This is a genomic window from Actinomadura sp. 1N219 (assembly GCF_044326405.1).
Lineage (GTDB): Bacteria > Actinomycetota > Actinomycetes > Streptosporangiales > Streptosporangiaceae > Spirillospora.
Genome location: NZ_JBIRAY010000001.1, coordinates 1254057 through 1311727 on the forward strand (window position 1 = coordinate 1254057; position 57671 = coordinate 1311727).

A 57671-nucleotide genomic window follows, 5' to 3' on the forward strand; every position below is an offset into this window, starting at 1 on the left:
CTGGAGGGTGTCCAGCAGCTGGTCGACGCGCAGGAACTCCGGGTGCAGGATGCTGATGAACGCGACCAGGCCCAGGGTCGCGACCAGAACGCTCGTGGCCTCCCCGCGCCCGGCCCGGACGGCGAGCGACGGAAGCCTCGCCTGGGTCAGCGATGCGGCATGTCCCCAGCTCCGAGGCGCCGGATCAACCTTTTCGCCGGTATCGGACTGCCGATGGGCGGTCACTGGCGGCTCCCTTCTTCCTCCCCGATGGACGGTCCGGAAAGTCCACCGCCTTCTTCGCCGGTGCTCTTGGCTCTGGCGGAACAGTCCTTGTCTTTGGCGGCATGGCCTGCGATTTCCGGAATCCTACACAAATCACCCCGAAGTACGCTCCCTTCACGTCAGTACCGTTCGTTTCCGCCGCATTCGACCCGTGGAGGCCATCCGTGAGCGGTGAAAGTGGGCGCCGGGCCGAGGTGATCGTGGTAGGCGCGGGGTCGGCGGGGTCGGTCGTCGCGCGGCGGCTGGCCGACGCCGGACGGGACGTCCTGGTCGTCGAGGCGGGCCCGCACCGGGACGAGCCCGCGGTGGACGATCCGTCCCGCATGCACGAACTCTGGGACTCGCCTCTCGACTGGGCCTTCCGCACCGTTCCGCAGGAGCGGGCGCAAGGGCGGAGGCTGCATCTGCCGCGCGGTCGCGTCGTCGGCGGCTCGCATGCGCTGAACGCCATGATCTGGGTGCGCGGCAATCCCGCCGATTACGACCATTGGGCCTCCCTCGGGAATAGGGGCTGGTCCTGGCGGGACGTCCAGCCCGTCTTCGCGCGGATCGACGGGCTCGGCGCCGAGGCGCCCGGAACCCTCGACGTCCTCACCGGATACGAGCCGGACCCGGTGCATCGTTCGATCGTGGCGGCGGCGCGGGAGGCCGGGCTGCCGTTCAATCCGGACTACAACGGCGTCCGGCAGGACGGCGTGTCCTTCATGCAGTTCACCATTCGCGACAAGCGCCGCCTCACGACCGCGCGCGCGTATTTGACGCCCGTTTTGGGGTACGGAGTTACAATTGTCCCGAATGCAAGCGTCCGGCGGCTGCTCCTGGAAGGGCGGCGGTGCGTCGGCGTCGAATGGGAACGCGGCGGGGTCGCGGAACGCGCCTACGCCGACGAAGTGGTGGTGTGCGCCGGTGCCATCGGGTCGCCCGTCCTGCTCATGCGCTCCGGGATCGGGGACGCGGACGCGCTCGCCGGCACGGACGCGCTTGGCGGCACGGTCGCGCACGTGCCCGGCGTCGGCCGCAACCTCCAGGACCACTGGCTCGTGCCGGTGATCGCCTCCATCGAACGGACGCCCGCGTTCTCACCCGGCCTCCCCTTCACGCAGAGCCACCTGTTCTGGCGGAGCCGCCCGGACCTACCGGTGCCCGACCTCCAGCCGCTCCATTTCGGCGTCCCGCTCTACGAACCGTGGATGGACGGGCCGCCGGACGGCGTCTCCCTCATGGCGGGGCTGGTGCGTCCGGCGTCCCGCGGCGAGATCCGCCTCGCCGCCGACCCGTGGGACGCGCCGCTGATCGACCCGCGCGTGCTGTCGGACGACGCCGACCTGGAGGCGCTCGCCGCCGCCGTCCGGCTGTGCCGGGAGATCGTGGACGCCCCCGAGCTGCGCGCCAACTGGGGAGCGCGGGAGCTGTATCCCGGGCCCCTCGCGGAGAGCACCGACGGCCTGCACTCCTATATCCGCAGGTCGGTCGTGACGTATCACCACCAGGCGGGCACCTGCGCGATGGGCGTGGACGATCACGCGGTCGTCGACCCGGAACTGCGCGTCCACGGCGTCGAGGGTCTGCGGGTCGCGGACGCGTCGGTCATGCCGGCGGTCCCGACCGGCAACACCAACGCGCCCGCGATCATGATCGCGGAAAAGGCCGCCGACCTACTCAGTGGCGTGCCCGTCACGGCATCCGCAGGATCGGCTTGACGACCTCCCCGGCGTAGGAGCGATCCAGGGCGGTCTGGACGTCGGCGAAGTCGAAGTACTCCACCAGCCGGTCGAACGGGAACCGGCCCTGCGCGTACAGGCTCATGACGGCGGTGATCAGCTCCTCGCTGCGCCCGCCGCCGCCCAGCACCCCGACGATCCGCTTGCCCCACAGGGTGGACAGATGGTCGAGCGCGAACTCCGCGTCCGCCGGTGCGCCGCCGATCAGGAGGCAGGTGCCCAGCATGCCGACCGAATCGGCGGCCTGCCGGACGACGTCGATCACCCCGGTGCATTCCAGCGCGTAGTCGGCGGGCCCGCCGCACAGGTCGTGGACGGCGGCGACGACGTCGTCCTTCGCGGCGTCGACGGTGTCGGTCGCGCCGAGTTCCCGCGCGAGGTCCAGCCGGGACGCGTGCCGGTCGACGGCGATGATCCGGGTGGCGGGCGAGTTCCGCGCGGCCATGATCGCGGCCAGCCCCACCGTCCCCACCCCGAAGACGACCAGCTGCGCGCCGGGCCGCGGCCGGACGGTGTTGAACACCGCGCCCGCGCCGGTGGACACCCCGCAGGCCAGCGGCCCCATCAGCTCAAGGGGCAGCTCCCGGGGCACGGGCACCAGCGCGGCGGCGGTGGTCAGCGAATGCGTCGCGAACGACGACTGGCCGAAGAAATGGCTGGAGACAGGGTCGCCGTTGGGACGGCGCAGGGCCGTCCCGCCGCCGTCGAGACGGCCCCCGCCGCACAGCGCCTCCGTCAGCCGCAGGCAATATCTGGGCTCACCGGCCCGGCAGTTACGGCACGTCCCGCACGACGGCCAGCCGATCACGACCGGGTCGCCCTCCGCGTAGCCGGTCACGCCGGGACCGACCGCCTCGACGGTGCCCGCGCCCTCGTGGCCGAGCACGCCGGGCAGCGGGAACGGCAGGTCGCCGTGGCGCGCCAGCCCGTCGGTATGGCAGATGCCGGTGGCGGCGAGCCGGACCAGGACCTCGCCGGGGCCGGGGTCGTCCAGCTCCAGCTGCGTGAGGGTGAACGGTCCGTCCCGCTCTTCGACCAGCGCCGCGGTGATCTGCAAGGCGACTCCTTCGGTCTGCCCGTGGGCCTATAGGGTCTGGGGGCGTGAGCCAACCGTACGTCCCCCCGCAACCGCCGCCGCCGGGCCGTCCCGCCGGACGGCCGTCCGGCGCCAAGGACCTGTTCAACGGCGTCGGATATCTGTTCCGCGGCATCGCGTGGATGGCGCGGCATCCGGCGCAGTGGCTGTTCGGGCTGATCCCGGCGCTGATCGTGCTGGCCGTGTACGTGACGGCGCTCGTCTTCCTGGCGTTCCAGATCGACGACCTCGCCGGATGGGTGACGGGATTCGCCGACGACTGGTCGGACACGCCGCGGACGTGGGCGCGGATCGTCGCCGGGACGGCGATCTACGGCGCGTCGCTGTTCCTCGCCGTGCTCACCTTCACCGCCGTGACGCTGCTGGTCGGGGACCCGTTCTACGAGGCCATCGCCGTCCGCGTCGAGGAGTCGCAGGGCGGCGCGCCGCCGGAGCCGGACGTCCCGCTGCTCGTCCAGATCGGGCGGGCGATCAAGGACGCGGTGCTGCTCGGCGCCATCGCGCTGACGTTCGCCGTCGTGTTCTTCGTGTGCGGGTTCCTGCCCGTGCTGGGGCAGACGGTCGTGCCCGTGGTCGCGGCGCTGGTGTCCGGCTACTTCCTGGCGGGCGAGCTGACGTCGGTCGCGCTGGAGCGGCGCGGGATCCGGCGCACCGAGCGGTTCGCGCGGCTGAAGGCGAACCGCCCGCTGGTGATCGGGTTCGGCGTCGCGACGTTCCTGGTCTTCATCGTCCCGCTGGGCGCCGTGCTGGCGATGCCGGGCGCGGTCGCGGGCGCGACGCTGCTGGCGAGGGAGCGCCTCGCGGACGGGCCGCCGCCCAAGGAGGCGCTGGTCACACCGGGTGACGGCGGATCGGCCTGGAACGGCTGAGGCGTTGGGAAGATGTGTCCTGAGCGTGATTCCCGGCCGGGACCGCGCCGCTGATCTTCGCGTAACGTGTCCCGCATGTCCGATCAGGGGGAGCGCGGCGTGCGCTGGACCGACATGAGCGAGAGCGAGCCCGGCCCGGCAGGCCGCACCGAGTTCTCGGCCGGTCCTTCCCAGGCGCACGACGTCTGGGGCAAGGTCGAGGAGCAGCCCGAGGAGGCGTGGGCCGAGGACGGCGAGGACGTCAAGGTCGCGCCCGTCCGGGAGGACGACCCGCCGCACTGGGAAGGGTCGATCTTCGACGAGGGCGAGGACGAGGACGACGGCCCGGGCGACGAGCGGTACACGCCGGCCGTCCCCGCGGGCCTGGGCGAGCCGGCCAAGCCCGGCAAGCCGAGCAGCGGCAACTGGCAGATGCCCGACTGGATGGCGGACGAGGCCGCGGCCGACGCCAAGCTCGGCGCGTCGGGGCGGCCGCGGCGCGACGTCCTCGACGACGACGGCGGGCGGTCCCGGATCGTGCTGTTCGGCGGGGTGGGCCTGCTGGTGGTCGCGGTGGTCGTGGCCGGAGCCGTCTACCTCATGAAGGGCGGCGACGACGAGCCCGCGGAGTCGGACTCGGGCGCCAACGCGGGCCGGACGGCGACCGCGGAGCAGTCGGAGGCGGCGCAGGTCGAGCTGCCGCCGGACAAGCCGCTCAGGGCGTTCCCCGGCAGCCCGAGCAGGATGCTGGGACGGGTCGCGGACGTCCACTCGGGCCTGTCGTACCCTCGGCTGGCCGCGCCGTGGAAGGTTCCCACGAAGCAGAACAAGCTGGGCACGCCAGGATGGTCCGGGCAGCAGATCCTGGTGACGGAGAAGAACGGCGGGCAGCTCTGGTACGGCCAGTTCCTCACCGGCACGCTGCTGCCGAGCCTCCAGAGCGCCTACCAGGGCCCGGACAGCATCAAGAACGTGGCCGGTCTCGTCGCGCAGGGGTTCGAGGCGCAGTACTACGGCTTCCCGCACAGGTCGGCGCCGCTGGCGTCGCAGGCGCTGAACGTGGACGGACGCCAGGGCTGGATGATCGCCTCCTACCTCACCTACAAGCGGGACGGGGTGCGGGCCACCGGCGAGATCTACGCCACGGCCGTGATCGACACCGGACGGAAGGCGCCCGCCGTGGTGTTCGCGTCCATGCCGAACACGCACAAGAAGATGTACCCGGACGTCAACGCGTTCTTCAGAGGGTTGAAGTTCGCGTCCTGACAGTCGAATGACGTTCTAATAGGCTTTGCCCCACTTTGAGGAGAGGTGGGGCGCATGGCGATCGGGCTGACCGAGGAACACCAGGCGCTGGCGGCGTCCGTGCGCGGGTTCGCCGAGCGGAACATCACGTCGCAGCTCGTCCGGGACGCCGACACCGGCTTCTGGCCCGCGCTCGCCGCGCAGGGACTGCCCGGCCTGCACCTGCCCGAAGACGCGGGCGGGCAGGGCTTCGGTCTCCTGGAACAGGCCGTCGCGCTGGAGGAACTCGGCCGAGCGCTGACGCCTGGGCCGTACACGCCGACCGTCCTGGCATCCGCGATCCTGCACGCTTCCGGCGCGCTCGGGAAACTGCTTCCGGGCCTGGCGGACGGTTCGCGCAAGGCGGCTGTCGGTTTGTCCGGCAGCCTCGACGTGAATGGCTCCACTGTCTCCGGGACGGTGCAGCCCGTGCTGGGTGCACCGCTGGCAGACCTGTTCCTGCTTCCGGCCGGTGACGGCTGGGTCGTCCTAGAGCGGGACGACGTCACCGTTGGGCCGCTGGAGTCTCTCGACATCACTCGTCCGGTGGGGTCGGTCATGGTCGAGGGCGTGACCGTCCAGGAAGAATGCCTCCTCGGCGGAGTGGACGCCCATGCCATCGCCGTCGTCCTGCTAGGCGCCGAAGCGTGCGGTGTAGCGGGACGCGCGCTGGACGACGCCGTTGCGTACGCGAAGCTTCGCGAGCAATTCGGCCGTCCGATCGGGCAATTCCAAGGCGTCAAGCACAAATGCGCCCGGATGCTCATCGCCGTGGAACGCGCTAGGGCGGCCGTCTGGGATGCTGCACGCTCCCTGGACGAGCCAGCAGAACAACGCGCCTACGCCGTCGGAGTCGCCGCGACCCTAGCCGCGGACGCCGCCGTCCTATGCGCGGAAGGCAACATCCAGGTCCACGGTGGAATCGGCTACACCTACGAACACGACGCCCACCTTCTCTACCGTCGAGCCCTCACGCTGCGCGCCCTGCTAGGCCGTGCTGGCAAGCACAGAGCGGATGTTGCCGCACTCGCCGTCGCGGGCGTCCGGCGTCCCATGAGCGTCGAACTCGCCGAGGACGCCGAGCCGCTGCGCGCGGAGATCCGTGCCCGCGTCGCCGAGCTGGCCGCGCTGGAGCCCCTCGAACAGCGGGCGGCGATGGCGGACGGCGGCTGGGTCACCCCGCACCTGCCGAAACCGTGGGGACGGGACGCCGGGCCCCTCGAACAGATCGTCATCCAGCAGGAGCTGAAGGCGGCCGGAGTCCGCCCGGTGCCGCTGATGATCGCGGCGTGGGTCGTCCCGTCGCTGGTCCAGTACGGCACCCCTGAGCAGCAGGAACGGTTCCTGCCTCCGACGCTGCGCGGCGAGTTCGTCTGGTGCCAGCTGTTCTCCGAGCCGGGCGCGGGCTCCGACCTCGCCGGGCTCAGGACGCGCGCCGAACGTGCCGAAGGCGGCTGGACGATCACCGGCCAGAAGATCTGGACGTCCCTAGCCCGCGACGCGCACTGGGGCATCTGCATCGCCCGCACCGACCCTGGCCGCCCGAAGCACGACGGCATCACCTATTTCCTCGTCGACATGAAATCGCCGGGCATCGAGATCCGCCCGCTCCGCGAATGCACCGGCGACGCCGTCTTCAACGAGGTGTTCCTGGACGGCGTGTTCGTCCCCGACGACCTCGTCGTCGGGCCCGTCGACGCGGGCTGGCGCGTCGCCCGCAACACCCTCGCCAACGAGCGCGTCGGCTTGACCAGCACGTTCCAGCTCGGCGGCGATCTGCCGAAGCTCCTCGACCTCGCCGCCGAGCTGGGCCTGGACGGCGATCCGGTGGTCCGCGACGGGCTCGGGCGCCTCGCCTGCGACGAGCACGCCTTCGCGCTCCTCGGCCTCCGCGCCACCCTCAAGCAGCTCTCGGGGACGGACCCGGGCGTGACGGCGAACGTCCGGAAACTGGTGGCGATGGAGCACGGCCAGCAGGTCACCGAGTTCGGGTTCACGCTGCTCGGCGAGGACGGCGCGCTGACCGGCGCCTGGACGGACCCGCTGCGCGCCCGCTGGACGAGGTACCTCCTCGCGTCCCGCGCCATGACGATCGGCGGCGGCACCACCGAGGTCAACCTGAACGTGATCGGCGAACGCATCCTCGGGCTGCCTCGTGATCCCGAACCTGCGCGGTTGCCCGGGGGGTGTGGGGGGTCGCCCCCCACAAGGAACAGGTGAGGTAGCGTCCAGGCGCACATGGCGGCGGAGCGGGCGCGGCACCTGTTGGCCGCAGTGACCGGGCTGGGGCTCGGGCTGGCGGCGCTGGGGCCGGGGCTCGCGCCCGGGTTCGTGCTGTCCTACGACATGGTGTTCGTGCCGGACCCCGCGTTCACCCGCATGACGTTCGGGCTGACGGGGACCGTGCCGCGGCACGTCCCGAGCGACGCGTTCGCGACCGCGCTGGGCACCGTCCTCCCGGCGGATCTGGCGCAGAAGCTCATCCTGCTGGCGATCTTCGTGATGGCGTGCACGGCGGCGGCCTCGCTGGTGCCGTCCGAGCGGCTCCTGCCGCGCCTGGCCGCCGGGGTCTGCTACGCGTGGAACCCGTTCGTCGCCGAGCGGCTGCTGCTCGGCCAGTGGGCGCTCCTCCTCGGCTACGCGGCCCTGCCCTGGGTGGTCGCCGCCGCGTCCCGGCTGGACGAGCCGCACGGCGGGCGGCGCCTCGTCCGGGCCCTGATACCGGCCGCCATCGGCGGTTTCGCCGCCCTGGCCGTCTCCGCCCTCACCGCCCTGACCGTCGCCCTGATCAGTGACAGCGGACGCGCCCGCGCCGCCGCCAAGGTGATCGGAGCCGTTGCGGGCCTGAGCCTTCCGTGGCTGGTGCCGGGCCTGCTGCGGCCCGCCGGGCTGCCAGAGGACGGGACGGCCGTCGACCTGTTCGCCGCTCGCGCGGACACGCCGTTCGGCGCCCTCGGGAGCCTGCTCACGCTCGGCGGCGTGTGGAACGGCGAGACCGTGCCGAGCGGGTACGGCGCGCCCGCGACCGCGACGATCTGGCTGGTCGTCGTGGTCGGCGCGCTCGCCGCCTACTGGAAATGGTGCCGCGAGCCCCGGTGGCGGGGAGGCGCGGCGGTGGCGGCGGTCGCGGGGTTCGCGGTGGCGGGGCTGGGCGTGGTGGCCGCGCCGGTTCTGGAGGCGGCCGTCGGGCTGTGGCCCGGATTCGCGGTCTTCCGGGACGGCCAGCAGTTCGCGGCGCCGCTCGCCGTCGTGATCGCGGTCGGCCTCGGCGTGGCCGCGGACCGGGCGGCGGAGGCGCGGTGGCCGCTGGCGGCGGCCGGAGCGATGGCCGCGCCGCTGATCCTGTTGCCGACGTTGGCGTGGGGCGCCGCGGGCGACCTGCGGGCGGTCCGCTATCCGGACGACTGGGCGCGGGCGCGCCAGATCATCCACGGCGACCCGGTCGACGGGGACGTGCTGGTGCTGCCGTGGGCGTCCTACCGGAGCTACCCGTGGAATCACGGCCGCCGCGTCCTCGATCCGCTGCCCCGGTACCTGCACCGGCGGGTCGTCGTGAACGACGCCGTCACCGTGGACGGGACGACCGTCCCGCCCGAAGACCCGAGAGCCGTCAGGCTGGGCCCGCACGCCAGGACAGGCACTCCACCGGCGGCCACGCTGCGTGACGAAGGAATACGGTACGTCGTAGTGGACGCGGAGATCGCCGCGAACCGTCCCGCGAACCGTCCTTCGGGCGCGGCCGTCGAGGTGCTGCGCGGCCGTGACCTGGCCGTCTACCGGATCGACGGGAGCGGCGAGCCCGCCGGGGACGGGATTCCGGCCGTGCCCGTGGTGGCCGCCTGGGTTGTCATGAGTGCTGTCGTTATCTGGTCAATCGTTCCCTCTGGTATTACTCTGAGCTTTCCGTTACCCGGGAGTATCAACCCCCGCGGTTCAAGACGAAGGACCCCCTGATGCGCATCGCCATCGCAGCGCTGGTCGGCGTCCTGCTGGCCGCCGGAGCATCGTTCGGCACGGTCCAGCTCGTGAACGCCTCCCAGGACGATCCCGTCATCAAGCCGCTGTACAACTACGGCGCCCGCTGACGTGTAGGCCCTGATGGGGACCTGGCCCGACGGCCCCGCCGTCCTGGAGATCGTCGTTCCCGCCTACAACGAGGCGGGCCGGCTCCCGGCGGGGCTCGGCCTGCTCTGCGGGAAGCTCGCCGGGCTCCCGGCGCGCTCGGAGGTCGTCGTCGTCGACAACGCCAGCACCGACGGCACGGACGGCATCGTCCGGTCCTGGGCCGGCGGGACCGTTCCAGTCCGGCTGGTGCGCTGCGAGCGGCGGGGCAAGGGAGCCGCGGTCCGGGCCGGGCTGCTGGCGACGCGCGCCCCGTACGTGGGTTTCATGGACGCCGATATGGCAACAGACCTCGCGGCATTGGACGAAGCCATCGTCCTGCTGCGCGAGGGCCGCCCGGTCGTGGTCGGGTCAAGGCGCCACGGTCGGTCGGTCGTCCAGGGGTACTCGCTGCCGGTCCGGCGGCTCGGCGCGATCACGTTCAACCGGATCGTCCGCGACCTGGCCGGCGGCATCGCCGACACGCAATGCGGGTTCAAGTTCTTCGGCGGGCCGCTGGCGCGGGCCGCCGCGGCCGACCTGCGCACTGCGGGGTTCTCGTTCGACGTCGAACTTCTCGCCCATTGCGTGCGGCGGGGAGCGTCCGTGACGGACATTCCGGTGGTGTGGCGCGACCGTCCCGGTTCGACGTTCTCGGTGCGGCGGCATTCGCTGCAATGCCTCCTGGATCTGGCCCGTATCCGCGCCCGCGTCAGACGCACGCCGGTCATTTCTGCTTTGCCTCCGGTGCCGATCGTCGACGTGATTTCCCCGCCCGCGCCCTCGACCGTCAAACCGGGATGAGCGCGAGCCCTGCGGCCGCCGGTGGAAATCCCATGAACCTTCGGCTGGCCGTCGTCAACTGGCGGGACCCTTGGCATCCCGCCGCGGGCGGGGCCGAACGCTACGCCTGGGAAATCGCGCGCAGATTCGCCGGTGAAGGGGCACGCGTCGAATACGTGACGTGCAGGGCGCGCGGGCAGAAACGCAGAGAACGGGTCGAGGACGTCGATTTCGTGCGCCTCGGCGGACGGTTCACCGTGTATCCGCTCGTCCTGCTGTGGATGCTGGCCCGCCGCTTTCGGCGGAAAGGTTCGTTCGACGCGGTCATCGACTGCCAGAACGGCATCCCGTTCTTCACACCGTGGGTTCTGCGTCGCCGTGTGCCGGTGTTCTGCGTCGTCCACCATGTGCACGACGCTCAATTCGACTTGTACTTCCCGTCGTGGCTGGCCCGGATCGGACGGTTCCTGGAAGGCCCGGTGAGTCGGTGGACGTATCGGCGTCATGCGTTCGTTGTCGTCTCGCCGTCCACGCTGTGCGCTGTAAGGGAAAGGCTGTCCTGGACTGGGCCCACCCATGTCGTGCCCAACGGCGCAATGGTCGCCGAACCCATCGGCATGGTCTCGGAGCCCGCCGGTGACCCGGATCTGGTCTGCGTGACACGGCTCGTCCCGCATAAGCGCCTGGACCTGCTGCTGGACGTCGCGCAACGGCTCGCGCAGAACCGTCCTGGGGTCAAGCTTCACATCATTGGTGAAGGGCCAGAGGCTCCCGCGCTGAAAACCGGGATCGACGCGCGCGGCCTTGACGGTGTCGTCATCGCGCACGGATTTGTGGACGAGAAGGCCAAAGCGGCCCTGGTCGCCCGCGCCGATCTGCATCTGAGCGCGTCCCAGGGCGAGGGCTGGGGGCTCAGCGTGATCGAGGCCGCCGCGCTCGGCGTCCCGACCGTCGCCTGCGACGTGGACGGCCTGCGCGACGCCGTCCGCGACGAGATCACCGGATGGCTCGCCCACCCGGACGACCACTACGCGGACGTGGTCGAACGCGCGCTGAAAGAAATGGACGCCCCCGCCCGCCGCGCCGAGGTCGCCGCCGCCTGCCGTGCCTGGGCGGGGGAATTCGACTGGGCGCGCTCGGCCGCCCGCATGCGGGACCTCGTCACCGCCGCCGTCCGGGACCGCCGCGGGCCCGGGTGAAGGAGAGCATGGCGGACGGACCGGACGCGGACGCCGGCGAGCGGCTGCATGAGCAACTGCCGGAACGGCATGAGCAACTGCGGGAACGGCTGCGGGAACGGCTGCGCGTCGTCGCGTGCTGTCTGACGCTGACCGCGCTCGCGTTCGGCGCGAGTCCCGGCGCGATCCTCGCCGACACCAAGATCGACATGGCGGTGAACCCGCTCGGGTTCCTCGGCCGGGCGCTGCACCTGTGGGACCCCGAGCAGTTCGGCCAGCTCCAGAACCAGGCGGTCGGCTACCTGTTCCCGATGGGGCCGTTCTTCGCGCTCGGCGACCTGATCGGGATGCCCGCCTGGATCACACAGCGGTTCTGGCTGTCGCTGCTGATGTGCCTGGCGTTCACCGGCATGTGGCGGCTGGCCGGACGGCTCGGCGTCGGCAGCCCCTGGACGCGGCTGTTCGCGGCGATGGCGTACGCGCTCGCCCCCAACGGGCTGGCGACGCTCGGGCAGATCTCGTCGGAGTACCTGCCGGTCGCGATGCTGCCGTGGATCGTCCTGCCGCTGGTCAGCGAGGCGGCGGGGGAGTGCGGACGGGTCCGGGCGGCGGCGCGCTCGGGGCTGGCGATCGCCTGCTGCGGCGGCATCAACGCGACCGCGACCGTCGCCGTCCTGGTCGTCCCGGTCCTGTACGTCGTGACGCGTCCGCGCGGGCGGGCGGGGGCGCGGTCGTTCCGAGTGCGGACGCTCGCGTGGTGGTCGGCGGCCGCGGGTGCGGCGGCGGCCTGGTGGCTGGTTCCGCTCCTGCTCACCGGGACGTACGGGTTCTCGTGGCTGACCTACACCGAGAAGGCGGAGACGACGACCGGGCCGACCGGCCTGATCAACGTGCTGCGCGGCGCGGAGCGCTGGGTCAACTACCTGATCGTGGACGGCCAGGTGTGGTGGCCGGTCGGGCACGGCCTCTCCGTCAGCCCGGTGCCGATCGTCTGCACGGGCGTTGTCGCCGCGCTCGGCCTCGCGGGCCTGCTCCGACGGCCGCTCCCGGAGCGGACGTTCCTGCTGGTCACGCTGCTGGCCGGGCTGGTGATCCTGTCCATGGGACACATCAGCGACATCCCGGGCCCGTTCGCCGGGCAGGTCCGCGACCTGCTGAACGGGCCGCTCGCGCCGATGCGGAACCTGCACAAGTTCGACGCGGTCGTCCGGCTGCCGCTCGCGCTCGGCCTGGCCCATCTGCTCGCCACGGCCCGGCGTCCTGCGCTCGGCGGCTCGCTGAAAGCGCTGGTCAGCCTGCCCGTGGCCGCCGCCGTCGCGATCGGCGGCGTCGGCGTCACGGCCGCCTCGCACGGGCTCACCGGGCCGGGCGAGTTCAGGGAGGTGCCCGGCCACTGGCGGGACGCGGCGTCGTGGCTCAACGCGCGGGCCGGACGGCAGGCGGTCCTCGCCGTCCCGGGCGCGCCGTTCGGCGAGTACCTGTGGGGCCGTCCGATGGACGACATCGTCCAGCCGCTGCTGACGGCGCGGTGGGGCGTCCGGCAGCTCGTCCCGGCCGGGTCGCCCGGCTACACGCGGGCGCTGGACGCGATCGACCAGCAGGTCAGGTCGGGTCAGGGGTCGCCGGGGCTGAGCGCGTTCCTCGGCCGGATGGGCGTCCGGTACGTGCTGGTCCGCAACGATCTGCGGCGGGAGACGCTGCGGGGCGCCTGGCCTGCCCGCCTCCACCAGGCGCTGGACGAGTCCCCCGGCCTGCACCAGGTCGCCTCGTTCGGCGGGCCGGTGGGCGGCGACGCGGACGACGCCGTGTCGTCCGTCGACCAGCGGTATCCGGCGCTGGAGGTGTACGAGGTCGAGGACGCGGCCGACGTCGCGACCCTCGCCGACGCGACCGCCCCCGTCCGCGTGTACGGCGGACCGGAGTCACTGCTGGCCATGGCCGACGACGACGCCCTCCCGGCCCGCCCCGTCCTCCTGGACGACGACGCCCCCGACCTCAAGGGCGCCCCCGTCGTGACCGACTCGCCCCGGCTGCTCCGCCGCAACTTCGGCGAACTGCACCAGACGTCGCCGACGCTGACGGCCGCGCACCGCGGCCGGGCCGCCGACGTCCTGGACGACGGCTGGAACCGATACGCCACTCACGTCGCCTACGGCGGAGGCGTTCGCGACGTGACGGCGTCCACCTCGGCGGCCGGTGACGACGTGATCCCGCTGCTGCGCGAGCCGGGTGCGACGCCGTTCGCCGCGTTCGACGGCAACCCGTTCACCGCCTGGGAGACGGGCGGCTGGCAGGGGCCGGTCGGGCAGTGGCTGCGCGTCGACTTCGACAGTCCCCGGGACGTGCGTGGACTCACCGCCGCGTTCGTGAGGGACGTGTCGAACGGGCCGCCCGTCTCGCGTGTCGCGGTCGAGACCGAGAGGGGGAGAGTCGAACAGAGCGTCCAGCGGGCAGGCGGCGCCCAGCCGCTCCGCGCCCCGCCCGGCCCGACCCGCTGGCTGCGGCTGCGCATCACCGGCCTCGCGTACCAGCCCGTCCTTCCGGCCTTCGCGAAGGCGGCGGTGGCGGAGATGTCCATCACTGGCGTGAAACCGGCGCGCACCTACGCGCTCCCCGCGCCCGCCGGCATCAACGGCCCGGCCACCTACGTGATGAGCAGGACCCCCGGCGCGATGGCCGAATGCATGAAGGGGAGCCGGCGCTGGATGTGCTGGCCGTCGCTCGGCTCCATGGACGAGGAGGGCCCGGGGTTCGACCGCACGTTCACGTCCGCGTCGTCCGCCAAGGCGCCCGTGACGGGGACGGCGACCCTGACCAGCCGCCCGTTGATCGAGCGGTTCACCACCGTCAAGGGCCAGCCGTCCGTCACCGCGAGTTCGACCCTCTCCGGCCATCCGGCGGACCAGGCGAGGTCGGGTTTCGACGGTGATCCGGCGACGTCCTGGATCGCGGGGCAGGACGATCTGTCGCCGAAGTTCAGCGTCCGATGGAAGGGGCGCAAGCGCCTGGCGGCGATCACGGTGGAGCGTCCGCCCGGCGCGGCGGGCCCGGTCCGGATCCGGGTCACGGGCGGCGGAGGCGAGACGCGCGAGGGCCTGTCGGACGACAAGGGCAGGCTGTCGTTCGCCCCCATGACCACCGACAGGCTGACGCTCACGTTCTTCCGGGGAAGCCGTCCCCAACCGATCCAGGTGTCCGACCTCACCATCCCCGGGGTGCAGCCGATGCCGGACGTGCGGACGCTCCCGCTGCGCCTGGCCTGCGGCTTCGGGCCGAAGATCCGGATCGGGACGGCCGACGTCCCGACAAAGGCCGGGGGCACGTTCGGCGACCTGCTGGCGGGCCGTCCGCTCCGCTTCACCGCCTGCACGCAGGCGACGCTGGCGCCCGGCCCGAACCGTCTCACGGCCGCGCCCTTCGACCCGTACCGCATCGACACGGTGACGGTCGGGACCAAGCCGGTCGCGCAAGACGCCGCCACCGCACCGCAGCCGGTGAAGGTGACCAGCTGGGGTGCGAGTTCCCGCAGCCTGAAGGTGGACGCCGCGACGACCTCGTTCCTCGCCGTGAACGAGAACTTCAACACCGGCTGGCGCGCCACCGCAGGCGGCGACGAGCTGCGGCCCGTCCGCCTGGACGGATGGAAGCAGGGCTGGATCGTCCCGGCCGGGACCAGCGGCGTCGTCAAGCTGACCTACGAACCCGACAAGGCGCAGCGCGTCGCCGTCGTCGCAGGTCTCGGCCTGCTTCTCGTCCTGCTCCTCTTCGCCGTCCGCCCCCGGAAACCGAGGAAACGAGAAGAGCCGCGGGAGCCCGCGACTGGGAAGGGCTGGCCCGCATGGGCGGCCATCGGCCTGGCCGCCGCGCTCGGCGGCTGGATCGCCGGTGCGCCCGGCCTCGCCGTCACCGCCGCGGTCGCAGCGGGCTACTGCTGGGCACGCACTCGCCCCGCTGCCTCGACCGCCGCCCGCGCCATAACCTCACCCTGGACGGCCGCCGCGGCGATGCTCGCCGGGACGGCCTGCCTCGCCGCCGGAGCGTGGCTGGACGCGATCGGCAACCCGTCCTCCCCGTCCGGCCTTCTAGGCGACGTCGTGCCGCAGCTTTTCGGACTCGCCGTCGCCGCACGCATCGCGGCCGAGCTGTGGCGGCCCGAACCGTCCAGCGGCGACTCCGGCGGCGACTCCAGCGGACGCATCGCGCTCAGCTGGACCGCGCCGGAGCCGGGGCCGGGGCTGGACGGGAACGGCCGCGGCGACGCCGAGCCACCGCCTGAAACGGACGTTCCACCAGGTAGTAGCTCAGAGTCGCCGCTGCGATGGTCGCCGCCGCCATCAGCGGCAGATCCGTCACGACGTTCCCCCGGAAGTCCCGGTCCAGAGCGTCGTACCAGCTGACGATGATCAGCGACTGCCACAGGAACAGGCCGTAGGAGATCCGGCCGAGGAACCGCATCACCCGGTTCCCGAGCGCCGCGCCGAACACCGGGTGGTCCGGCGGGGCCAGCGCCACCGGGGCGACCAGCGCCGTCGCGCACAGCCCGTGCACGATCATGTGGAGCGCGGACGTCCAGAACGTGTCCGAGTGCTGGAGGCCGATCGGCCCCGTTGCGGGCGTGGCCGACACCACGTACAGCATCGCCGCCGCGACCCAGCACGCCGCCCACGAGTCCGACACCGCCCGGCACATCGCCGCGACGGGACGGCGCTCGTCCAGCCGCGCCCACACCGTCACCACCGCGAGGGCCATCCCGACCGCGAACCAGACGAAGAACCGCGGCAGCCACACCCCCATCTGCGCGTGCCATTCCGGGACGAACATGGCCACCGTGTAGACGAGTGACAATGCCGCATACGCCCCGATGCCGGCCAGCAACCGCTTGGCTCGCACTCCGACGTCATCGCTGCCCGCCCGCCGCGCCCACCAGGCCAGGACCGCCGCGGTGAACGGCAGCGTGACGTACCACGCGACCTCGACCACCAGGCTCCACAACTGCCCGAGATGCGGCGGACCCAGGTTGCCGTTCCACCACGGGTCGGGCAGGTAGGTCTGCGTGAGCGTGAGCAGTGAGCCCCAGGTGAGCGGGTCGTCGATGTGGTCCCGTCCGGCCGTGAGCATGAAGACCACGACCACGACCCACAGCGCGGGCATGATGCGGAAGAAGCGCTTCCACAGATATTGGGCGATGCGCGGGGTGGGGCGTCGTCCGTCCAGCACAGCCGCCGCCCACGGCCGGTAGAGCAGCAGCCCCGACAGGACGAAGAAGATGGGCACGCCGACCTGGCCGCCATTGAACAGCCACCGCGCGCCCGCCGGGTTGGTGATGGAACCGGCGGAACTCGCCACATGGAACACCAGGACGCCCAGCGCGGCGACCGCCCGCACCCCGTCCAACGTGTCCTGACGCCCGGAGATCTGCGGCGCCGCGGACATGGCCACCTCGCAGTCGGCTCGCGGTTCGGGACGGGTGCCGCGGAGCTTACCGGCCAGTATCCGAAACGGTAAGGTGCCGGGCACGGTCCTGCCGGACGGCAGGCCCGGTCGGTCGGCAGGGCTCGGTCGGACGGCAGGGCTCGGTCGGACGGTCGCGGGTCCCCGGAGGTGTTCATGCGGCGGCAGGTCGGCCTGATCCTGATCGGCCTGGGCGCCTTCTTCCTCACACTCGCGCCGCTGGTCCGCTTCTACGTGGCCGACCGGGTCGTCGTGGCGCCGCTGAACCGCTACGAGGTGACGCAGCTTGAGTCGAAGAACTCCACGTACTTCGACGAGGCCCAGCTCAAGCTCAAGACGGGCGTCACGCTCCTGGCCAAGAACACCGTGCGCGGGGACGTCCGGGCGAACACGAACGACGACGACATCGCCGTCTGGGACTCCACCACCAACGTCTACGACACCGCCGACCCGGACAAGCCCATCCAGATCCAGGGCTTCCGCATCGCCTTCGACCGCCGCACGTCCAGGCTGGTCAACTGCTGCGGCGCCCACGTCGACGGCAACGGCGGTGTCCGGATGTCGGGGTACGGGCTGCTGTTCCCCATCGCGAACGTCCAGAAGCGCGACTACGACTTCTACGACATGACGACGAAGCAGACTGCGCCGATGCGGTTCAACGCCGTCGAAGAGGTTCAGGGCCTCACCACATACCGCTTCACGCAGGCCGTCCCCCTGACGAAGACCTCCGCCCTCGACGTCAAGATGCCCGCGCGGATGCTGGGCCTCCCGGCGAAGGCCGGAGACCAGAAGGTCGACCGGTACGCCGAGGCCTACAACACCGTCTGGGTGGACCCGCGCACCGGCATTCCCGTCAAGCACCGCAAGAACGTCCGCAACACGCTCCGCACCCCGGACGGCAAGGGCGCGATGATCATCGCGCAGGCCGACCTGATCACCGTCGGCAAGGACCAGCGGAGCCTGGTCGACATGGCCGACGGCAAGGCCCTGCAGATCAACAGCGTCCGCGTGTACGTCCCGGGCGCGGCGATCCTCATCGGCCTGGCCCTGCTGGCCATCGGCGCCTACGTGACCTTCACGCGCCCCGAACCCCCGCCGCCCGCGACCCCGCGCCGCCCCGACGGCAAGTTCGGCGACACGCCCCCGTCCGCCGAACCGACCCCGGAATCTCACTGATACCTGTTCTAGGCAGACCCACAATGCAGCACAACCATGCCTTCCTCAACTAGAACCTGTTGCAGTTTTTCGGAACCGGGCCTAGGGTCGGGGATGTGCGGACACGAGTCACCGAACTATTCGGCATCGAGTACCCGATCTTCGCGTTCAGTCATTGCCGCGACGTCGTCGCGGCGGTGAGCCGCGCCGGCGGCATGGGCGTCCTCGGCGCCCTGCACTTCACCCCCGAGGAGCTCGAACTCGAGCTCAAGTGGATCGACGAGCACGTCGGCGGCAAGCCCTACGGCGTGGACGTGGTCATGCCCGCCAAGTACGAGGGCGCCGACATGGGCGACGCCGAGGAACTGCTCGGCAAGCTCCAGGGCATGATCCCCGCCGAACACAAGACGTTCCTGGAAGACCTCCTCGCCGAGCACGGCGTCGAGCCGCCCACCGAGCAGGCGGGCAAGGCCCTCCTGGGCTGGACGGACGTCACCGCTCGCCCCCAGGTCGAGGTCGCCCTCAAGCACCCGATCGCACTGCTCGCCAACGCGCTCGGCCCGCCCCCGGCGGACGTCGTCGAGCAGGCGCACCGGCACGGCGTCAAGGTCGCGGGCCTCGCGTCCAACGCGCGGCACGCCCGCAAGCAGGTGGACGTCGGCGTCGACATCATCGTCGCGCAGGGCACCGAGGCGGGCGGCCACACCGGCGATGTCGCCACGATGGTCCTCATCCCCGAGGTCGTGGACGCGGTCGGCGACGACACGATCGTCCTGGCCGCGGGCGGCATCGGCCGCGGCCGCCAGATGGCCGCGGGCATGGCCCTCGGCGCCGACGGCGTCTGGACGGGCTCCATCTGGCTGACCGTGGACGAGGCCGACACCCCCGAACGCGCCCTCCCCAAACTGCTGGACGCCACGTCCCGCGACACCGTCCGCTCCCGCGCCTGGACGGGCAAGCCGGCCCGCTTCCTCAAAACGGCCTGGACGGAGGCGTGGGAGAGCGAGAACTCCCCGGGCTACCTCCCGATGCCCATGCAGTTCATGCTGATCGCGGACGCCCTGCCCCGCATAGCCCGCTCCGGCGACGGCGAACTCGTCACCTTCCCGGTCGGCCAGATCGTCGGCTCCATGAACCAGATCAAACCGGCCGCCCAGGTCATCTACGACCTGATCGAGGAATACGTAGAGGCCATAGACCGCCTCAACACCATCACCGACTCCTGATCCCGCTAGAGGGCCAAGGCTTGCCCTTCGCCTTCATCCAGCGTCATCGACGATCTCGGCCACGAACTCCTCGTGAGATATGGCGCCGGGTCGACCGGCCGCCTCCCACTCGAGGAAGCTCGCGTACATCGCTTCGGCCTCGGCCTCCTCTAGGGCCTCTGGCGTGACTGCCCGTTCCAATGCCGGTCAGTCCGTGACGCGGCTGATGTGACCGATGGCGATCACGTCGTTGCCAAGCCGGTACATCACCCGGTACGGACCGACGCGGAGCCTGTAGTCCCCTTCCTTGCCCCACGGGTACGCCTCGGGTGGTGTCGGATCATGGGCCAGTTTCCGCACTGCTGCTCCGATGTCGCGCATCCCCAGCTGATCGTGCATGTACCGATGCAAGGTCTGTATTGCTTCCGGCTCCCACTCAACCTTCACTCGGCGTCACCGATGAGGATCTCGGCCATGACCTCTTCGTGGGACCTTGCTCCGGGGCGTCCGGCCGCCTCCCATGCGTCCATCTTTGCGGAGACTGCAGCGGCCTCGGCCTCATCCAGGGCTTCCGGCGTGGCGGTCTGTTCCAACGCCTTGAGCCTTCTGATTTCGTCCAGAGGCACGATTGCTGCGGCCTGGCCGCCCAAGTGGATGACCTGGTACTCGTCCGTCACAGTGGTGTCCGGCGTGGTTCCGGTCGGCTCGGCGCTCATGGTCGCCAGCGTACTCACGGTTCGTTCTCCATCCAGGGGGAGTCGCGGCGGGGTTCTGAGACCCGCCTCGTGGTCGAACATACCAGCGATCGACGCACTCCGTGTCTGGATGATTACTCGCTGGCGTGGACCGCGAGGTCGGCGGCGGCCTGGTCGGGGGTTAGGGCGCGGCCCGTGTCGAATGCGCCGGTGAACGCTCCGTCGCCGAGCATGGCGCGGGCCGCCGCGAGGATGCGGCCGCCGTCCCCGTCCTGGGCCTCGCCGTTTCGGACGGCCGCCGCCGCGCCGAGCAGTCGCGCGGCCCGGTCACCCTGCCCGGCCAGCACCTGCGCGCCGGCGAGCCCCTCCAGCGCGGCGGCGGTCGCGGCGGCGTCGCCGGTGCGTCGCGCGGCGGTCAGGCCGTCCAGGTGCTGCGCGGTGGCGGACTCGGCGAGGCCCTCGCCGAGCCAGAGCCGGGCGTGCCCGGCCCGGCCGCGTTCGATCCAGTACCAGGCCAGCGCCGCCGTCAGGCGCAGTGCGAGTTTCGTGTCGCGGCGTTGTCCCGCGCTTTCCAGGGACCGGCGCAGGTTGGCGGTCTCGGCGTCCAGGCGGGCCAGCCAGTGCAGGCGGGCGGGGCCGGTGCGGTACGCCTCGGCGCATTCGGCCAGCAGGAGGTAGTACTCGTCGCGGCGCCGCTCGGTGCCGTCGTGTTCGCCTGCCTCGTGCAGGCGCTCTTGGGCGTAGGCCGCCACTGATTCCAGGAGGCGGTAGCGGACGCCGCCGGGGCCGTCCGCCGCCATGACCAGCGAGCCGTCCACCAGCCGGACGATCACGTCCATGACGTCGGCGGCGTCCACGCCGCCACCCGAGCAGGTCTGCTCGGCGGCCTCCAGCGTGCAGCCGCCCGGGTGCGCGGACAGACGGCGCAGGACGGCCCGTTCGGCGTGGTCGAGCGGCTCCCAGCTCCAGTCGATGGCGGCCCGCAGCGTCCGCTGCCGCCACGGCGCGTCGCGGCGTTGTGACCGCAGGAGACGGAATCGGTCGTCCAGGCGCGCGGCGAGGGTCCCGGCGCCCAGCGCGCGGACGCGGGCCGCCGCGAGTTCCAGCGCGAGCGGCATGCCGTCCAGGCGGCGGCAGATGGCGGCCACGGCCGCCGCGTTGGCGCGCCCGAGCGCGAATCCGGGTGCGGCGGCGGCCGCGCGGGTCGTGAACAGCCGCACCGACGCGGTCTCGGCCAGGGTGGTCGGGTCGTCCTCGTCCGGGCCGGGCACGTCGAGCGGCGGGACGGCGTACAGCCGTTCGCCGGGGACGCCGAGCGGCTCCCGTCCGGTGGCGAGGATCCGCGGCCCAGGACCCGACCGCAGCAGCGACCCGGCGAGCTCGGCCACCGGCTCGATCACGTGCTCGCAGTTGTCCAGGACGAGCAGCGCCCGGCGGCCGCCGAGCGCGCCGAGCCGTCCGGCCCCGGCGAGCCGTCCGGCCGCGGTGCCGGGGACGTCCTCGCGCAGCCCCACGACCTCGGCCACGACCTCCGCGACCTTGTCCGCCGAGACGGTCCCGCGCGGCAGCTCGGCCAGCTCGACCAGGTGGACGCCGTCCGGGAAGGCGGCGCGGAGCTGCCGTGCCGCCTCTATCGCGAGGGTGGTCTTGCCCACGCCGCCCGGCCCGGTGAGCGTCACGAGCCGGTCCTGCTCCACGTGCGAGACGACCTCGTCCACCGCCGCGGAGCGGCCGATCAGGTCGGTTAGCGGCACCGGCAGGTTCGTGCGCGGGAGCGGTGCGGCGGCGGGCGCGCGGAGCCGGGGGTCCTGCCGGAGGATCGCCTGGTGCAGGTCGGTGAGTTCGGGTCCGGGGTCCAGGCCCATTTCGTCGCGCAGGCGGTCGCGGAGGCGGCTGTGGCGGTCGAGCGCCTCGTGCTGGCGTCCCGACCGGTAGAGGGCCAGCATCAGCGCGGCCTGGACGCGTTCGCGCAGCGGATGCCGGTCGGCGAGGTCGCTCAACTCGGCGACCAGGGCGTGATGCTCGCCTAGGGCTAGCCGCGCGTCTGCCAGCTCCTCCAGTGCGGTCAGGCGCTGCTCGTCCAGGTGTGCGGCGGCGCCGCGGGCGAAGTCCTCGTCGGCGAAGTCGGCGAAGGGCGTGCCGCGCCAGAGGGCGAGCGCGTCGGTGAGCAGTGCCGCCTTGGCGGCGGGATCGGCGGTGCCGTGCGCGCGGGCGAGGCCAGTTTGGAAACGCCGCGCGTCGACGTCCTCGGACGCGAGCACGTATCCCGGCGGCTGTGAGCGGACCAGCGCACGGCCGCCGTCCTCCGCGTCCAGGGCCCGGCGTAGTTGCGAGACCTTGGCGCGCAGCGCGGCGGCGGGACGGCCCGGCGGCTCGTCGCTCCACAGGTCCTGGATCAGGCGGCCGGACGACACCGGGCGCCCGCCCGCGGCGAGCAGCGCCGACAGCAGCAGGCGCACCTTCAGCTCCGGGACCGGAACCGGGCGTCCGTCGTCTGTCAGGACCTCCAGCGGGCCCAGCACCCCGAAGCGCATGGGCCCCACCGTAGCCGGACCATAACCCGGTCCGAACCCCTCCATAACGCCCTGGCCGCACGGTGGACGCGTCGGGTTTCGTTCATCGAAGAGAGGCGACCGAACCATGTCGACCATCGAGTCCGCCGCCGCGGCGCGGGCCGGGACGCGGGAATGGGCCGGGCTGGGCGTGCTCGCCCTGGCCACCCTGCTGCTCGCCCTGGACAACACCGTCCTGTTCCTCGCCCTCCCGCACCTGAGCGAGGACCTCCGCCCCGGGCCTGCCGAACTGCTCTGGATCATGGACGTCTACGGCTTCATGATCGCGGGCTTCCTCGTCACGATGGGCGCGCTCGGCGACCGGATCGGGCGCCGCAGGCTGCTGATGTACGGGGCGGCGGCGTTCGGCGCGGCCTCCGTGCTCGCCGCCTACGCCGACGGCCCCGCGACGCTGATCGTCGCGCGAATGCTGCTGGGCGTCACCGGCGCCGCGCTCATGCCGTCCGCGCTCGCCCTGATCACCACGATGTTCCAGGACGCCGGGCAGCGCGCGGCGGCCATCGGCGTGTTCACCGCCTGCTTCATGGGCGGCGGCGCGCTCGGCCCGGTCGTCGGGGGCGCGCTGCTCGAACGCTACTGGTGGGGCTCGGTGTTCCTCATCGGCGTCCCCGTCATGGTCGTCCTGCTGGTCACCGCGCCGCTGCTGCTCCCCGAGACCCGCGCCGCCGGGGCGGGACGGCTCGACCTGCCCAGCGTGCCGCTGTTCCTGGCCGCCGCCCTGCCCGCCGTCTACGCCCTCAAAGAACTCGCGAAGGACCCCGCGCGCCCGTGGGCGTACGGCGCGGCGGCGGTCGCGGTCGTGTTCGGGATCCTGTTCGTCCGGCGCCAGCGCGCCCTGGACGACCCGCTCCTGGACCTGCGCCTGCTCCGCAGCCGGACGTTCAGCGCCGCACTGGTGATCCTGCTGGCGGGAATGGTCATCCAGGGCGGGCTCTACCTGTTCATCAGCCAGTACCTGCAGATGATCGAGGGTCTGTCGCCGCTGCGCGCGGGCCTGTGGCTCGCCGTTCCCGCGCTGGCGCTGGTCGCGGGCTCGCTGCTGTCCCCGATCGCCGCCCGCAGGCTGCGGCCCGGCACGATCATCGCGGCGGGTCTGGTGCCGGCGGCGGGAGGGTTCCTGACGGCCGCCTGGGCGGGCGACACCGTCGTCCTGATGATCGGGGTCACGGTGGGCTTCCTCGGGATGGCCCCCATCGGCGCCCTCGGCATCTCCCTCATCACCGGGTCCGCGCCGCCGGATCGCGCCGGGGCCGCGTCCGCGATGGCCGAGACGTCCGGCGAGTTCGGCATCGCCTTCGGGGTGGCGGCCCTGGGCAGCGTCGGAACCGCCGTGTTCCGCGCGGCGATCTCGGCGCCGGAGGACGCCCCGCCGTCCGCGCGGGAGTCGATCGGCGACGCCGCCTCCGCCGCCGAGCAGCTCCCGCCCGCGTCCGCCGCCGCCCTCCTGGACAGCGCCCGCGACGCGTTCCTCACCGGCCTCGGCGTCGTGGGAACCGTCAGCGCGGTCCTGCTCGTCGGTCTCGCCGTGCTGTCCGCGTGGCTGCTGCGCGGGGTGCCGCCCATCGGCGCCGAAGCCGAAGCCGAGGCTTCGGCGGAGACCGAGGTCACGCGCCCCGGTAGACGGGCGGGCGCTTCTCCTTGAAGGCGCGGGAGCCCTCCTTGGCGTCGTCGGAGGCGATGACGGGCCAGCCGATCTCGTCGGAGATCTTGAGGGCCTCCTCCTCGGAGAGGTGCTCGGTCTCGCGGTAGGTGCGGAGGATGCCCTGGACGGCGAGCGGGCCGCAGTCGGCGATCTGGCCGGCGAGTTCGCGGGCGGCGTCCAGGGCCGTGCCGGGCGGGACGATCTTGTTGATCAGGCCCATCGCGAGGGCCTCCTGCGGGGTGACCGAGCGGGCGGTCAGCAGGATGTCCATCGCGTTGGCGTAACCGATCTGGCGGGGGAGGCGGATGGCGGAGCCGCCCATGGGGAACAGGCCACGCCTCGCCTCGTACAGGCCCAGGGTCGCGTCCTCGGCGACGACCCGCAGGTCCGTGCCGACGAGGAGTTCGGTGCCGCCCGCGACGGCGTAGCCCTCGATCGCGCAGATCAGGGGCTTGGTCGGACGCCCCTCGCGGAGCAGCCCCTTCCAGTGGAAGTTGGGAATCCGCGCCATGCGCTCCCGGATGCGCGGGTCGGACGGCTGCTGACTCATCGCCTTCAGGTCGGCGCCGGCGCAGAAGGTGCCTTCGGCTCCGGTGAGGATGCCGACGCGGACGTCCGGAGTGTCGGACATGTACGCCCAGGCGTCGGCGAGGCCTACCAGCATGGCGGAGCTGAGCGCGTTGCGCGCCTCGGGGCGGTTCATCGTGACGGTGACGACATGGCCGTCGCGCTCGATGACGCAGTGCTCGGTGCTGATCGGCAGCCGTTCCGTCATGGTCCCTCCACTGTCCAGGAAATGAGAACAGATTCTAGTTAAGGTGTCGCCTTGCTGGTAGGGCTTGATATGGAAAACGAGAACGTGATCTACTTTGGCTCCGGACGGCGGAGGGAGAGCCGATGGGGTCGTTGGGGTTTTGGCGGCTGGCGCAGGCCGATCCCGAGTGGGTCGCGTCCGTCGACCCGGACGGGACGGAGCACACCGCGGGCGATCTGCTGGCCCGCGCGAACCGGCTCGTCCACGGGCTTCGCGCGCTCGGGCTGGAGAAGGGCGACGGGATCTGCGGGCTCGTCCCGAACGGGTCCGAGGGGCTCGTGCTGTATCTGGCGGCGCTGCAGGCCGGGTGGTACTACACGCCGGTCAACTGGCATCTGACCGGTCCCGAGATCGGCTACATCGTCTCCGACAGCGACGCGAAGGCGTTCTTCGTCCACGAGCGGTACGCGGCCGAGGGCGCGCGGGCCGGTGAGGAGATCGACGCGCGGCGGCGGTTCGCGTTCGGGCGGGTCTACGGGTTCCGCGCGTTCGAGGAGCTGGTCGACGGCCAGCCGGACACGCTGCCGGACGATCGCAGCAACGGCGCGACGATGCACTACACGTCCGGGACGACCGGACGGCCGAAGGGCGTCAAGCGGGCGCTGATGGGCATCGACCCCGACGACAGCGCCGAGCTGATGACGTTCCTGCTCGGCATGTTCGGCATCGCGCCGGGGCGTCCTGCGGGCCGCGCGCAACAGGCCCATCTGATCACCTCGCCGAACTACCACACGGCCGTCACCCAGTTCGGCGGCACCGCGCTGCACATGGGGCACACGCTCGTCTACATGGACAGGTGGGACGCCGAGGACACCCTGAGAATGATCCAGGAGTACCGCGTCAGCAACACCCACATGGTGCCGACGCACTTCAAGCGGCTGCTGTCGCTGCCCGCGGACGTCCGCGAACGGTACGACGTGTCGAGCATGAAGCACGCGATCCACGCGGCGGCGCCGTGCCCGGTGCCCATCAAGCAGCAGATGCTCGACTGGTGGGGCGACTGCGTCTGGGAGTACTACGCGGCGACCGAGGGCGGCGGGACGATCGCCAGCCCCGCCGACTGGCGCGCCCACCCCGGGACGGTCGGGAACGCGTGGCCGATCAGCGAGCTGCTCATCGTGGACGACGACGGCGAGCCAGTCCCCGCCGGGACGCACGGCACGATCTACATGAAGATGATGGGCGTCGAGTTCGAGTACAAGGGCGACAAGGAGAAGACGGCGGAGAACCGCCTGAAGGACTTCTTCACCGTCGGCGACATCGGCTACCTGACGGACGACGGCTTCCTGTTCCTGTCCGACCGCAAGTCCGACATGATCATCTCGGGCGGCGCGAACATCTACCCGGCCGAGATCGAGAACGAGATCATCCTGCATCCGAAGGTCGCGGACGTGGCCGTGTTCGGCATCCCGGACGAGGAGTGGGGCGAGCAGATCAAGGCCGTCGTCGAGCCGGCCGAGGGCGTCGAGCCGGGCCCGGCCCTGGCCGGGGAGATCCTGGCGTCGCTGGAGGGCCGGCTCGCGAAGATGAAGTGGCCGAAGTCGATCGACTTCATCGAGACGATGCCGCGCGAGCCCAACGGAAAACTCCTCAAGCGCAAGCTCAGGGACCCGTACTGGAAGGACCGCACCAGTGCGATCTGAGCCCAACCACGTCCTGGAATTTCCGGGCGGCTACACGCGGTCGGTCGGCCCGGTCATCGGGCGGTTCCTCAGCGAGCTGCGCGACGGGCGGCTGGTCGGCATCCGCACGGACGACGGGCGGGTGCTCGTCCCGCCGTCCGAGCACGACCCGGACACCGGCGAGGACGTGACGGGCGAGTTCGTCGGCGTCGGCCCTGTCGGGACGGTCACGACGTGGTCGTGGGTGCCGCGCCCGGCGAAGGAGCACCCGCTGGACCGTCCGTTCGCGTGGGCGCTGATCCGTCCGGACGGCGCCGACACGGCCCTGCTGCACGCGCTCGACGTCGGCGTCTTCGAGGAGGGCGCGCAGCCGCCGAAGTTCCTCAAGACCGGCATGCGCGTCAGGCCCCGCTGGCGGGCGGAGAGGTCCGGCGGGATCGGCGACATCGAGTGCTTCCAGCCCGAGGTCACCCTGATCAACGCGCCGACGCGGCTGGAGTACGACCTGCGCGGCGGCAAGGCCCTCCGGCGCTTCCTCGAAGGCGTCTCGGAGGGCCGCATCCTCGGGCACCGGTGCCCGGTGTGCGAGCAGGTCATCGTCCCGATGAAGGGCCTGTGCCCGCGCGACGGCGTCCCGACGACCGAGGAGGTGGAGCTGCCCGACACCGGCACCGTCACCACCTTCGCCGTCAACAACATCCCCGACCCGCGCGCCCCCGAGGTGCCGTTCGTGTCCGGTTACGTGCTGCTGGACGGCGCCGGGCTCACGATGCTCACGCTCGTCGCGGGCGTCCCGGCGGACCGGGTCCGGATGGGCATGCGCGTCAAGGCGGCGTGGCGGCCCCGCGCGGAATGGGGCCACAGCATGGACAACATCAAGTGGTTCGAGCCGCTCGACGAGCCCGACGTCCCCTTCGACGAGATCAAGGACTACCTGTGATGCGCGACATCGCCGTGGTCGCCTTCGCGCAGACCCGCCACACCGGCGCGGACGAGGGGCTCGCGGAGATCGAGATGCTCGCCCCCGTCATCACCGAGATCAAGGAGCGGACGGGCCTGGCCCGCTTCGGCTTCACCTGCTCAGGGTCGTGCGACTACCTGGCGGGCGCGCCGTTCTCGTTCGTGTCGGCGCTTGACGCGGTCGGCGCGTGGCCGCCGATCTCCGAGAGCCACGTCGAGATGGACGCAGCGTGGGCGCTCTACGAGGCGTGGGTGAAACTGCTGCACGGTGACATCGACACTGCGCTCGTGTACGGGTTCGGGAAGTCGACCCAAGGGAACCTGCGCGCGATCCTCACCCAGCAGCTCGATCCTTACCATCTGGCGCCGCTCGGCATCGACTCGGTTTCGCTGGCTGCGCTCCAGGCCCGCGCCTACATGGAGCGGTCGGGCGTGAAGGAGGACGATCTGCGCGCCGTCGCGGCACGGTCGCGCGCGTCCGGACACGACAACCCGTTCGCGCTGCACCTGCCGGAGCCGGGCGGAGACGAGGACTACGACGTGGCGCCGCTGCGTCCGTACGACGTCGCGCCCATCACCGACGGCGCCGCCGCGATCGTCCTCGCCGCCGGGGACAAGGCGCGGGAGCTGTGCGAACGTCCCGCGTGGATCACGGGGATCGACCATCGCAGCGAGCCGCACTCGCCCGGCGTCCGCGACCTGACCCGTTCGCAGGCGGCGCGCCTCGCCGGTGAGAAGGCGGGCGCGGCGGGCGTCGAGGTCGCCGAGCTGCACGCGCAGTTCAGCCATGAGGAGCTGATCCTGCGCGAGGCGCTCGGGCTGGGCGACGGCGTCATGGTCAACCCGTCCGGCGGCGCGCTGTCGGCCAATCCCATGATGGCGGCCGGTCTGATCCGGATCGGTGAGGCGGCGGCCCGCGTCCACGACGGGTCGGCGTCCCGGACGCTGGGGCACGCGTCGTCCGGTCCCTGCCTCCAGCAGAACCTGGTGTGCGTCCTCTCGGGAGAGAAAGATGGCTAACCGCTGCGCGATCATCGGCGTCGGGCAGACCGCGTACAAGACCAGGCGGCTGGACGTGTCGATGCCGGGGCTGCTCCGCGAGGCGGCCCGCCGTGCGCTCGACGACGCCGGGCTGACCTGGACGGACATCGACGCCGTCGTCGTCGGCAAGGCCCCCGACCTGTTCGAGGGCGTGCTGATGCCGGAGACGTTCCTGGCGGACGCGCTCGGCGCCGCCGGAAAGCCGGTCATGCGGGTGCACACGGCCGGGTCGGTCGGCGGGTCCACGGCGATCGTCGCGGCGGGCCTGATCCAGGGCGGCGTGAACGACCGCGTCCTCACGGTCGCGTGGGAGAAGCAGTCGGAGTCGAACGCGACGTGGGCGCTGACGGTGAACTCGCCGTTCACGACGTCGCTGGTCGTGGGCGCGGGCGGCTACTTCGCGCCGCACATCCGCGCCTACATGCGCCGGGCGGGCGCGCCCGACCACATCGGGACGCTCGTCGCCGTCAAGGACCGGCAGAACGCGCTGCGGAACGAGTACGCGCATCTGAAGATCCCCGGCATCTCCCGCGAGATGGTCGAGTCGACGCCGATGCTGTGGGAGCCGATCCGCTACCTGGAGACCTGCCCGTCGTCGGACGGCGCGTGCGCGATGGTCCTGGCGTCGGAGGACGCGGCAAAGAAGGCTCCCGGAAAGCCGGCCTGGGTGCACGGCACGTCGATGCGCTCCGAGCCGATGATGTTCGCCGGACGCGACACCGTCAGCCCCCAGGGCGGCAAGGACGCCGCCGCCGACGTGTACCGCCAGGCCGGGATCACCGACCCGCGCAGCGAGCTCGACTGCGCCGAGGTGTACGTCCCGTTCTCCTGGTACGAGCCGATGTGGCTGGAGAACCTCGGGTTCTGCGGCGAGAACGAGGGCTGGAAGCTCACCGAGGCGGGCGCGACGGCGATGGACGGAGACATCCCGTGGAACCCGTCCGGCGGGGTGCTGTCGTCCAACCCGATCGGCGCGTCCGGGATGATCCGGTTCGCCGAGGCGGCGCTGCAGGTGCGCGGGCGGGCGGGCGACCACCAGGTGGACGGGGCGCGCCGCGCGCTCGGCCACGCGTACGGTGGCGGCGCGCAGTTCTTCTCGATGTGGATCGTCGGCAGCGACAAACCCTGATTCCCTTGTAGAGGCGCGATCACCCTCCGGAGGACGTCCGATGGAGTACAACCACGCTGACCTGTTCGAGGGAGTCGCGGACGCGATCGGTGAGCGCGTCGCCCTGATCTGCGGCGACCGGCGGCTCACCTACGCGGAGCTGGACGAGCACGCGAACCGCCTCGCGCACCATCTGATGGACGCGGGCATCGGCCCAGGCCAGCACGTCGCCGTCCAGTTGTACAACGGGATCGAGTACGCGGCGGCGCTGCTCGCCACCATGAAGATCCGGGCCGTGCCCATCAACGTCAACTACCGGTACGTCGAGAGCGAGCTGCTCTACGTCTACCGCGACTCCGACAGCGTGGCGCTGCTCTACGACGTCGAGTTCGAGGACCGGGTCGCCGCCACCGCCCCGGAGGCGCCGAAGCTGAGGCACCTCATCGCGGTCGGCGGCGCCGCCCCGTCCATCCCGGGCGCGGTCGCCTACGACGAGGCGCTGAAGGCGGCGGACGGGACCCGCACCGGCTTCCCGGCCCGCTCCGCCGACGACCTCTACATCATCTACACGGGCGGGACGACCGGGATGCCGAAGGGCGTCATGTGGACGACCGGGCACCTGCTGTTCGCGTTCTGGAACCCGACCCTCCCGCGCCCGGCGAAGCCCGAGGACGTCGTCGAGATGGCGCGGAACGGCGGGCCGCTGGTGATGATGCCCGTCCCGCCGCTCATGCACGGCGCCGCGCAGGTCGCCTCGTGGATCTCCTGGTTCATGGGCGCGACGCTCGTCTACACGCGCAGGTTCGACGCCGCCGACGTGTGGCGGACGATCGCCCGCGAGAAGGTCAACTCGCTGACGATCACCGGCGACGCGATGGCGGTCCCGATGGCGGACGAGCTGGCCCGCGGCGGCTACGACACCTCCTCGCTGCTGGCCTTCGTCTCGACGGGCGCGATCTTCACCGGGACCGTCCGGGACCGCGTCCAGGACCTCCTCCCGAACACGATCATCATGGACAGGTTCGGGTCGACGGAGTCGGGCTCGACGGCCGAGGCGGTCGCGGGCTCGACCCCGGAGAAGGGGCTGCGGTTCGCGCCCGACGTGGCGGACGTGACCGTCCTGGACGACGCGTTCCGGCCCGTCCGGCCGGGGTCGGGGGTCATCGGGCAGGTGGCGCGCACCGGGCACATCGCGCTCGGCTACTACAACGACCCGGAGAAGACCGCGCGGACGTTCCCGGAGGTGGACGGGCGGCGCTGGCTGCTCACCGGCGACATCGCGACCGTGGAGGAGGACGGGTCGATCGCCGTGTACGGGCGCGGCTCGCAGGCCATCAACACCGGTGGGGAGAAGGTGTTCCCGGAGGAGGTCGAGGCCGTCCTCAAGGGGCATCCGGCCGTGTACGACGCGGTCGTCACCGGCATTCCGGACGAGCGCTGGGGGAACCGCGTCGCGGCGGTGATCCAGCCGTCCGGCGGGGGTGGGCGACCGGCCTCCGACGACCTGGACGCGCACTGCCGACGCGAACTGTCCGGTTACAAGGTGCCGCGCGTCTACGCCTTCGTGGACGAGATGAAGCGCTCCCCGGCGGGCAAGGCCGACTACCGCTGGGCGAAGCAGGTGGCGGAGGGGGCGGCGGCCGCGGGCGGCTGATCACGGGGTTCGCCACGCGCGGCGGCGACCCCGGCTGGTCCCGTCCGGACCCGGCCACTAGGCTCTCCCCTGGAGAGTCGCTCTTGAAATGAGCCTCTCTATATGCGAGTAGTTAGGGGAGAGTGGGCCGTGTCGACCCCGGAGCGCGAACGGATGGCGGGCGAGCTGCAGATGGCGATGCAGCGCAGCACGATGTTCACGGTGCTGCTGCACCACGCCACCGCGAGCAAGGCGGGCATGAACGTCACCGACGCCCAGTGCGTGAACGCGCTGGAGCTGGACGGACCGCAGACGCCGGGCCAGCTCGCGCAGCTCATGGGCATCACGACCGGCGGCGCCATCACCGCCGTGATCGACCGGCTGGAGAAGGCGGGCTACGTTCGGCGCACCCGCGACCCCGACGACCGCCGCCGCGTGATCGTCGAGCTCGTCGAGGAGAACGTCGCCCGGTTCGGCCGCTACTTCGAGCCGATCGGCCGCGCCTTCCGCGACCGCCTCGACACCTACACCGACGAGCAGGTCGCCGTCCTGCTCGACTGGATCCACCACAACAACGAGGCCATGCCCCGCGTCATCGAGGAGATCAGAAAACTCCCGTAGGACGTTCGCGGGCCCGGCGGGCCGTTCGCGGGCCCGGCCCGGTGCGGCCTGGTGCGGCGTGGTGTGGTCCGGGAACAGCCGCGGCGGTCCCCCCGGCCGCGGCGGCCGTTCCCGGAACTCGTGCCGCCGCAAGGGGCGACACCTGAGACGTGACCGCTACGCCGCAGGTCACACGGATTCCGGACGGTGACTTCGGTCACATCGCAACATTTCGGACATCGTCCCGTCCGGTCGCTTCGAGTGGCCGCCCGGCCGCCGGAAATGAGAACATGCCCGCCATGCGCGAGGCACGAGAGGACAACTTCTGACAGTGGAACCGCTGCGCCCCGAGGACCCGGCCGGAATCGGCGGGTACCCCCTGATCGCTCGCATCGGCGCCGGCGGCATGGGCCAGGTGTATCTGGGACTCACCGGCGGCGGACGCCACATCGCCCTCAAGGTGATCCGCGAGGACTTCGAAGGCCCGCAGGCGCTCGCCCGCTTCCGCCGCGAGGTCTCGACCGTCGAGCGGGTGCGCAGCCGGTTCGCCGCCGCGATGGTCGGCGCCGGGCTGGACGCCCCGCCCTACTGGCTCGCGACCGAGTACGTCCCGGGCCCGACGCTCCGCCAGGCCGTCGCCGAGCACGGCCCGCTGCCGCCCGACACCTGCCTGCGGCTGCTCGCCGCCCTCGCCCAGGGGCTGCTGGAGATCCACCGGCAGGGCGTCCAGCACCGCGACCTCAAGCCCGGCAACGTGATCCTCGCCCCGGACGGCCCGCGCCTGATCGACTTCGGCATCGCGCGCGGCGAGGGCCAGACGCAGATCACCCAGACGGGCGCGTGGAACGGCACCCCCGGTTACGTGGCGCCCGAGGTCGTCCGCGAGCAGGAGCCCGTGCCCGCGTCGGACGTGTTCTCGCTCGCCGGCACCGTCGCCTACGCCGCGACGGGACGCCCGCCGTTCGGCGGCGGCCGCATCGAGGCGATCATCCACCGCACCCTCGACGGCGACGTCGACCTCGACGGCGCCGACCCGCGCGTCGCCGAACTCGTCCGGCTGTGCGCGGCGAAGGAGCCCGGCGCCCGGGTCTCGCTGGAGCGGCTGCTGGAGATCGCCGCGTCCCTGCCGGTCAACGGCGTCGCCCTCGCCGACGACCCCGACTACCGGCGGATCGTGGGCGTCCCGCGGCCGGTGCCCGCCAGCGTCGCGGACGCCGCCGCGTCCGGCCTCGTCCAGCCGGACCGCACCCGGACGACCGTCACGGGCGGCGCCACGCCCCTGCGCTCGCGCGCCGCCGTCGTCGCGGCGGTCGCCGGGGTTGTCGTGATCGTCCTCGGCGGCGCGTTCGCCGCGCGCTCCGTCTTCAACGGCGACAAGGGTGGGAACCAGGCGAAGCGGACGCAGGGCGGTCAGGGCGCGAACGGCGGTTCCGCGACGAAGGCCGCCGGGCAGACGCCCAACCCCAACGGCCCCCCGCCGGACAAGATCCTCGTCAAGCTGCCGACCGCGGATTTCCAGGCCACGGAGTATTCGCCGAAGGACAGCGTCTGCCTGCCCAGCGTCCGCGTCGAGAAGGCCGAAGAGCAGTACGCCGGCGACCTTCAGTCTTCCGCGCCTCGTGAGCCGCACGTGGGGGACTCCGTCGAGTTCGGGATGCGCTTCAAGTACCAGCGGCCGTCCAACTTCTATGTGGCCGCCCAGGTCCGCGGGCCGGGGCCGCACGGCAGCGCCGGTCCCGGATGGGTCCAGAGCAAGCCGCACCCGTATCCGGCCGGTGACGGCTACCTCGACCTCACCTTCCCGAGGGACTTCCGGTGGGACGGCTCGGGCGCGGGCGCGGCCACGGGGCTGCGGCCGGGCGTGTGGACGATCGTGTGGCTGCGCGTCCACCCCAACGGCGACGCCTACTATCTCGGCTGCGACGGCTTCACGGCCAAGTAGTAGCCACCGGACGGCCCGTCACCGGACGGCCGGTCAGCGGACGGCCCGTCACCGGACGGCGATGACCGCCGAGCCGTGCCCGAACAGGCCCTGGTTCACGGCGATGCCCGTGCGGGCGTCCTCGACCTGGCGGCCGTCCGCCTGCCCGCGCAGCTGCCACGTCAGCTCGCAGATCTGCGCGATCGCCTGCGCCGGGATCGCCTCCCCGAAGGACGCGAGCCCGCCGCTCGGATTCACCGGGACACGGCCGCCGAGTGCGGTGGCCCCCGAGCGCAGCAGCTCCTCGGCGCCGCCGGGCTCGCACAGGCCGATGTCCTCGTACCAGTCGAGTTCCAGGGCGGTGGACAGGTCGTACACCTCGGCGAGCGACAGGTCGTCCGGCCCGATCCCGGCCTCCTCGTAGGCGGCGTCCGCGAGCGCGGACCGGAACGGACGCGACGGCTCCGGCGCCGCCATGGCCGAGTCCGTCGCGAAGTCGGGCAGGTCCAGGACGGTCTTCGGGAACGTCGGCGTCACCGTCGACAGCCCCGAGACGCGCACCGGATCGGAGACGCCGTGCCGCCGCGCGAAGTCCATCGACGTCAGGACGAGCGCGGCGCCGCCGTCGCTGGTGGCGCAGATGTCCAGCAGCCGCAGCGGGTCCGCGACCACGGCGGACTCGCGGACGTCCTCCAGCGTGACCTCCTTGCGGTATCGGGCGTTCGGGTTCGCGAGCCCGTGCCGCGCGTTCTTCACCTTCACGGCGGCGAAGTCGTCCAGCGTCGCGCCGTGCACGGCCATCCGGCGGCGCGCGTACAGCGCGAAGTAGATCGGGTTGGTGGCGCCCAGCAGCCGGAACCGCAGCCAGTCGGGGTCGTCCGGACGGTCGCCGCCGACCGGCTTGAAGAAGCCCTTCGGCGCGGCGTCGGCGCCGACGACCAGCGCCACGTCGCACAGCCCCGCGAGGATCCGCGCCCGCGCCGTGTCGATGGCCTGCGCGCCGGACGCGCACGCCGCGTAGCTGGACGACACCCGCGCGCCCGACCAGCCGAGCGCCTGCGCGAACGTCGCCCCCGCGATGAACCCCGGATAGCCGTTCCGGATGGTGTCGGCGCCCGCCACGTACTGGACGTCCGGCCACGCGATCCCGGCGTCGGCGAGCGCGGCCCGCGCCGCGACCAGCCCGTACTCGACGAAGTTGCGCCCCCACTTCCCCCACGGATGCATCCCGGCACCCAGCACGGCGACGTCGCGGCTCATCGGACGGGCCTCCACATCCAGACGGTGTACTCGGCTTCGTCGTCCTCGTAGAGGGTGCCCTCGGTCAGCTCGACCTCCATGCCGACGGCGAGGTCCTCGACCGTGCAGCCGGGCGCGACCTGCCCGAGGACGACCATGCGCTCGGCTTCGAGCTCGACGGCCGCGACTGCGTACGGGACGAACGGGTCGGGCGACACGTACGGCGGCGGCGGCGGGTAGCGGGCGTCGGCGTACGACCAGATCCGCCCGCGCGGGGAGAGGGCGTAGGGCTCCAGCTCGGAGCCGTCCTTCGGGCCGGTGCAGCGGGGGTTGCGGCAGGCCAGCTCGTTGCGCGGGAAGTACGGCGTGCCGCAGGACGCGCAGCGGGTGCCCAGCAGCCGGACGCCGCCGTCCCCGGTGGTGAACCAGCCCTCGATCGCCGGCCGACGCTCCTTGGTCGCGCTCACGCTGCCTCCCTCGTCTCGTCCCGGCGCAGGCTAACCCCGGCGCGGCCGCGCGGAACGGCGGATGCCCGGTGAGCGGGACGGCCGGGACGGCCGGGACGGCCGGGACGGGCTGACGGCCAGCGCCAGCAGGCAGATAACTGACGCGTCAGTCACTTCGCTAGAGTGAACCGAGTCGGATTCTGCCCAGCGTGCCCAGAGGTAGGGAGAGTGCGGATGCGGACTGGACTTCAGGGGAAGACGGCCCTGGTCACCGGGGCCTCCCGGGGGATCGGCAAGGCGATCGCGACCGCCCTCGCCGCCGAGGGCGCGAGCGTCGTCCTCTCCTCGCGCCGGCAGGAGGCGCTGGACGAGGCCGCCAAGGAGATCACCGCCGCGCATCCGGGCGCGCGCGTCCTCGCGAAGGCCGCGCACGTGGGCGACGCGGACGCGGCCGCCGCCTGCGTGGACGCAGCCGTCGCCGAGTTCGGCGGCCTCGACGTCCTCGTCAACAACGCCGGGACGAACCCCTACTTCGGGCCGATGGCCGACATCGAGCCGTCGGCCGCCGCGAAGACCGTCGAGGTCAACCAGTTCGCGGTCGTCCAGTGGACGGGGCTCGCCCTGCGCGCGTCGATGGCGGAGCGCGGCGGCGCCATCGTCAACATCGCGTCCGTCGGCGGCCTGGTCACCGAGCTCGGGATCGGCTACTACAACGCGACCAAGGCCGCCGTCATCCACCTCAGCAGGCAGTTCGCGATGGAGCTGGCGCCGAAGGTCCGCGTCAACTGCATCGCGCCGGGGCTGGTCAAGACCCACCTCGCCCGCGCACTGTGGGAGAACAACGAGGAGGAGATCGGCAGGCACACGCCGCTCGGCCGCATCGGCGAGCCCGAGGACATCGCCAGCGCGGCCGTCTTCCTCGCCGGCGACGCGTCATCCTGGATGACCGGGCAGACGCTCGTCGTGGACGGCGGTTCCACCATCCGCTCATCCATCGCCTGAGAAAGATCGCCTGAGACAGATCGCCTGACACAGGGGGACGCATGTCACGCTGGGGACTGACCATTCCGCTCAACGGGCTCCCGCTGGCCGAGCACCGCGAGCTCATCGCCGAGCTGCCGGCACTCGGCTACACCGACGCCTGGACGGCCGAGGTGGGCGGCACCGACGCGTTCACCCCGCTGGCGCTCGCCTCGCAGTGGGGTCCCGAGCTGCGGCTCGGCCCCGCGATCGTGCCGGTCTACACCCGCGGCCCGGCCCTGCTGGCGCAGCACGCCGCGACCCTCGCCGACCTCGCGCCCGGACGGTTCGTGCTCGGCATCGGCACCTCGTCCGACACGATCGTGGAGCGCTGGAACGGCATCCCGTTCGACGAGCCGTACAAGCGCGCCCGCGACATGCTGCGCTTCCTCCGCAAGGCCCTCGCAGGGGAGAAGGTCAAGGAGGAGTACGACACCTTCACCGTCAAGGGCTTCAAGCTGGAGCTGCCCCCGGCCGTGCCGCCGCCGATCGTCCTGGCCGCGCTGCGCCCCGGCATGCTGCGGCTCGCCGCCCGCGAGGCGGACGGCGCGATCACCAACTGGCTGGCGCCGAAGGACGTCCGGACGGTCCGCGGCGTCCTCGGCGACGAGCCCGAGTTGCTGGCGCGGCTGTTCGTCTGCCCGTCCGGGGACGCGGAGGAGGCCCGCGCGATCGGCCGCTGGATGATCGCCGCGTACATGACCGTCCCCGTCTACCGGGCCTACCACGAGTGGCTCGGACGCGGCGAGGCGCTGCGCCCGATGAACGAGGCGTGGGCGGCCGGCGACCGCCAGAAGGCGCTGGAGGTCATCCCGGACGAGGTCGTCGACGACCTGATCGTGCACGGCACCCCGGCCGAGTGCCGGGCGCGCGTCCGCGAGTACATCGGCAGCGGCCTCACCACGCCCGTCCTGGCGATCCTGCCCGGCGGCGGCCTGTCCCCGGCCGAGGCGGTGCGCGCCCTCGCCCCGTCCGCGGACTGACGCGTCGCGCTGAAACGCCTGGTGCTCCCGATGTTTACCGCCATGAGGATCGGGGAGGGTGGGGCAGATCCGATCCAAGAGAAAGAAGACGTGAGGAGCTGATCGTGCTCACGCTGACCAGCGGTGCCGTCCAGGTCATACGTACCGTGACCGCGAACCCGGAGCTTCCGCCGGAGACCGGCATCCGCATCGAGTCCGGGCTCGACGGCTCGGACGCTCTGCGGCTCTCGGTCGCGCCCGCCCCGGAGGAAGGCGACCAGGTCGTCGAGGAGGAGGGCGCCAAGGTGTACCTGGAGCCCACCGTCGCCGAGATGCTGGACGACAAGACCCTCGACGCCCAGGTCGACCCGCAGGGCGACGTCGCGTTCACCATCGCGGAGGGGTCCGAGGGCACCCCGGCCTGAACCGAGCTTCTGGAGCCGGGGCGCCGAACCCATCGGCGCCCCGGCTTCAGCACATCCTGTCCGGGCTCAGCGGGCCGCCGCGACGACGATCACGATCGCGAGCACGAACGCGACCGTGGTGAGGACCATGAAGGCGGCGACGACCGCGCAGCCCAGGCCGCGCGGCTGGTCGCGCCAGCTTCGGCGGCGGTCGCGCGCCTGCCGGTCGAGTTCCTCCCGGGACGGCCGTTCCGCGTCCGAGGGGTCGGGCGAAGGCGGGGTCGTCACGCTCGCCAGTCTCGCAGATCCGGCGCGGCGGTCAGCCCGGTCAACGGGGCCGGACGTCCCGCGTGAAAAAATCGCCCAATGCGTCTCACGAAACTCGGCCACGCCTGCGTCCAGCTCACGAAGGACGACCGGACGATCGTCATCGACCCCGGCTCGTTCAGCGACGCGTCCGGCGCGCTCGCCGCCGCCGACGCGGTCCTCATCACCCACGAGCACCCCGACCACTTCGACCCCGACGCGCTGCGCGCCGCGATGGCCGAGCGCCCGGGACTCCAGGTCTGGACGTCCCGCGTCGTCGCCGAGAATCTCGCCGACCTGGGCGGACGCGTCCACCAGGTCGGGCACGGCGACGCCGTCGCGATCGCGGGCTTCGACGTCCACGTCTACGGCGAGGACCACGAGATCCTGCACCCGGACGTCCCGCCGATCCCGAACACCGGGTTCCTCGTCGACGGGGAGGTCTTCCACCCGGGGGACGCGCTGACGGTCCCGTCCGAGCCCGTCCGGACGCTGTGCCTGCCCGGCAACGCGCCCTGGCTGAAGATCCCCGAGCTGTACTCGTACACGCGGGAGGTCCGGCCGGAGCGCGCGTTCGTCATCCACGACGGGCTGCTGAACGACATCGGGCTCGCGGTGATGCAGAACCACGTCACCAAGGCCGGCGAGGAACTCGGCAGGGAGTTCACCCGCCTCGCCCCCGGCGCCTCGGTAGACCTGGCCGCCACGTGAACCGAGGCCCCCGTCCCCCCGAACCGGGGCCCCGGCCCGTCCAGGCGGTCTTCCTCGACATCGGCGAGACGCTGATCAACGAGGGCGAGATCTACGGGCGCTGGGCCGACTGGCTGGGCGTGCCGCGGCACACGTTCCTCGCCAAGCTGGGCGCGCTGCTCGCGACGGGCGGCAGCCACAGGGACCTGTTCGAGTACTTCCGGCCCGGCTTCGACCTGGACGAGGAGCAGCGCCGCCGCGTGGAGGCCGGCGTCCCCAACGGGTTCGGGCCCGACGACCTGTACCCGGACGCGCGGGCCTGCCTGTCCGGCCTCCGCGGCCAGGGCCTCTACGTCGGGATCGCGGGCAACCAGCCGGTGGAGGCCGCCGAGCAGATGGCCGCGCTCGGGCTGGACGCCGACGTCGTCGGGATCTCCGACGTGTGGGGGATCCAGAAGCCGTCGCACGAATTCTTCGAGCGCTGCGCGCAGATCGCGGACGTGCTGCCCGACCGCGTCCTCTACGTCGGGGACCGCGTCGACAACGACGTCCGGCCCGCGATCGCGTTCGGGATGCAGGCCGCCTTCCTGAGGCGCGGCCCCTGGGGACACATCCAGCAGGACGACGGCGTGCTGCGCGACTGCCTGTTCGTCCTGGACGACCTGGCCGCCCTCCCGAAGCTCGTCGCCGACCACAACGCGGCCTGAGAGCGACCCCTAGGGGACGTCCCCTAATTCCGCAGTATGGCGTGGAACAGGACGAACGGGCGATGTGGTGTTGGCCGTCCGGTTCGTAGCGTGGAGAACGTGGCCGCGAGAACCGCGACCGCGTTCCGTTCACAGCTCGACGAATCGGGGAGAGAAGAACTCATGAACGGCCTTTATCGTCCACGCCACGGCCGGATCATCGCCGGTGTCTGCGCCGGGCTCGGGCGGCGGTTCGGGATGTCGCCCACGACCGTCCGGGTGCTGTTCCTGCTGTCGTGCCTGCTGCCGGGGCCGCAGTTCGTGGTCTACCTCGTCCTCTGGGTGATGATGCCGAACGAGGACCGCTACCTGGCCCGCACTCACTGATCACCGATAGCGCTTGGCCGGGCCCGCCCGGAGGTGTTAGATCGTGGCACCACCGTTCCCGTGGGAGGGAGGAGCCGCGGTGCCTGGTGAGGACGGCCGCCCGGGTCCCGGCCCGTTCCCCGGAGGGGGGACGGCCCCGCGCACGCCCCCGCGACCGCCGTCCGGCGCGAGCGGGCCGGCGCCGGAAGGCGGCGAGGCCGCGCGCGAGGCCGAGCACGCGGCCCGCCTGCTGCGCTACCTGCGCGACCTGGCACGGGCACGCCGCCGTCCCGCGCGGGACGTGACGGGCCACGACCAGGTCCACTGGCTGTGCGAGCTGCCCGGCGACGTCTACGTGGAGACGGACGCGGGGCCCGGCGACGTCCTGTTCAGCGTGCCGGTCATCCCGCTGACGCCGCCGGTGGTGCTGGACGAGTTCGACGGCTGGCTCGCGCTCCGCAACTGGTACCGGACCCTGCGCGAGCTGGCCGGGCAGGAGGCGGTGCTCGGCACGGGGCTGCTGACCTGGCGTCCGGCCGTCCACGACCATCTGCTGAACACGCCCGTCCGGATCGTCGTGGACGACCGCACGGAGCGGATCGACGTCGTCCTCGCCGGGCACACGACGCTGCGCGACCGGGAACTGCTGTCCGGCCACCCCGGCTACCGGCCCGCCGACTGGGTGTCGGACGCCGTGCAGGGCGGGCAGGGCTTCGGGCTGTCCGGCTCCGTCGGGGACGTCCTGCGCAAATGGTGCTCGGTCGCGATCTCCGGGCCCGCCGAGTACCGCGAGGACTGGACGCCGAACGCGGCCCCGGACGCAAGCCCCGGCGCGGGCGCCGGCGGGGGCGGCGCGTCGGCGGTTCCGCGGGTGCGGCTCGCTCCGGCGCTGGTCGTCCGCCCGCCGGGCCGCACGGCCGTCGCCGACTACCACTCCAAGCTGCTCGAACTCCTGCCCCGCGGCGTCCCGGACGGGCTCGCGCGGCTGGCGTCCCCGGCGAAGCGGCCGCACGTCATGCACGTGCCGGAACGCGCGCCGGACACCGTCCCCGACCTGCTCACCGGCCTGCTCGCCCGCGGCCACCGCGTCGTCGTCGCCACGTCCGGCGCCGCCGCGTCGGCCGCGCTCCGCGCCGCCCTCCCGCCCGGCCTCGCCGACCTCACGGTCACCGACCCGACGACGGCCGGACGGGTCGCGGACGCGATCCTCACCCGCGACGTCCCCGACCTGGACGCGCTCGCCACCGAGGAGAGGGCCGCGTCCGCCCAGGTCGCCGGGCTCCGCGACCAACTCCGCGACGGCGTCGCCGAGGAGTCCGGCGAGGGCCGTCCCGACGACCGGCTCCGCGACGAGGCCCCGGACCTCGCCTGGATGCCGCTCCTCCCGGACATGCCGTCCGGCCCGCCGATCTCCCGCTCCGAGGCCGCCGAACTCGTCGTCCTGCTCGCGGAGGAGACCCCCGAGCGCAAGGCCCGCACGGCGCAGCGGGACGTCGACCCCGGCGCGCTGCCCAGCGCCGCCTACGTCCGGACGCTGATCGAGGCCGAGTCCGCCGCGGCCGAGCGGGCAGAACGCTCCAAGACCGACCTGTCCCGGCGGTTGCGGGACACCGATGTCACCCTCCTCGCCCGCCTGGACGGCAACGCGTCCGTCGTCGGCGCCGCGCTCCGCGACCTCGGCCTGGACGGCCATCCCGGCGGCTGGAACCCCGCCGACCTGGCCGTCGGCGCGTTCGGCGACGCCCTCGCGGGCCGCCGCCCGCTCATCTGGTCCCGGGTCGCGGAGATGACGGCCCGCGCCCAGTGGGCCGAACGCGCCCTCGGGGACCTGTACGGGCACCGCATCGACCTGCCCGCCGACGCCGACCTGCGCGGCCTCGCCGCGTCCGCGCACGACCTGCGCGCCTACCTGGCCGGCGGCGGCGCCCTCAAGCGCGGGCCGCTCCGCTCCGCCGCGCAGCGTCAGGCCGAGCCCCTGCTCGCCGCCGCGCGGGTGGACGGCGCCGCGCCCACCACGCCCGAGCTGCTCGACCTCGTCCACACCGACCTCATGGTGCGGATCACCTGCCGCGAGCTGCAGTACGTGTGGGAGGCCGCCGGGATCTCCTTCCCCGCCGACCTGCCGCCCGCCGAGCGCGTCACCCGCTTCGTCCGCGCCCACGCGCGCCTCGCCCGCGTCCGGGACGCCATGCCCGCCGTGGACGAGACCAAGGCCCTCCTCGAACGCGCGGGCGTCACCGTCCCGCTCGCCCATCCCCTCCAGTGGCACGGCTACGTCGCCGCCCTCCGCAACGCGCTGGAGGGCCTCGGCGTCAACCGCGCCGCCGCCGACCTGGACGCCCTGCGCGACTCGATCGGCCCCGTCGAGAAGGGCGACCCGCCCGAACTCCGCGCCGCCCTCACCGCCGTCGGGGCCCGCGACGCCGCCGCCTACGGCCGCGCGCTCGGCGCCCTCGCCGAGGCCCGGCACGAGCGCGCCCTGCAGATCCGCTGCGAGGAGCTCATCGCCCGGGTCAGGGCCGTCCACCCCGACCTCGCCAACCTCATGATCGCCACCGACGGCGACGAGGAATGGCACGCCCGCACCCGCCGCTGGGACGAGGCCTGGGCCTGGGCCCGCGCCGCCTCGCGCCGCCTCGCCGAGCAGACCGTCCCGGCGGAGGACCGGCTCCGCGCGGCGCTCGCCGAGGCCGAGGAGCGGCTGCGCGCCGTCCGCGCCGAACTGACCTCCGCCCACGCCTGGACGGCCGTGCGGAGGAGCCTTCCGTCCGCCCCGGCGATGCCGTCCGAGGTCGTCCCGGCCTGGATCCTGCCGCTGTGGCGCATCCCGGAGGCCCTTCCGCCCGCGCCCGGCTCGTTCGACGTCGCCATAGTGGACGGCGAGCACGAGGCCGGCGCCGAGGCCCTCTTCCTCCTCTGGCTGGCCCCCCGGATCATCCTCGTGGGCCCGCCGGGACCAGCACTCCCGCCCCTCGAAGGCCCGCCCCCGTCCACCCTCCTCCCGCAGCACCTCCACGGCGCGATCACCCCCACGGCGGCCCTCTTCACAGCCCTGACCACCGAACCAGCCGCGCCTCCGGAACCCCCCGCGCCCGCCGAACGCCCCGCCCCTCCTCCCGAACGGCCCGCCGCCGCCCCGGAGCGTCCGGCCGCCGCCCCGGCGCCTCCGGCCCCGCCGCCCCCCGCGCCCGCCAAGGCTTCCCCGCCCCCGACCGCGCCGCCCCGCCGGCTGGACGCCGCCCCCCGCGCCACGCGCGCCCCGCGCCCCCGCCTCCCCCCGCCGGAGCCGGCCTCGCCGTCACCGGCCCCCCACCTGCCGCCCCGCCGCTTGGACGCGCCGCGCAGCGCGCCACCGCCGGAGCCACCGCCGGAGCCACCGCTCGCGCCCACCCTGCCGCCCCGCCGCCTGGACGCCCCGGGCCGCCGCCCGCGCGTCCCGGACGCGGGGGAGCGGGAGGCCGCGGCGCCGCGTGCGGCAGCCGAGCAGCAGGCCCCCGATCAGCAGGCCCCGGATGTCGGCCCACCGCCGCCGCGCGACGACTCGGCGGACGCGTCGGCCCAGGTCAAGCGCGGACGTTCGATCGCGAGCTACAAGCGTCCCGAGCTGGTCGAGATCGTCGGGCGCATCGCCCAGCGCGAGCCGGACCTGTCCGACGACCAGATCGTCGAGCTGGTCACCCGCCTGCTCGGCTGCCCTGAAGACGAGGCCCTCCTGGTCGGCGCCCGACTCCGCTACGCGGTGGGCGCGTACCGGGAACAGCAGTCCAGCCAGGACTGACCGCCTGCGTCAGCTGGTCGCGCGGCGGGCGCGGTGGGCGGCGACCGTCGTCCGGCTGGCGCAGGTGTTGGAGCAGAACCGGCGGCTGCGGTTGCGGGAGTCGTCCACGAAGAAGCGAGGGCAGCGGTCGGCGCGGCAGCGGCCGACGGTCACGTCCGGGTCCCCGCTGAGGACGTGGGCCAGAGCGGCGGCGCAGCTCCGGCCGAACCACGGGACGGGTTCCTCGCCGTCGCGGGCGAAGTGCAGGTGCGGGCCGTCGCCGTCGTGCTCGCTGACGTACATCTCCGGCGGATAGCGGTCGAGGAGCAGGTTGACCGGGACGGTGGGGCCGCCGTCCGCCACGGCCGCGACCGCCTCGCGCAGCGGCGGCAGGAGTGTCTCCAGTTCATCGGCGCCGGGGTCGGACACGTGATGCTGGCGGAGGAACTCCCGGCGCAGGTCGCTCGGCTCATCGCCGTTGGCCAGCTCGACGGCCAGCCGCGTCAGGTTGCCGATGTAGGCGACGTATCGCATGGGATCGCCGACCCCTTCCTCCGCCGGTAGGGAGCATGAATCTGAATACTACCTACGCAGCCTGCGGCGCGGCCGTGGAATAGATCATTCCGTTCTGATATGGTGGAGCGGAATGGTTCGTTCCTCTCGGAGGCGGGGTCAACGATGCGGGTACTGGACCGACGGACGCTGAACCGGGCAGCCCTCGACCGGCAGCTCCTCCTGAAACGCTCTGACATGCCCGTCCGGGACGCGGTCGCCCTGCTCGTCGCGCTCCAGGCGCAGGAGAACAACGTCCCGTACTACTGCCTGTGGACGAGGCTGGCCCGCTTCCAGCAGCAGGAACTCACCGACCTCATGAACGACCGCTCCGTCGTGCGCGGGTCGATCCTCCGCGGCACGCAGCACATGGCCCTCGCCGAGGACTACCGGTGGCTGCGCCCGCTCGTCCAGGAATGCCTCACCCGGGGACGGCAGGCCGCGTTCGGCCGCGTCTCCAAGGACTGGGACCTGGACGAGCTCGCCGCCGAAGCCCGCAAGCTCCTGGACGGCCAGGTCCTGACCCGTCCCCAGCTCGCCCGCGCCCTCGCCGAGCTGTGGCCCGACCGGGACGTGCAGGCTCTCGGATGGTCGGCCCAGGCGGTGCTGTCCGTCGTCCACCCGCCGCCCAGCGGAACCTGGAACGTCGGCGGCGCCACCCCGTTCGCCCTGGCGGAGGAGTGGATCGGCAAGCCCCTGTACGAGATCGGCCCCGCCCCCCTGATCCGCCGCTACCTGGCCGCGTTCGGGCCCGCGTCCGTCAAGGACTTCCAGATGTGGTCCGGCCTGCGCGGCATGGACGCCGCCTTCGCGGAACTCAGGCCCGAACTCCGCGTCTACAAGGACGAGCACGGCGTGGACCTCTTCGACCTGCCCGACCTGCGGATTCCCGACGACGGGCCCGCGCCCGTCCGCCTCCTGCCGGGCTTCGACAACCTCGTCCTCGCCTACGCCGACCGCACCCGGCTGATGACCGACGAGCAGCGCGGGATCGTCTGCGTGGGCGCCGTGATCAAGCCCACGATCCTGGTCGACGGCCGCGTCCACGGCCTGTGGACGCTCAGGAACGACCGAAAGTCCGGCAACGCCACCCTGACCGTCGAACGCTTCGCACCCCTCCCGGACGAGCGGGCCGTCGAGGACGAGGCCGCCCGCTTCCTGGAGTTCGCCGCCCCGGACGCCGACCATGACGTCCGCATCACATCCTGGTCGGGCTGATTTCCAGCAGCCGCCCGCGGATGGAACGGCGATGGGCCCCGGGGAGCTACCCAGCCCCGGGGCCCGTGTGCCGCTGTATGCGCTCACCGCGATGATCAGAAGGACGATCAGTCTTCTTGCCCGCGCTCTCCCATTGAGCTACCGCGGCACGAGAGCCGCGGGACAGATTCGAACTGCCAACCTCGGGAAAGATCGGCCTTCTCCGCCGGCGAGTGAACGGCGAATACTGATTTTGGAGCGATAGCCTTAGTTTGACGCGGCGCCTCTACCAGACTTGGGCCACCCGGGCGCGAGTGCCCGGGGGCGGATTCGAACCGCCAGTGTCACCGCTCTGAGAATGAGCCTCGTCCTCAGCTTTCGCGCCCTTGCGGACGCGACCCCCGCGCTCCAGCGGGGGAGTCTTGGGCGGGCCTTTCCCATCCGGCCGGTCGTCCGCCGGATGAGAAAGGCCCGGGAATTCCATCAGGCGAGCAGGTACGCGAAAACGGCCTCGCCGACCTGCCGGTCGTCGACGTCCGCCGCGTTGGCCTCCTCGCGCGCGTATTTCACCGCGGCCTGCAGCCGGTCGACGCGGTCGCGCAGCTCGTTCACCCGGCGCGCGGGCAGCGCCCCGGAGAACGCCACCTTCGTCCACGTCCCGACGATGACGTCCTCGGTGAACGTCTCGACCTGCGCGGGGTGCTTCTCGGTCGCCTCGTACAGGACGTGCGCCCGCGGCACCTTCTTCGTCCTGGACGTCTCGACCGGATCGGTGCGCCACACGTCCTGGCTCTCGTCGTAGCTCCACGCCTCGGCGGCGTCCAGGACGGGCAGCTTGTCGATGAGCGAGAGCAGCTCGGTGAGCTGCTTCTCCAGGAACAGCAGGTACGTGACCGGCGCCTGCGCGACGATCGTCCGGCCGTCGACGATCACGTCGGCGCGGGCCTCGCGGTTCGCCCAGTCCTTGGTCGCGACGACGTCGAACAGCCTGGTCAGCGCCGCCGCGACGTCGCGCAGCGCGTCCTCCGACTTCACCTGGACCTTGGCGGACTCCGGCGGGAGCGTCTCGCCCTCCTCGTCCTTGGGGCGGTAGACCCGCGAGATGCCCGACAGCAGCGCCGGCTTCTGCAGCACGCGCAGAACGTCGGCCAGCTCGCGCTGAGCACGGCTCTTCACGCCTTTCTCAATGGCGATGATCTGATTGAGCTTTGCCACGGTCTCTTCACCTTCCCCGTTCAGAACAACGCCAACGGTACTGAATCCCGCAAAGAATCCCCAGCGATTTTCCGGCGGGCGACGGCAGCGGACCTTCGAAATAAATCGGTGGGCAATTGCAGGTGCCGTCGTGCATAATCGCGCGCGGGACGCGGGAACCGGTTCAGGTGTGGCGCGACGTCATTCGGGACGACGAGAAGTCGTGGCCATGTTCGAACACAGGACATGCCTGGTTCTCATGGAGCCAAGCCCGAGTACGGGCCGTCCCCGCGGCGGGCGGGCCCCGCCGGAGACTTCGGGACGATCGGCCTCGACGGCCTTTTTGGACGGTCCAAGCGTGATCGGGACGTCACGAACTCGACGACCCCGGCTGAATCGCCTCCCCACATCCCGAGAAGTCTGTACAAATGTCGATGTGATCGAATGGGATGTGGAGGCGCTGGCGCGATTGCGGTCCGCCGTGCATCGCGGTGACTGGGCCGCCGGGCTCGAACTGCTGCAGGGCAGGCCGCTGGAACCGGTCCTCCAGTACGCGGGCGACGTGGCGCTGATGGTCGTCGCGCGAGGGCAGGCCCAGGGCGCGTGCCTCGCCAACGACTGCCGCGCGCTGCTGGCCGACCGCGGGTGGCCGGGGGACGCGGAGCTGGCCGCCGAGCTGGCCGAACACCGCGGCCACGGATCCGGCATGACGCTGTTCCCGCTGCCCGTCGATCTCGGCGCGGTGGCGGCGGCCATGGACGACGGGCTCCACGTCCTCGACCTGGAGCGCGGCGACGTCCTGGCCATCGACGAGCTGCCCGACGCCGAGACGCTGGCGGACGACGAGTCGCGCTGGCTGCCGATACCGCCGGGCATCCTCCCCGAAGGAGAGGACGCCCGGCGCGGCGCGGCCCGCCGCTGGCTCGCCGAGCAGGGCTACCGTCCCACCGAGCGAACCCTCTGACCCTCTAACCCCCCGGCCGGCTGACCCTCTAACCTCCTGGCCGGACCAGCGGGAACGGGATCGTCTCGCGGATGCTGAGGCCGGTCAGCGTGATCAGCAGCCGGTCGATGCCCATCCCCATGCCGCCCGCCGGGGGCATCGCGTATTCGAGGGCGCGCAGGAAGTCCTCGTCCAGCTCCATCGCCTCGGGGTCGCCGCCCGCGGCCTGCAACGACTGCTCGGTGAGCCGCTGCCGCTGCAGGACGGGGTCGATCAGCTCCGAGTACGCGGTGCCGAGTTCGAGCCCGAAGACGATGAGGTCCCATTTCTCGGCGAGGCGCGGGTCGCGGCGGTGCGGGCGGGTCAGCGGCGACGTCTCCGCCGGGTAGTCCCGGACGAACGTCGGCGCCATCAGCTCCTCCTCGACCAGCGCCTCGAACAGCTCCTGGACGAGCTTCCCCTGCCCCCACCGCGGGTCGAAGCTCAGCCCGAACCGGTCGGCGAGCTTCCGCACGACGCCCACCTCCGTGTCCGGCGTGATCTCCTCGCCCACCGCCTCGGACACCGACCCGTAGACGGTGATCTCCCGCCACGGCTCCGCGAGGTCGTACTCGACACCGTCCCGGACGACCACCGCCGTGCCGAGCGCGGCGTGGGCCGCGTCCACGACGAGGGAGCGGGTCAGCGCGGCCATCGTGTCGTAGTCGCCGTACGGCTCGTACGCCTCCAGCATCGTGAACTCGGGATTGTGCTTCTGCGACACGCCCTCGTTGCGGAAGTTGCGGTTCAGCTCGAACACGCTGCCCACGCCGCCGACCAGCAGCCGCTTCAGGTACAGCTCGGGCGCGATCCGCAGGTAGAGCCGCATGTTGTAGGCGTTGATGCGGGTGCTGAACGGCCGGGCGGCGGCCCCGCCGTGAACGGGCTGCAGCATCGGCGTCTCGACTTCGAGGTACCCGCGGCCGCGCAGGGCGTCGCGGACGGCGGCGACGGCGTCCCCGCGCATCCGGAGCATGCGGCGGGCGTCGTCGTTGACGATGAAGTCGACGTACCGCTGCCGGACGCGCGCCTCCGGGTCGGACAGGCCGGTCCGCTTGTTCGGCAGCGGGCGCAGGCATTTCGCGGCGAGCGTCCACGACGACGCGAGCACCGACAGCTCGCCGCGCCTGGACGTGACGACCTCGCCGTCCACGGCGACCTGGTCGCCGAGGTCGATGAGCGTCTTCCACCGGTGCAGCGAGTCGTCGCCGAGCGCGTCGGCGGTCAGCATGACCTGGAGGTCGGCGGTCTCGTCCCGCAGCGTCACGAAGATCAGCCGGCCGTGCTCGCGGGCGAGGACGACACGTCCGGCGATCGCGACGCGCGTCCCGGTGCCGGTGTCGGGGGGCAGCGCGGGGAAGCGGGCGCGGATGTCGGCGGCGACGTCGGTGCGCTCGCAGCCGAGCGGGTACGGGTCCATCCCGGCGGCGCGGATCCGGTCGAGCTTGGCGTGCCTGACCCGCTCCTGCTCGGACAGCCGCCGCCGGGGCACGCAGGCCGCGTCGGCGGCGTCCTCGATCTCCTTGATCCGGTCGACGAGCCCGGTGGCCGGGCCGGTCGCGGCGGCGCGGTCGAGCTTCGGCCGGTTCAGGTTCGGCAGGAACCCTTCGGCGCGGGCGTAGGCGAGCCCCAGCCGGACGAGGTCGCGGCTCTGCGTGTAGCAGATGTAGCGGGGCCGCCATTCCGGCAGGTATTTGGAGTTTGCCAAATACAGCGATTCGAGCTGCCAGAACTTCGACGCGAACGACAGGCACCGGTAGTACAGCCGCGCGACGGGACCCGCGCCGATCTGCGAGCCGCGCGCGAACGCCGACCGCAGCATCGCGAAGTTCAGCGAGAGCTGCTGCGCGCCGACCGCCGCGGCCTTCTCGGCGAGCTTGGCGACCATGTACTCGTTGAGGCCGTTCTCGGCGGCCCGGTCGCGGCGCATCAGGTCCAGCGACAGGCCCGAGCGCCCCCACGGGACGAAGCTGAGCAGGCCGCGCAGCTCGCCGTCGGCGTCGAACGCCTCGACCATGACGCAGCGCCCGTCGGTGGGGTCGCCGAGGCGGCCGAGCGCCATCGAGAAGCCGCGCTCCGTCTCCTCGCCGCGCCACGCGTCCGCGCTGCGGATCAGCTTCGCCATCTCCCAGCCGGGGATCTGCGAGTGCCGCCTGATCCGCACCCCGTACCCGGCCCGCTCGACCCGCCGGACGGCCTGCCGGACCTGCCGCATCTCCCGTCCGTCCAGGTTGAAGCGGGTGAGGTCGATCACGGCCTCGTCGCCGAGCTCCAGCGCGTCGAACCCGTGCCGCCGGTAGACGTGCGCGCCGCGCTCGCCGACGCTGACGGCGCCGGGGATCCAGGCGTGCGCGCGGCACTCGTCCAGCCACGCCTCGATCGCCTGGTCCCAGGACTCGGGGTCGCCGAGCGGGTCGCCGCTTGCCAGGGAGACCGAACCTTCGACCCGGTAGGCGATGGCCGCCTTACCGTTCGGCGCGACCATGACGTCCTTGTCGCGGCGCAGCGCGAAGTAGCCGAGCGAGTCCTGGTCGCCGTACTCGGCGAGCAGCCTGCGGGCGGCGAGCTCCTCCTTCGGCCGCAGGACGGGGTCGCGGCGCCCCGGTTTGAACATCGCCCAGAACGTGGCGATCAGCAGCCCGGTGCCGAGGACCCAGAGGATGGCGTCCACCCACAGCGGCACGCTCACGTCGATCGGCTTGCCCGTGACGCGCGGCCCGAGGACGGTCTGGGAGATCGCGTAGAGCGGATGCGTCCACAGGCCGCCGCTGCCGTCGCGGTCGGTGACCGTGACGAGGAACGTGCCGATCCCGCAGGTCACGACCAGCAGGCTGGTGAAGACGAGACCGGCGAGGCGGCGGTCGGCGCGGTCGGGCAGCGTGGTGAACTGCCCGCGCGCGGCGACCAGCAGGACGAGGACCGCGAGGTAGATGGCGGTGGTGACGATCAGCCCGGCGGGCGTCGGCCGGTCCGGGTCCAGCGCCGTCGTCAGGACGGCCGTGACGCCGAGCGCGGCCGGCAGGCAGAAGATCAGCAGCAGGATCCGCCACGCGGCCTTCTTGCGCCGCCGGACGCCCATCGACAGCAGGATCCAGAGGAGCCCGAGCGGCACGCTCGGGAACCAGCCGAGGTACCCGATCCAGCGCAGGGCCCAGATATCCGCTATCTCAAGGATGAGACCATAGGAGACCCACGCGAGCAGCGACAGGATCCCGGAGAGACGGGTGTACCAGAAGAAGATCGTCGGCGCGGCCTGGATCAACCGCCCCCACTCGCCCCGGTTATCCGTCACGGGTGTCACGCCGGGCACGGTCCGGTGCGTGTGTTCCCGCCGGGCGGCGGACCTCTGGCGGGCAAACCTCCGGGTGGAGGCGGACGTCGTACGGGTAGGGGGATGTGGCTTGCAAGCTCGGTCCAAGGTTGTCAGCAAAAGTCGATATGGTCGCGGATATGCCAAGTGAACCCAACGGTGAGCGGTTGCTCGCCCGCCGCTACCGCCTGGTCACCCAGGTGGGGCGCGGCGGCATGGGGACGGTCTGGCAGGCGCACGATGAGGTCCTCGGTCGTGACGTCGCGGTGAAGGAGGTCATCCTCCCGCATGGTCTCACCGATGAGGAACGCGCCGTGCACCATAAGCGCACGTTCCGTGAGGCGCGCACCGCCGCGCGGCTCGGCCACCCCGGCGTCGTCACCGTCTACGACGTCGTCGAGGAGGACGACCGCCCCTGGATCATCATGGAGCTCATCCGGGCCCGCTCCCTCGACCAGGTGATCAAGCAGGAGGGCCCGCTGGAGGTCCACCGCGCCGCCGAGATCGGCCGCCAGATGCTCGCCGCGCTGCACGCCGCGCACCAGGCCGGCGTCCTGCACCGCGACGTCAAGCCGAGCAACGTGCTGATCACCGGCGCCGGGCGGATGGGCGAGCGCGCCGTGCTCACCGACTTCGGCATCGCCACCGCCTCCGGCGACGCCACCCTCACCCAGACGGGCCTGGTCATGGGGTCGCCCGCGTACATCGCGCCGGAGCGGGCCCGCGGCCGCGTCGCCGGCCCGGCGTCCGACCTGTGGTCGATCGGCGTCACCCTGTACGCGATGGTGAACGGCAAGTCGCCGTTCGAGCGGTCCGAGCCGATGGCCGCGCTGGTAGCGGTGATCTCCGACGAGCCCGACCCGCCGGAGAAGGGCGGCCGGCTCATCCCCGTCATCGACGGCCTGCTCCGCAAGAACCCCGACGAGCGGATGGACGCGATCGAGGCGGGCGCGCTGCTGGACGAGATCGTCCGCCGGGAGTCCGTCGACACGCAGCGGACGATGGCCGTCGAGTACCCCGGCCCCCAGATGACGACGTCGGACGCGTACGGGCCGGAAACGTACGGGCCGGAACCGTACGAGTCGGAGGCGTACGGGGAGGCCTACGCCGAGCCGTACCCCGAGACGTACGCGCCCGACCAGCCGATCCCCGCCGAGATGGACGACCCCGGCGGCCAGACGAGCCTCGACCCCGTCGGCGGGACGCCCCGTCCGGAGACCCCCGACGCACGCCCCGACCAGCTCACCAGTTTCGACCTGCCGTCCGCCGTCTCCGGGTCCGCGACGCAGTCGGGCAGGGCGGGCAAGTCCGGGGACGCCGCCGAGGGCGGTGCGCAGGCCGGGCCCGGCGAGACGGCTCCCGATCCCGACCGCGTCTCGTCCTGGCGCCCCGGCCCGCGGACGCAGCCGACCGCGTCCGAGGGCGGGCCGCCGGCCGACTCGACGACGCACTTCCCGCCGACGACGCACCCGGCCGGGCGTCCCGCGCTCGCGTCCAACCGCAACGTGCTGATCGTCGCCGCGGTGGCGCTGCTCGTCATCGTGGTCGTCGCGAGCATCGCGCTCGCGAACGGCGGCGGGGGCGGCGAGAAGCCGGCCCGCAAGGGGAGCGCCACCACCCCGGCGACCAAGACCAAGGGCCAGTCCGCTCCGCCCAGCTCGGCCAAGCCCAGCGCGGGGCTCCCCGCCGGCTTCCGGATGCACAAGGACCGCAGCGGCTACTCCGTGCCCGTCCCGAGCGGATGGAGCGGACCCGAACGCAAGCAGGGCGGCGACTTCTTCTACTCGCCCGACCGCAAGGTCTACTTCCAGATCGACCAGACCGACGACCCCGGCGACAGCGCCATCGACGACTGGAAGCGGCAGGAACGCCAGGGGCCCGGCTTCCCCGGCTACAAGAAGATCAGGATCGCGCCGACCGGCGACCAGCCGCCCGTCCCCGACACCGGAGACGGCGACGACTCCGCCGACTGGGAGTTCACCTACGCGGGCAAGAGCGGCCGCATGCACGTCCTCAACCGCGGTTTCGTCGCGAGCGGGCACGGCTACGCCATCCTCCTCTGCGCCCCCGACAAGGACTGGAGCAAGGTCCGCGCCGACCTCCAGCCGGTCTACCGCTTCTTCAAGCCCGCCGAAGACTGACGACGACCGACGACGACTGACGAAGGGCCGTGTTGATGCCAGATCGCGTGCTCGCGGGCCGGTACCGGCTCGAATCCGTGGTCGGACGCGGCGGCATGGGCACGGTGTGGCGGGCCCACGACGAGACCCTCCACCGGGAGGTCGCGGTCAAGGAGGTCGTCCTGCCCGCCGGGCTGAGCGACGGCGAGCGCGAGAACCGGCACCGCCGGACGCTGCGGGAGGCCCGCGCCTCCGCGCGGCTGAACCATCCGGGCGTCGTGACCGTCCACGACGTCGTGGACGAGGACGACCGGCCGTGGATCGTCATGGAGCTGGTCCGGGCCCGTTCCCTCCAGGAGATCGTGGAGGAGGACGGCCCGCTGCCGCCCGCCCGCGCCGCCGCGATCGGGCGGCAGATCGCGGGCGCGCTGCGGGCCGCGCACGCCATCGGCATCCTGCACCGGGACGTCAAGCCCGCCAACGTGCTCGTCGCGGACGGCGACCGCGCCGTCCTCACCGACTTCGGCATCGCGCAGCTGGCCGGGGACGCGACGCTCACCGGCACCGGGCTGCTCATCGGGTCGCCCGCGTACATGTCGCCGGAGCGCGTCAACGGCGACCCGGCGATCCCCGCGTCCGACCTGTGGGCCCTCGGCGCCACCCTCTACGCCGCGACGGAGGGGCACGCGCCGCACCATCGCAGTGATCCGATGGCGGTCCTCGCGGCCGTGATGACGCAGGACGTCCCGCCGCCGAGGAACGCGGGGCCGCTCGCGCCCGTCCTCACCGGCCTGCTGGAACGCGACCCCGTCCGGCGGTTGAGCGGCGAGCGGGCCGAGGAGGCCCTGACCGCGATCGCCTCCGGCCAGGCCGCCGCGGACCTCGCCGCCGTCCAGACCGTGTCGGATACGGCAACGGCCGTGGACGCGACCCCGGCCCCGGTTCCGGCCCCGATTCCAGTGCCGGTTCCGATCCCGGACACCACGGCCGGCATGGCGGGCATGACCGCGCAGTTCCCGCCGGGGCCCGGCACCCAGTGGACGCCCGGACACACGCCGCCGCCCGCCGGTTCGCAGAAGCGTTCTCCTCTGCTGCCCATTCTCGCGGGCGCCGTCGCGGCGGCGGCCGTCCTGGCCGTCGCCGGGTTCCTGCTGTGGCCGGACGGATCGTCCAGCGGCAAGCAGGCCAAGGTACAGCCGTCGCCGCCCGCGACTGAGCAGTCCGTCCCGAACACGCCCACGACACCGGCCTCGTCCCCGCCCAGCACGGGCGACACGCCGCTCCCGGACGGTCTCGTCCAGGCGAGCGGCCCCGGTTTCAGCATCGCCGTCCCGCGCGGCTGGCGGCGGTCGGAGCGGGGCAAGAGCGTCATCTGGCTCGCCCCCGGGTCCAGCGCCTACGTGCAGGTCGACCGGACGCAATGGTCCGGCGACCCGTACGAGCACTGGGTCACCTGGGAGCAGGAGGCCATCGCCGACGGGAAACTGACGGGTTTCCGCCGGATCGGCGAGATCGAGCGGACGAGCGTCGGCGGCGTGCCCGCCGCTGACATCGAGTTCTCGTGGTGGCGCGACGGCGGCGTCACCCGGGCGCGCGATCGCGGTGTGATCTTCAATGGCCGCCCCTATGCTGTGGTGGTTGCGGTTCCCGCGTCCCAGTGGAACGAGAACGAGGCACTCGTGAAGAATGTGCTCGACACGTTCCGTCCCTCCGGGGTGGGATGACCAGTGGGGGGACCCTCTAGCCATGGCACAGCCACGTCTGCTCGGTAACCGCTACCGGCTCGACTCGGTCGTCGGGCGGGGCGGCATGGGCACCGTGTGGCGCGCCTTCGACGTCATGCTGGACCGCGAGGTCGCCGTCAAGGAGGTCGTGCTCCCGCCCGGCCTCAACGACAGCGAGCGGGGCGTCCTGTACGAGCGGACGTTCCGGGAGGCGCGGGCGTCGGCGCGGCTGAACCACTCCGGGGTCGTGACCGTCCACGACGTGGTCGAGGAGTCGGACCGGCCCTGGATCGTGATGGAGCTGGTCCTCGCCCCGTCCCTCCAGGACCTCCTCGAACGCGGGCCGATGGAGCACCGCCGTGTCGCCGACATCGGGCTGCAGATGCTCGGGGCGCTCCGGCACGCGCACGAGAAGGGCATCCTGCACCGCGACGTCAAGCCCAGCAACGTGCTGATCACCGACACCGGCCGGGTCGTGCTCACCGACTTCGGCATCGCCCAGGTCGAGGGCGACGCGACCCTCACGCAGACGGGCCTGGTCATGGGATCGCCCGCCTACATCCCGCCGGAGCGGGCGCAGGGCGAGCGCGCGGTGCCCGCCTCCGACCTGTGGGCGCTGGGCGCGACCCTGTACGCGGCCGTCGAGGGGCGCTCCCCCTACGAGCGGTCGGACGCGATGGCGTCGCTGCAGGCCGCGCTGACCGAGCCGGTCCCGCCCGCGCGCAACGCGGGCCCGCTCGCGCACGTGCTGGACGGCCTGCTGGCCCGCGAGCCGGTGAACCGGATGACCGCCGCGCAGGCGCAGCCGCTGCTCACCCGCGTGGCGCTGCTGCCCCCGCCCGCGGCGCAGGTCGAGGAGACGGTGGCGGACGAGCCGTCCGGCCGCTTCCTGCCCACCCGGACGGACGACGCGTCCGAGACCGTCCTCGACCCGGACGACCTGAACCCGCCGACCCGCCGCGACCCCGGCCAGTTCCGGCCCACGAGCCGGCCCCTGAGCCAGAACCAGAACCCCGGTCAGGGCCAGAGCCAAAGTCCGGGCCAGAGCCAGAGTCCGGGCCAGAGCCAGAGTCCGGGTCAGGGGCGGCAGCAGAACGGGGCGCATCACCAGCCTCCCCGTCCCGGGCACGATCCCGAGGCGCGGACGTTCGTGGAGACCGAGTGGGCGCCGCCGCCGTCCCAGCCGCACGCTCAGCCGCATTCCCAGGGCCTACAGCCAGGCCAGCCGGCACAGCCGGGCCTTCCGCCGCAGACGCCTCCGCCGTGGGAGCAGCCGCAGCAGTACGCGAACTGGCAGCAGCCGCCTCCGCCGTCCCTGCGGGGCGCCGGTCCCGCGGGGCCCGCCGGGCGTGCGGAGCGACGCAAGACGCTGGTGGTCGTGACGATCGCGGTGGTCCTGGTCGTGGCGGCGGTGCTGGTGGGCGCGTTCATCCTGCGCGGCAAGCTGCGGACGGGCGCCGAAGCCCCGGCGGCGCTGCCGAGCCCGGTGATCCGCGTCCAGCCCGCCGTGCTCGGCGCCCGCTGAGGGGGATCAGCCGCGGGGGATCAGCCGGGGGACAGGGCGTCCAGGGCGAGGCGGAGGTCGGCGACGTGCGCGTCGAGGTCGGCGGCGGGCTCACCGGCCTGGAGCCGGGCCACGTCCTCCTCGATCAGCTTGACGCGCTCGTCGAGGGCCGACAGCAGCCGCTCGCCGCCCGCCAGCACCGCCTCCCCGTCGCCCTCGGCGAGGGTCTGGCGCAGCAGCTGCGCCTGCCGCCTGAGCTGCAGGTTGCGGCGGTGCAGCTCGACGAACACCGACACCTTCGCGCGCAGCAGCCACGGGTCGAACGGCTTGGTCAGGTAGTCGACCGCGCCGGCCGCGTAGCCGCGGAACGCCTGCTCGCCCGCCTCGCCGCCCGCGGTGAGGAAGATGATCGGGATGTCGCGGGTGCGGGGCCGGGACTTGATGTGGCCCGCGGTCTCGAACCCGTCCATCTCGGGCATGACGACGTCGAGCAGGATCAGCGCGAAGTCGTCGTTCAGCAGTTCCTTCAGCGCGGCCTGCCCGGACGTGACCGGCACGACCTCCACCGGCAGCGCGTCGAGCACGGCGGCGAGGGCGGTCAGGTTCTCCTCGCGGTCGTCGACGGCCAGGATCCTCGTGTCGCTCGGCACCGGACTCCCTTACGTCAAACGACGGCCTCTGCCGTCCACCCTGCCATGACCGTTCGGACGACAACAGTGAATCGTCCCGGAGTAAGAATTTCTAGGGCAGCCAGCCGGGTTTGACCAGCCCGGACTCGTAGGCGAATACGACGAGCTGCGCCCGGTCGCGGGCGTTGAGCTTCACCATCGTCCGGCTGACATGGGTTTTCGCGGTCGCCGGGCTGACCACCAGCCGGGCCGCGATCTCCTCGTTCGACAGGCCCTCGCCGACCAGCGCCATGACCTCCCGCTCCCGCTCGGTCAGGGCGTTCAGGCGCGGCGAGGGCGCGGGTTCCTTGGCCCGCGCGGCGAACTCGGCGATCAGCCTGCGGGTCACCGACGGCGACAGCAGCGCGTCCCCGTCCGCGACGGCCCGGACGGCGTGGATCAGCTCGACCGGCTCGGTGTCCTTGACGAGGAACCCGCTCGCGCCGCCGCGCAGCGCCTCGAACACGTACTCGTCCAGCTCGAATGTGGTGAGAATCACGATCTTCACGCCGTCGAGCCGGTCGTCGGACGCGATCCGCCGGGTGGCCTCCAGGCCGTCCAGGCCCGGCATGCGGATGTCCATCAGGATGACGCTCGGGCGCAGCCGCTTCGCCTGCGCTACGGCCTCCTCGCCGTCGCTCGCCTCGCCGACGACCTCGATGTCGGGCTGCGCGTCCAGCAGCGCGCGGAAACCGGCCCGGACGAGCACCTGGTCGTCGGCCAGCAGCACTTTGATCATCGAGGCCCGCGCGTCCGGCGAGCCACCAGAGACCTGCATGTCCGGTCAGTCCTCTCTCACGGTGGACGCGCCGTCCGGTTCTGCGGACGGCGGCCCGCCCGGCTCCGGTC

The 57671-nt window shown here is 72.5% G+C and carries 46 protein-coding genes and 1 pseudogene (2 of these 47 cut by a window edge); 31 read left to right on the forward strand and 16 right to left on the reverse strand.

What is annotated here, in order from left to right:
* Positions 1 to 225, reverse strand: the 5' end (the start) of a protein-coding gene (locus tag ACH35V_RS05655) for an ABC transporter permease (RefSeq protein WP_395970441.1). 843 nt of this gene lie to the left of the window's left edge; the window shows 225 of its 1068 coding nt (coding positions 1-225); the start codon lies at positions 223 to 225; its stop codon lies beyond the left edge, outside the window.
* A gap of 203 nt (positions 226 to 428) precedes the next feature.
* Between ACH35V_RS05655 and ACH35V_RS05660 the strand changes: the two genes are divergently transcribed.
* Complete coding sequence (locus tag ACH35V_RS05660) at positions 429 to 1964, forward strand: GMC family oxidoreductase (RefSeq protein ID WP_395970442.1); 1536 nt, start codon at positions 429 to 431, stop codon at positions 1962 to 1964.
* On the opposite strand, the gene ACH35V_RS05665 is transcribed toward ACH35V_RS05660, so the two are convergent.
* Positions 1939 to 3042 (reverse strand): NAD(P)-dependent alcohol dehydrogenase, encoded by a 1104-nt coding sequence (locus ACH35V_RS05665; RefSeq protein WP_395970443.1) that lies wholly within the window; start codon positions 3040 to 3042, stop codon positions 1939 to 1941. The two genes, ACH35V_RS05660 and ACH35V_RS05665, sit on opposite strands and share 26 nt — an antisense overlap.
* 44 nt (positions 3043 to 3086) lie before the next feature.
* On the opposite strand from ACH35V_RS05665, the gene ACH35V_RS05670 reads away from it, so the two are divergent.
* From ACH35V_RS05670 to ACH35V_RS05705, 8 genes and pseudogenes are all read left to right on the forward strand, one after another.
* The gene (locus tag ACH35V_RS05670; protein ID WP_395970444.1) at positions 3087 to 3950 is read left to right on the forward strand and encodes an EI24 domain-containing protein; all 864 of its coding nucleotides are present in this window, start codon (positions 3087 to 3089) and stop codon (positions 3948 to 3950) included.
* Positions 3951 to 4025: 75 nt separating this feature from the next.
* Complete coding sequence (locus ACH35V_RS05675; RefSeq protein ID WP_395970445.1) at positions 4026 to 5195, forward strand: hypothetical protein; 1170 nt, start codon at positions 4026 to 4028, stop codon at positions 5193 to 5195.
* 54 nt (positions 5196 to 5249) lie between these two features.
* Positions 5250 to 7433 carry an acyl-CoA dehydrogenase gene (locus ACH35V_RS05680; protein WP_395970446.1) on the forward strand — a complete coding sequence of 728 codons (2184 nt, stop codon included), beginning with the start codon at positions 5250 to 5252 and terminating at the stop codon, positions 7431 to 7433.
* Positions 7434 to 7451: 18 nt separating this feature from the next.
* Positions 7452 to 9167: a hypothetical protein gene (locus tag ACH35V_RS05685; protein ID WP_395970447.1), complete on the forward strand. Its 1716-nt coding sequence runs from the start codon at positions 7452 to 7454 to the stop codon at positions 9165 to 9167.
* Entirely contained in the window at positions 9167 to 9298 is a 132-nt protein-coding gene (locus tag ACH35V_RS05690; RefSeq protein WP_279504087.1) for a hypothetical protein, read from the forward strand. Before ACH35V_RS05685 ends, ACH35V_RS05690 begins: the two co-directional genes overlap by 1 nt.
* 13 nt (positions 9299 to 9311) lie before the next feature.
* Positions 9312 to 10118, forward strand: coding sequence for a glycosyltransferase (locus ACH35V_RS05695; protein ID WP_395970448.1), 807 nt, complete (start codon positions 9312 to 9314; stop codon positions 10116 to 10118).
* Positions 10119 to 10150: 32 nt separating this feature from the next.
* Positions 10151 to 11296, forward strand: a complete 1146-nt coding sequence (locus ACH35V_RS05700) for a glycosyltransferase family 4 protein (RefSeq protein ID WP_395970449.1) — start codon at positions 10151 to 10153, stop codon at positions 11294 to 11296.
* Between the two features lie 8 nt (positions 11297 to 11304).
* A pseudogene (locus tag ACH35V_RS05705) lies at positions 11305 to 13365 on the forward strand (alpha-(1->3)-arabinofuranosyltransferase family protein); the annotation flags it as partial.
* 2113 nt (positions 13366 to 15478) lie between these two features.
* Here the strand turns inward: ACH35V_RS05705 and ACH35V_RS05710 are convergent.
* Positions 15479 to 16708, reverse strand: coding sequence for an acyltransferase family protein (locus tag ACH35V_RS05710; protein ID WP_395970450.1), 1230 nt, complete (start codon positions 16706 to 16708; stop codon positions 15479 to 15481).
* A 174-nt stretch (positions 16709 to 16882) separates the two neighbouring features.
* On the opposite strand from ACH35V_RS05710, the gene ACH35V_RS05715 reads away from it, so the two are divergent.
* The gene (locus ACH35V_RS05715) at positions 16883 to 17902 is read left to right on the forward strand and encodes a DUF3068 domain-containing protein (RefSeq protein WP_395970451.1); all 1020 of its coding nucleotides are present in this window, start codon (positions 16883 to 16885) and stop codon (positions 17900 to 17902) included.
* A 95-nt stretch (positions 17903 to 17997) separates the two neighbouring features.
* The gene (locus ACH35V_RS05720; RefSeq protein WP_395970452.1) at positions 17998 to 19107 is read left to right on the forward strand and encodes an NAD(P)H-dependent flavin oxidoreductase; all 1110 of its coding nucleotides are present in this window, start codon (positions 17998 to 18000) and stop codon (positions 19105 to 19107) included.
* 186 nt (positions 19108 to 19293) lie between these two features.
* Here the strand turns inward: ACH35V_RS05720 and ACH35V_RS05725 are convergent, their stop codons facing one another.
* The 3 genes from ACH35V_RS05725 to ACH35V_RS05735 all read right to left on the reverse strand — a co-directional run bounded on the left by ACH35V_RS05725 (position 19294) and on the right by ACH35V_RS05735 (position 22315).
* On the reverse strand, positions 19294 to 19533 hold the full coding sequence (locus ACH35V_RS05725) for a type II toxin-antitoxin system RelE/ParE family toxin (RefSeq protein WP_395970453.1): 240 nt from the start codon (positions 19531 to 19533) through the stop codon (positions 19294 to 19296).
* The gene (locus tag ACH35V_RS05730; protein ID WP_395970454.1) at positions 19530 to 19802 is read right to left on the reverse strand and encodes a hypothetical protein; all 273 of its coding nucleotides are present in this window, start codon (positions 19800 to 19802) and stop codon (positions 19530 to 19532) included. The genes ACH35V_RS05725 and ACH35V_RS05730 overlap by 4 nt, the downstream gene beginning before the upstream one ends.
* Before the next feature lie 113 nt (positions 19803 to 19915).
* Entirely contained in the window at positions 19916 to 22315 is a 2400-nt protein-coding gene (locus ACH35V_RS05735; protein WP_395970455.1) for an ATP-binding protein, read from the reverse strand.
* 106 nt (positions 22316 to 22421) lie between these two features.
* On the opposite strand from ACH35V_RS05735, the gene ACH35V_RS05740 reads away from it, so the two are divergent.
* On the forward strand, positions 22422 to 23996 hold the full coding sequence (locus tag ACH35V_RS05740; protein ID WP_395970456.1) for an MFS transporter: 1575 nt from the start codon (positions 22422 to 22424) through the stop codon (positions 23994 to 23996).
* Here ACH35V_RS05740 and ACH35V_RS05745 read toward each other — a convergent pair.
* On the reverse strand, positions 23959 to 24771 hold the full coding sequence (locus ACH35V_RS05745; protein WP_395970457.1) for a crotonase/enoyl-CoA hydratase family protein: 813 nt from the start codon (positions 24769 to 24771) through the stop codon (positions 23959 to 23961). The two genes, ACH35V_RS05740 and ACH35V_RS05745, sit on opposite strands and share 38 nt — an antisense overlap.
* A gap of 122 nt (positions 24772 to 24893) precedes the next feature.
* Between ACH35V_RS05745 and ACH35V_RS05750 the strand changes: the two genes are divergently transcribed.
* From ACH35V_RS05750 to ACH35V_RS05780, 7 genes are all read left to right on the forward strand, one after another.
* Entirely contained in the window at positions 24894 to 26453 is a 1560-nt protein-coding gene (locus tag ACH35V_RS05750; RefSeq protein ID WP_395970458.1) for an acyl-CoA synthetase, read from the forward strand.
* Entirely contained in the window at positions 26443 to 27372 is a 930-nt protein-coding gene (locus ACH35V_RS05755; RefSeq protein WP_395970459.1) for a Zn-ribbon domain-containing OB-fold protein, read from the forward strand. Before ACH35V_RS05750 ends, ACH35V_RS05755 begins: the two co-directional genes overlap by 11 nt.
* Positions 27372 to 28412 (forward strand): thiolase domain-containing protein, encoded by a 1041-nt coding sequence (locus tag ACH35V_RS05760; protein ID WP_395970460.1) that lies wholly within the window; start codon positions 27372 to 27374, stop codon positions 28410 to 28412. Before ACH35V_RS05755 ends, ACH35V_RS05760 begins: the two co-directional genes overlap by 1 nt.
* Entirely contained in the window at positions 28405 to 29562 is a 1158-nt protein-coding gene (locus tag ACH35V_RS05765) for a thiolase domain-containing protein (protein WP_395970461.1), read from the forward strand. Before ACH35V_RS05760 ends, ACH35V_RS05765 begins: the two co-directional genes overlap by 8 nt.
* A gap of 40 nt (positions 29563 to 29602) precedes the next feature.
* Positions 29603 to 31195, forward strand: a complete 1593-nt coding sequence (locus ACH35V_RS05770) for an acyl-CoA synthetase (RefSeq protein ID WP_395970462.1) — start codon at positions 29603 to 29605, stop codon at positions 31193 to 31195.
* Between the two features lie 129 nt (positions 31196 to 31324).
* Complete coding sequence (locus ACH35V_RS05775) at positions 31325 to 31795, forward strand: MarR family winged helix-turn-helix transcriptional regulator (RefSeq protein WP_207934127.1); 471 nt, start codon at positions 31325 to 31327, stop codon at positions 31793 to 31795.
* 310 nt (positions 31796 to 32105) lie between these two features.
* Positions 32106 to 33716: a serine/threonine-protein kinase gene (locus ACH35V_RS05780; protein ID WP_395970463.1), complete on the forward strand. Its 1611-nt coding sequence runs from the start codon at positions 32106 to 32108 to the stop codon at positions 33714 to 33716.
* 48 nt (positions 33717 to 33764) lie between these two features.
* On the opposite strand, the gene ACH35V_RS05785 is transcribed toward ACH35V_RS05780, so the two are convergent.
* Together ACH35V_RS05785 and ACH35V_RS05790 are read right to left on the reverse strand one after the other, a co-directional pair.
* Complete coding sequence (locus ACH35V_RS05785; RefSeq protein ID WP_395970464.1) at positions 33765 to 34955, reverse strand: lipid-transfer protein; 1191 nt, start codon at positions 34953 to 34955, stop codon at positions 33765 to 33767.
* On the reverse strand, positions 34952 to 35401 hold the full coding sequence (locus ACH35V_RS05790; RefSeq protein ID WP_395970465.1) for a Zn-ribbon domain-containing OB-fold protein: 450 nt from the start codon (positions 35399 to 35401) through the stop codon (positions 34952 to 34954). The genes ACH35V_RS05785 and ACH35V_RS05790 overlap by 4 nt, the downstream gene beginning before the upstream one ends.
* Positions 35402 to 35614: 213 nt before the next feature.
* Here ACH35V_RS05790 and ACH35V_RS05795 point away from each other — a divergent pair, with 213 nt between their 5' ends.
* The 3 genes from ACH35V_RS05795 to ACH35V_RS05805 all read left to right on the forward strand — a co-directional run bounded on the left by ACH35V_RS05795 (position 35615) and on the right by ACH35V_RS05805 (position 37787).
* Positions 35615 to 36382 (forward strand): SDR family oxidoreductase, encoded by a 768-nt coding sequence (locus tag ACH35V_RS05795; RefSeq protein ID WP_395970466.1) that lies wholly within the window; start codon positions 35615 to 35617, stop codon positions 36380 to 36382.
* Between the two features lie 41 nt (positions 36383 to 36423).
* Positions 36424 to 37383, forward strand: a complete 960-nt coding sequence (locus ACH35V_RS05800) for an LLM class F420-dependent oxidoreductase (RefSeq protein WP_395970467.1) — start codon at positions 36424 to 36426, stop codon at positions 37381 to 37383.
* A 104-nt stretch (positions 37384 to 37487) separates the two neighbouring features.
* Positions 37488 to 37787 carry a Fe-S cluster assembly protein HesB gene (locus ACH35V_RS05805; protein WP_395970468.1) on the forward strand — a complete coding sequence of 100 codons (300 nt, stop codon included), beginning with the start codon at positions 37488 to 37490 and terminating at the stop codon, positions 37785 to 37787.
* Positions 37788 to 37853: 66 nt separating this feature from the next.
* Here the strand turns inward: ACH35V_RS05805 and ACH35V_RS05810 are convergent, their stop codons facing one another.
* A complete protein-coding gene (locus tag ACH35V_RS05810) occupies positions 37854 to 38054 on the reverse strand; it encodes a hypothetical protein (RefSeq protein ID WP_395970469.1) in 201 nt (66 codons plus the stop codon).
* A gap of 78 nt (positions 38055 to 38132) precedes the next feature.
* On the opposite strand from ACH35V_RS05810, the gene ACH35V_RS05815 reads away from it, so the two are divergent.
* The 4 genes from ACH35V_RS05815 to ACH35V_RS05830 all read left to right on the forward strand — a co-directional run bounded on the left by ACH35V_RS05815 (position 38133) and on the right by ACH35V_RS05830 (position 43592).
* Positions 38133 to 38783, forward strand: coding sequence for an MBL fold metallo-hydrolase (locus ACH35V_RS05815; protein WP_395970470.1), 651 nt, complete (start codon positions 38133 to 38135; stop codon positions 38781 to 38783).
* A complete protein-coding gene (locus tag ACH35V_RS05820) occupies positions 38780 to 39469 on the forward strand; it encodes an HAD family hydrolase (RefSeq protein WP_395970471.1) in 690 nt (229 codons plus the stop codon). Before ACH35V_RS05815 ends, ACH35V_RS05820 begins: the two co-directional genes overlap by 4 nt.
* 99 nt (positions 39470 to 39568) lie before the next feature.
* Positions 39569 to 39835, forward strand: coding sequence for a PspC domain-containing protein (locus ACH35V_RS05825; RefSeq protein WP_395970472.1), 267 nt, complete (start codon positions 39569 to 39571; stop codon positions 39833 to 39835).
* A 79-nt stretch (positions 39836 to 39914) separates the two neighbouring features.
* Positions 39915 to 43592, forward strand: coding sequence for a hypothetical protein (locus ACH35V_RS05830; RefSeq protein ID WP_395970473.1), 3678 nt, complete (start codon positions 39915 to 39917; stop codon positions 43590 to 43592).
* Positions 43593 to 43601: 9 nt separating this feature from the next.
* Here the strand turns inward: ACH35V_RS05830 and ACH35V_RS05835 are convergent, their stop codons facing one another.
* On the reverse strand, positions 43602 to 44105 hold the full coding sequence (locus ACH35V_RS05835; protein ID WP_395970474.1) for a CGNR zinc finger domain-containing protein: 504 nt from the start codon (positions 44103 to 44105) through the stop codon (positions 43602 to 43604).
* 144 nt (positions 44106 to 44249) lie between these two features.
* On the opposite strand from ACH35V_RS05835, the gene ACH35V_RS05840 reads away from it, so the two are divergent.
* On the forward strand, positions 44250 to 45341 hold the full coding sequence (locus tag ACH35V_RS05840) for a winged helix DNA-binding domain-containing protein (protein WP_395970475.1): 1092 nt from the start codon (positions 44250 to 44252) through the stop codon (positions 45339 to 45341).
* Positions 45342 to 45803: 462 nt separating this feature from the next.
* Here ACH35V_RS05840 and ACH35V_RS05845 read toward each other — a convergent pair whose 3' ends face one another.
* Positions 45804 to 46535 (reverse strand): hypothetical protein, encoded by a 732-nt coding sequence (locus ACH35V_RS05845; protein WP_395970476.1) that lies wholly within the window; start codon positions 46533 to 46535, stop codon positions 45804 to 45806.
* Between the two features lie 415 nt (positions 46536 to 46950).
* Here ACH35V_RS05845 and ACH35V_RS05850 point away from each other — a divergent pair, with 415 nt between their 5' ends.
* Positions 46951 to 47478 carry a hypothetical protein gene (locus tag ACH35V_RS05850; RefSeq protein ID WP_395970477.1) on the forward strand — a complete coding sequence of 176 codons (528 nt, stop codon included), beginning with the start codon at positions 46951 to 46953 and terminating at the stop codon, positions 47476 to 47478.
* Positions 47479 to 47506: 28 nt separating this feature from the next.
* On the opposite strand, the gene lysX is transcribed toward ACH35V_RS05850, so the two are convergent.
* Positions 47507 to 50797: a bifunctional lysylphosphatidylglycerol synthetase/lysine--tRNA ligase LysX gene (gene lysX / locus ACH35V_RS05855; RefSeq protein ID WP_395970478.1), complete on the reverse strand. Its 3291-nt coding sequence runs from the start codon at positions 50795 to 50797 to the stop codon at positions 47507 to 47509.
* A gap of 149 nt (positions 50798 to 50946) precedes the next feature.
* Here lysX and ACH35V_RS05860 point away from each other — a divergent pair, with 149 nt between their 5' ends.
* From ACH35V_RS05860 to ACH35V_RS05870, 3 genes are read left to right on the forward strand one after another with little or no spacing between them, the layout of a single operon-like run.
* The gene (locus ACH35V_RS05860; RefSeq protein ID WP_395970479.1) at positions 50947 to 52947 is read left to right on the forward strand and encodes a protein kinase; all 2001 of its coding nucleotides are present in this window, start codon (positions 50947 to 50949) and stop codon (positions 52945 to 52947) included.
* A 35-nt stretch (positions 52948 to 52982) separates the two neighbouring features.
* Positions 52983 to 54650, forward strand: a complete 1668-nt coding sequence (locus ACH35V_RS05865) for a serine/threonine-protein kinase (RefSeq protein WP_395970480.1) — start codon at positions 52983 to 52985, stop codon at positions 54648 to 54650.
* 22 nt (positions 54651 to 54672) lie between these two features.
* Positions 54673 to 56175: a protein kinase gene (locus ACH35V_RS05870; RefSeq protein WP_395970481.1), complete on the forward strand. Its 1503-nt coding sequence runs from the start codon at positions 54673 to 54675 to the stop codon at positions 56173 to 56175.
* A 20-nt stretch (positions 56176 to 56195) separates the two neighbouring features.
* On the opposite strand, the gene ACH35V_RS05875 is transcribed toward ACH35V_RS05870, so the two are convergent.
* The 3 genes from ACH35V_RS05875 to ACH35V_RS05885 all read right to left on the reverse strand — a co-directional run.
* The gene (locus ACH35V_RS05875; protein WP_395970482.1) at positions 56196 to 56804 is read right to left on the reverse strand and encodes a two-component system response regulator; all 609 of its coding nucleotides are present in this window, start codon (positions 56802 to 56804) and stop codon (positions 56196 to 56198) included.
* 91 nt (positions 56805 to 56895) lie between these two features.
* Entirely contained in the window at positions 56896 to 57561 is a 666-nt protein-coding gene (locus ACH35V_RS05880; protein ID WP_138646131.1) for a response regulator transcription factor, read from the reverse strand.
* A gap of 45 nt (positions 57562 to 57606) precedes the next feature.
* Positions 57607 to 57671: the 3' end of a sensor histidine kinase gene (locus ACH35V_RS05885; RefSeq protein WP_395970483.1), read on the reverse strand. 1321 nt of this gene lie beyond the right edge of the window; only the last 65 of its 1386 coding nucleotides appear in the window; its start codon lies off the right edge, out of view; the stop codon is at positions 57607 to 57609.

Bases quoted from the DNA above. Each gene is read 5' to 3' on its own strand.
- ACH35V_RS05675 (WP_395970445.1), top strand. From the start codon at position 4,026: ATGTCCGATCAGGGGGAGCGCGGCGTGCGCTGGACCGACATGAGCGAG.
- ACH35V_RS05680 (WP_395970446.1), top strand. From the start codon at position 5,250: ATGGCGATCGGGCTGACCGAGGAACACCAGGCGCTGGCGGCGTCCGTG.
- ACH35V_RS05685 (WP_395970447.1), top strand. From the start codon at position 7,452: ATGGCGGCGGAGCGGGCGCGGCACCTGTTGGCCGCAGTGACCGGGCTG.
- ACH35V_RS05690 (WP_279504087.1), top strand. From the start codon at position 9,167: ATGCGCATCGCCATCGCAGCGCTGGTCGGCGTCCTGCTGGCCGCCGGA.
- ACH35V_RS05695 (WP_395970448.1), top strand. From the start codon at position 9,312: ATGGGGACCTGGCCCGACGGCCCCGCCGTCCTGGAGATCGTCGTTCCC.
- ACH35V_RS05700 (WP_395970449.1), top strand. From the start codon at position 10,151: ATGAACCTTCGGCTGGCCGTCGTCAACTGGCGGGACCCTTGGCATCCC.
- ACH35V_RS05710 (WP_395970450.1), bottom strand. From the start codon at position 16,708: ATGTCCGCGGCGCCGCAGATCTCCGGGCGTCAGGACACGTTGGACGGG.
- ACH35V_RS05715 (WP_395970451.1), top strand. From the start codon at position 16,883: ATGCGGCGGCAGGTCGGCCTGATCCTGATCGGCCTGGGCGCCTTCTTC.
- ACH35V_RS05730 (WP_395970454.1), bottom strand. From the start codon at position 19,802: ATGAGCGCCGAGCCGACCGGAACCACGCCGGACACCACTGTGACGGAC.
- ACH35V_RS05735 (WP_395970455.1), bottom strand. From the start codon at position 22,315: ATGCGCTTCGGGGTGCTGGGCCCGCTGGAGGTCCTGACAGACGACGGA.
- ACH35V_RS05740 (WP_395970456.1), top strand. From the start codon at position 22,422: ATGTCGACCATCGAGTCCGCCGCCGCGGCGCGGGCCGGGACGCGGGAA.
- ACH35V_RS05745 (WP_395970457.1), bottom strand. From the start codon at position 24,771: ATGACGGAACGGCTGCCGATCAGCACCGAGCACTGCGTCATCGAGCGC.
- ACH35V_RS05750 (WP_395970458.1), top strand. From the start codon at position 24,894: ATGGGGTCGTTGGGGTTTTGGCGGCTGGCGCAGGCCGATCCCGAGTGG.
- ACH35V_RS05760 (WP_395970460.1), top strand. From the start codon at position 27,372: ATGCGCGACATCGCCGTGGTCGCCTTCGCGCAGACCCGCCACACCGGC.
- ACH35V_RS05765 (WP_395970461.1), top strand. From the start codon at position 28,405: ATGGCTAACCGCTGCGCGATCATCGGCGTCGGGCAGACCGCGTACAAG.
- ACH35V_RS05770 (WP_395970462.1), top strand. From the start codon at position 29,603: ATGGAGTACAACCACGCTGACCTGTTCGAGGGAGTCGCGGACGCGATC.
- ACH35V_RS05785 (WP_395970464.1), bottom strand. From the start codon at position 34,955: ATGAGCCGCGACGTCGCCGTGCTGGGTGCCGGGATGCATCCGTGGGGG.
- ACH35V_RS05795 (WP_395970466.1), top strand. From the start codon at position 35,615: ATGCGGACTGGACTTCAGGGGAAGACGGCCCTGGTCACCGGGGCCTCC.
- ACH35V_RS05800 (WP_395970467.1), top strand. From the start codon at position 36,424: ATGTCACGCTGGGGACTGACCATTCCGCTCAACGGGCTCCCGCTGGCC.
- ACH35V_RS05815 (WP_395970470.1), top strand. From the start codon at position 38,133: ATGCGTCTCACGAAACTCGGCCACGCCTGCGTCCAGCTCACGAAGGAC.
- ACH35V_RS05835 (WP_395970474.1), bottom strand. From the start codon at position 44,105: ATGCGATACGTCGCCTACATCGGCAACCTGACGCGGCTGGCCGTCGAG.
- ACH35V_RS05840 (WP_395970475.1), top strand. From the start codon at position 44,250: ATGCGGGTACTGGACCGACGGACGCTGAACCGGGCAGCCCTCGACCGG.
- ACH35V_RS05860 (WP_395970479.1), top strand. From the start codon at position 50,947: ATGCCAAGTGAACCCAACGGTGAGCGGTTGCTCGCCCGCCGCTACCGC.
- ACH35V_RS05865 (WP_395970480.1), top strand. From the start codon at position 52,983: ATGCCAGATCGCGTGCTCGCGGGCCGGTACCGGCTCGAATCCGTGGTC.
- ACH35V_RS05870 (WP_395970481.1), top strand. From the start codon at position 54,673: ATGGCACAGCCACGTCTGCTCGGTAACCGCTACCGGCTCGACTCGGTC.
- ACH35V_RS05880 (WP_138646131.1), bottom strand. From the start codon at position 57,561: ATGATCAAAGTGCTGCTGGCCGACGACCAGGTGCTCGTCCGGGCCGGT.